Source organism: Microcoleus sp. LAD1_D5, assembly GCF_036702115.1.
Lineage (GTDB): Bacteria > Cyanobacteriota > Cyanobacteriia > Cyanobacteriales > Microcoleaceae > Microcoleus.
The window spans coordinates 55,585-111,847 of record NZ_JAUBSA010000013.1 but is presented as its reverse complement, the minus strand read 5'-3'; the positions used below and the strand labels follow the sequence as shown (position 1 = coordinate 111,847).

Annotated in this window: 44 protein-coding genes, 1 other RNA gene, 3 pseudogenes and 1 CRISPR repeat array; of the genes and pseudogenes, 18 read left to right on the top strand and 30 right to left on the bottom strand. The window is 47.0% G+C overall.

Annotated features, from left to right (window positions below; all coding sequences use genetic code 11):
- Nucleotides 1-103 precede the first annotated feature (103 nt).
- Nucleotides 104-246 (top strand): annotated as a pseudogene (locus QUA70_RS28570) (IS630 family transposase); the annotation flags it as partial.
- Nucleotides 246-392 (top strand): annotated as a pseudogene (locus QUA70_RS08940) (IS701 family transposase); the annotation flags it as partial. The pseudogenes QUA70_RS28570 and QUA70_RS08940, both read left to right, overlap by 1 nt.
- Nucleotides 393-525: 133 nt before the next feature.
- Here QUA70_RS08940 and QUA70_RS08935 read toward each other — a convergent pair.
- The 6 genes from QUA70_RS08935 to rpmI form a co-directional block, all read right to left on the bottom strand.
- Complete coding sequence (locus QUA70_RS08935) at nt 526-2,721, bottom strand: diguanylate cyclase domain-containing protein (RefSeq protein ID WP_333346186.1); 2,196 nt, start codon at nt 2,719-2,721, stop codon at nt 526-528.
- Nucleotides 2,718-3,326: a chemotaxis protein CheC gene (locus tag QUA70_RS08930; protein WP_333334693.1), complete on the bottom strand. Its 609-nt coding sequence runs from the start codon at nt 3,324-3,326 to the stop codon at nt 2,718-2,720. The genes QUA70_RS08935 and QUA70_RS08930 overlap by 4 nt, the downstream gene beginning before the upstream one ends.
- Entirely contained in the window at nt 3,323-3,700 is a 378-nt protein-coding gene (locus QUA70_RS08925; protein ID WP_333334695.1) for a response regulator, read from the bottom strand. Before QUA70_RS08925 ends, QUA70_RS08930 begins: the two co-directional genes overlap by 4 nt.
- 236 nt (nt 3,701-3,936) lie before the next feature.
- The gene (locus QUA70_RS08920; protein ID WP_333334697.1) at nt 3,937-4,467 is read right to left on the bottom strand and encodes a tetratricopeptide repeat protein; all 531 of its coding nucleotides are present in this window, start codon (nt 4,465-4,467) and stop codon (nt 3,937-3,939) included.
- 272 nt (nt 4,468-4,739) lie between these two features.
- Nucleotides 4,740-5,096: a 50S ribosomal protein L20 gene (gene rplT / locus QUA70_RS08915; RefSeq protein WP_190658174.1), complete on the bottom strand. Its 357-nt coding sequence runs from the start codon at nt 5,094-5,096 to the stop codon at nt 4,740-4,742.
- A gap of 19 nt (nt 5,097-5,115) precedes the next feature.
- On the bottom strand, nt 5,116-5,313 hold the full coding sequence (gene rpmI, locus QUA70_RS08910; protein WP_006634164.1) for a 50S ribosomal protein L35: 198 nt from the start codon (nt 5,311-5,313) through the stop codon (nt 5,116-5,118).
- 398 nt (nt 5,314-5,711) lie between these two features.
- Between rpmI and QUA70_RS28565 the strand changes: the two are divergent.
- Nucleotides 5,712-5,888, top strand: a pseudogene (locus tag QUA70_RS28565) (MrcB family domain-containing protein); the annotation flags it as partial.
- A 97-nt stretch (nt 5,889-5,985) separates the two neighbouring features.
- Here the strand turns inward: QUA70_RS28565 and QUA70_RS08905 are convergent.
- The 3 genes from QUA70_RS08905 to QUA70_RS08895 form a co-directional block, all read right to left on the bottom strand.
- Nucleotides 5,986-6,438, bottom strand: coding sequence for a clan AA aspartic protease (locus tag QUA70_RS08905; RefSeq protein ID WP_333346189.1), 453 nt, complete (start codon nt 6,436-6,438; stop codon nt 5,986-5,988).
- Between the two features lie 232 nt (nt 6,439-6,670).
- Nucleotides 6,671-7,708, bottom strand: a complete 1,038-nt coding sequence (gene pdhA, locus QUA70_RS08900; protein WP_333326830.1) for a pyruvate dehydrogenase (acetyl-transferring) E1 component subunit alpha — start codon at nt 7,706-7,708, stop codon at nt 6,671-6,673.
- A complete protein-coding gene (locus QUA70_RS08895) occupies nt 7,677-7,814 on the bottom strand; it encodes a hypothetical protein (RefSeq protein ID WP_333326829.1) in 138 nt (45 codons plus the stop codon). The genes pdhA and QUA70_RS08895 overlap by 32 nt, the downstream gene beginning before the upstream one ends.
- Before the next feature lie 352 nt (nt 7,815-8,166).
- Between QUA70_RS08895 and QUA70_RS08890 the strand changes: the two genes are divergently transcribed.
- On the top strand, nt 8,167-10,491 hold the full coding sequence (locus QUA70_RS08890; RefSeq protein ID WP_333326827.1) for an IMS domain-containing protein: 2,325 nt from the start codon (nt 8,167-8,169) through the stop codon (nt 10,489-10,491).
- A gap of 108 nt (nt 10,492-10,599) precedes the next feature.
- On the top strand, nt 10,600-11,802 hold the full coding sequence (locus QUA70_RS08885) for a glycosyltransferase family 4 protein (RefSeq protein WP_333326825.1): 1,203 nt from the start codon (nt 10,600-10,602) through the stop codon (nt 11,800-11,802).
- An 82-nt stretch (nt 11,803-11,884) separates the two neighbouring features.
- Nucleotides 11,885-13,878: direct repeats of the CRISPR family, unit length 37 nt; unit sequence GTTTCAATCCCTGATAGGGTTTTAGGTTTTTTTGGGC.
- An 896-nt stretch (nt 13,879-14,774) separates the two neighbouring features.
- Here QUA70_RS08885 and QUA70_RS08880 read toward each other — a convergent pair.
- Nucleotides 14,775-14,906 carry a hypothetical protein gene (locus QUA70_RS08880; protein ID WP_333326823.1) on the bottom strand — a complete coding sequence of 44 codons (132 nt, stop codon included), beginning with the start codon at nt 14,904-14,906 and terminating at the stop codon, nt 14,775-14,777.
- Nucleotides 14,907-14,963: 57 nt separating this feature from the next.
- Between QUA70_RS08880 and QUA70_RS08875 the strand changes: the two genes are divergently transcribed.
- Both QUA70_RS08875 and QUA70_RS08870 read left to right on the top strand, forming a co-directional pair.
- Entirely contained in the window at nt 14,964-15,710 is a 747-nt protein-coding gene (locus QUA70_RS08875; RefSeq protein ID WP_333326821.1) for a dienelactone hydrolase family protein, read from the top strand.
- 99 nt (nt 15,711-15,809) lie between these two features.
- Nucleotides 15,810-16,709 carry a S1 RNA-binding domain-containing protein gene (locus tag QUA70_RS08870; protein WP_333081864.1) on the top strand — a complete coding sequence of 300 codons (900 nt, stop codon included), beginning with the start codon at nt 15,810-15,812 and terminating at the stop codon, nt 16,707-16,709.
- A gap of 209 nt (nt 16,710-16,918) precedes the next feature.
- Here the strand turns inward: QUA70_RS08870 and QUA70_RS08865 are convergent, their stop codons facing one another.
- Together QUA70_RS08865 and purD are read right to left on the bottom strand one after the other, a co-directional pair.
- Nucleotides 16,919-19,105, bottom strand: coding sequence for an ATP-binding protein (locus QUA70_RS08865; protein ID WP_333346192.1), 2,187 nt, complete (start codon nt 19,103-19,105; stop codon nt 16,919-16,921).
- Between the two features lie 162 nt (nt 19,106-19,267).
- Nucleotides 19,268-20,548 (bottom strand): phosphoribosylamine--glycine ligase, encoded by a 1,281-nt coding sequence (purD, locus tag QUA70_RS08860; protein ID WP_333346195.1) that lies wholly within the window; start codon nt 20,546-20,548, stop codon nt 19,268-19,270.
- A 338-nt stretch (nt 20,549-20,886) separates the two neighbouring features.
- Here purD and QUA70_RS08855 point away from each other — a divergent pair, with 338 nt between their 5' ends.
- The gene (locus tag QUA70_RS08855) at nt 20,887-22,149 is read left to right on the top strand and encodes a 5-(carboxyamino)imidazole ribonucleotide synthase (RefSeq protein ID WP_333346197.1); all 1,263 of its coding nucleotides are present in this window, start codon (nt 20,887-20,889) and stop codon (nt 22,147-22,149) included.
- Nucleotides 22,150-22,199: 50 nt separating this feature from the next.
- Nucleotides 22,200-22,387, top strand: a non-coding RNA gene (gene ssrS / locus QUA70_RS08850) — 6S RNA.
- A gap of 405 nt (nt 22,388-22,792) precedes the next feature.
- On the opposite strand, the gene QUA70_RS08845 is transcribed toward ssrS, so the two are convergent.
- The 5 genes from QUA70_RS08845 to QUA70_RS08825 form a co-directional block, all read right to left on the bottom strand.
- Nucleotides 22,793-25,606: a chloride channel protein gene (locus QUA70_RS08845; RefSeq protein ID WP_333326814.1), complete on the bottom strand. Its 2,814-nt coding sequence runs from the start codon at nt 25,604-25,606 to the stop codon at nt 22,793-22,795.
- A gap of 148 nt (nt 25,607-25,754) precedes the next feature.
- Nucleotides 25,755-26,195: a hypothetical protein gene (locus tag QUA70_RS08840; protein WP_333346200.1), complete on the bottom strand. Its 441-nt coding sequence runs from the start codon at nt 26,193-26,195 to the stop codon at nt 25,755-25,757.
- 14 nt (nt 26,196-26,209) lie between these two features.
- The gene (locus tag QUA70_RS08835) at nt 26,210-27,166 is read right to left on the bottom strand and encodes a GDSL-type esterase/lipase family protein (RefSeq protein ID WP_333410377.1); all 957 of its coding nucleotides are present in this window, start codon (nt 27,164-27,166) and stop codon (nt 26,210-26,212) included.
- Between the two features lie 162 nt (nt 27,167-27,328).
- Entirely contained in the window at nt 27,329-28,624 is a 1,296-nt protein-coding gene (locus QUA70_RS08830; protein WP_333346331.1) for a TldD/PmbA family protein, read from the bottom strand.
- Nucleotides 28,625-28,785: 161 nt separating this feature from the next.
- Nucleotides 28,786-29,646: a Tab2/Atab2 family RNA-binding protein gene (locus QUA70_RS08825; RefSeq protein WP_333346205.1), complete on the bottom strand. Its 861-nt coding sequence runs from the start codon at nt 29,644-29,646 to the stop codon at nt 28,786-28,788.
- A 271-nt stretch (nt 29,647-29,917) separates the two neighbouring features.
- Here QUA70_RS08825 and QUA70_RS08820 point away from each other — a divergent pair, with 271 nt between their 5' ends.
- From QUA70_RS08820 to QUA70_RS08810, 3 genes are all read left to right on the top strand, one after another.
- On the top strand, nt 29,918-30,703 hold the full coding sequence (locus tag QUA70_RS08820) for a nucleotidyltransferase domain-containing protein (protein ID WP_333346209.1): 786 nt from the start codon (nt 29,918-29,920) through the stop codon (nt 30,701-30,703).
- A 62-nt stretch (nt 30,704-30,765) separates the two neighbouring features.
- Nucleotides 30,766-31,488, top strand: coding sequence for a pyridoxine 5'-phosphate synthase (locus QUA70_RS08815; protein WP_333346212.1), 723 nt, complete (start codon nt 30,766-30,768; stop codon nt 31,486-31,488).
- Between the two features lie 574 nt (nt 31,489-32,062).
- Nucleotides 32,063-32,809 carry a hypothetical protein gene (locus QUA70_RS08810; RefSeq protein ID WP_333346215.1) on the top strand — a complete coding sequence of 249 codons (747 nt, stop codon included), beginning with the start codon at nt 32,063-32,065 and terminating at the stop codon, nt 32,807-32,809.
- A gap of 89 nt (nt 32,810-32,898) precedes the next feature.
- Here QUA70_RS08810 and QUA70_RS08805 read toward each other — a convergent pair whose 3' ends face one another.
- Together QUA70_RS08805 and QUA70_RS08800 are read right to left on the bottom strand one after the other, a co-directional pair.
- The gene (locus QUA70_RS08805) at nt 32,899-33,921 is read right to left on the bottom strand and encodes a tetratricopeptide repeat protein (RefSeq protein WP_333326799.1); all 1,023 of its coding nucleotides are present in this window, start codon (nt 33,919-33,921) and stop codon (nt 32,899-32,901) included.
- Nucleotides 33,922-34,275: 354 nt separating this feature from the next.
- Complete coding sequence (locus tag QUA70_RS08800; RefSeq protein ID WP_333326797.1) at nt 34,276-34,638, bottom strand: hypothetical protein; 363 nt, start codon at nt 34,636-34,638, stop codon at nt 34,276-34,278.
- A 389-nt stretch (nt 34,639-35,027) separates the two neighbouring features.
- Between QUA70_RS08800 and deoC the strand changes: the two genes are divergently transcribed.
- The 6 genes from deoC (at nt 35,028) to QUA70_RS08770 (ending at nt 41,629) form a co-directional block, all read left to right on the top strand.
- Complete coding sequence (gene deoC / locus QUA70_RS08795; protein ID WP_333326795.1) at nt 35,028-35,708, top strand: deoxyribose-phosphate aldolase; 681 nt, start codon at nt 35,028-35,030, stop codon at nt 35,706-35,708.
- Between the two features lie 252 nt (nt 35,709-35,960).
- Complete coding sequence (gene recO, locus QUA70_RS08790; protein WP_333326793.1) at nt 35,961-36,836, top strand: DNA repair protein RecO; 876 nt, start codon at nt 35,961-35,963, stop codon at nt 36,834-36,836.
- Between the two features lie 231 nt (nt 36,837-37,067).
- On the top strand, nt 37,068-38,639 hold the full coding sequence (locus QUA70_RS08785; RefSeq protein WP_333346219.1) for an MFS transporter: 1,572 nt from the start codon (nt 37,068-37,070) through the stop codon (nt 38,637-38,639).
- Between the two features lie 26 nt (nt 38,640-38,665).
- Nucleotides 38,666-39,892: a glycosyltransferase family 4 protein gene (locus QUA70_RS08780; RefSeq protein WP_333346222.1), complete on the top strand. Its 1,227-nt coding sequence runs from the start codon at nt 38,666-38,668 to the stop codon at nt 39,890-39,892.
- 182 nt (nt 39,893-40,074) lie between these two features.
- Entirely contained in the window at nt 40,075-40,503 is a 429-nt protein-coding gene (locus QUA70_RS08775; RefSeq protein WP_333346225.1) for an NUDIX hydrolase, read from the top strand.
- 214 nt (nt 40,504-40,717) lie between these two features.
- The gene (locus tag QUA70_RS08770; protein WP_333346227.1) at nt 40,718-41,629 is read left to right on the top strand and encodes an NAD(P)H-dependent glycerol-3-phosphate dehydrogenase; all 912 of its coding nucleotides are present in this window, start codon (nt 40,718-40,720) and stop codon (nt 41,627-41,629) included.
- A 110-nt stretch (nt 41,630-41,739) separates the two neighbouring features.
- Here QUA70_RS08770 and QUA70_RS08765 read toward each other — a convergent pair whose 3' ends face one another.
- The 11 genes from QUA70_RS08765 to QUA70_RS08715 all read right to left on the bottom strand — a co-directional run.
- Nucleotides 41,740-42,045 carry a small RNA NsiR4-regulated ssr1528 family protein gene (locus tag QUA70_RS08765; protein ID WP_333346230.1) on the bottom strand — a complete coding sequence of 102 codons (306 nt, stop codon included), beginning with the start codon at nt 42,043-42,045 and terminating at the stop codon, nt 41,740-41,742.
- Nucleotides 42,046-42,198: 153 nt separating this feature from the next.
- Nucleotides 42,199-45,330, bottom strand: a complete 3,132-nt coding sequence (locus QUA70_RS08760; protein WP_333346233.1) for an SNF2-related protein — start codon at nt 45,328-45,330, stop codon at nt 42,199-42,201.
- A gap of 19 nt (nt 45,331-45,349) precedes the next feature.
- A complete protein-coding gene (locus QUA70_RS08755; RefSeq protein WP_333346235.1) occupies nt 45,350-45,523 on the bottom strand; it encodes a hypothetical protein in 174 nt (57 codons plus the stop codon).
- Nucleotides 45,524-45,527: 4 nt separating this feature from the next.
- The gene (locus QUA70_RS08750; RefSeq protein WP_333346238.1) at nt 45,528-46,097 is read right to left on the bottom strand and encodes a zeta toxin family protein; all 570 of its coding nucleotides are present in this window, start codon (nt 46,095-46,097) and stop codon (nt 45,528-45,530) included.
- Between the two features lie 149 nt (nt 46,098-46,246).
- Nucleotides 46,247-49,042 (bottom strand): DUF1156 domain-containing protein, encoded by a 2,796-nt coding sequence (locus QUA70_RS08745; protein WP_333410375.1) that lies wholly within the window; start codon nt 49,040-49,042, stop codon nt 46,247-46,249.
- A gap of 121 nt (nt 49,043-49,163) precedes the next feature.
- Nucleotides 49,164-49,778 carry a Uma2 family endonuclease gene (locus QUA70_RS08740; RefSeq protein WP_333346244.1) on the bottom strand — a complete coding sequence of 205 codons (615 nt, stop codon included), beginning with the start codon at nt 49,776-49,778 and terminating at the stop codon, nt 49,164-49,166.
- Nucleotides 49,779-49,829: 51 nt separating this feature from the next.
- Nucleotides 49,830-50,213, bottom strand: a complete 384-nt coding sequence (locus QUA70_RS08735; RefSeq protein WP_333346247.1) for a hypothetical protein — start codon at nt 50,211-50,213, stop codon at nt 49,830-49,832.
- A gap of 4 nt (nt 50,214-50,217) precedes the next feature.
- Nucleotides 50,218-50,646 carry a DUF7680 family protein gene (locus QUA70_RS08730; RefSeq protein WP_242719412.1) on the bottom strand — a complete coding sequence of 143 codons (429 nt, stop codon included), beginning with the start codon at nt 50,644-50,646 and terminating at the stop codon, nt 50,218-50,220.
- A gap of 74 nt (nt 50,647-50,720) precedes the next feature.
- Nucleotides 50,721-53,948 (bottom strand): DUF499 domain-containing protein, encoded by a 3,228-nt coding sequence (locus QUA70_RS08725; protein WP_333346251.1) that lies wholly within the window; start codon nt 53,946-53,948, stop codon nt 50,721-50,723.
- Nucleotides 53,929-54,936 carry a threo-3-hydroxy-L-aspartate ammonia-lyase gene (locus QUA70_RS08720; RefSeq protein WP_333346254.1) on the bottom strand — a complete coding sequence of 336 codons (1,008 nt, stop codon included), beginning with the start codon at nt 54,934-54,936 and terminating at the stop codon, nt 53,929-53,931. Before QUA70_RS08720 ends, QUA70_RS08725 begins: the two co-directional genes overlap by 20 nt.
- Nucleotides 54,937-55,471: 535 nt before the next feature.
- Nucleotides 55,472-56,263, bottom strand: a 792-nt coding sequence (locus QUA70_RS08715) for a calcium-binding protein (protein WP_445251622.1), incomplete at its 5' end; no start/stop codon positions are given.

Sequence of the window (56,263 nt, the reverse complement as noted above, 5' to 3'; positions counted from 1 at the left end):
TACACGTTGTCAACGCCGAACGCGAGTCAAAGTCTTTTGAGGTAAGGGTTTTAGGCTTATTCAGCAAGCCCTATTTAAAGGCACAACAGCTTACTATTGGACAAAAAAATATATTGCTAATCGACTGTTTACATCAATTGAAGAGCTAGAGTATTTATTACATCGCCTCTTAAATGAAGGAGAGTTGATTATTTTAAATGGGGACTAAAAATCACAAACCATGGTAATTTTTGTATCACAGTTTAAATGCACAACAGCTTATCCAACCAATCCTTCTATTTTGGTTGATTTATCCTTGGTTATAAATATTCCCTAATCCTAATTTATTGCTTGGGTTGAACGATTTAATTGATACAATAAATCAACTCCAACTCTTTTATTTTTATGTTTGAGTTAGCTTATTTCTTACTTCTTTAATCCGAAGAGTGACAGAAGAGGGATATCAAGGTTTGGATCACGGGCTGACAGTGGCATTTTTTTTGCGGAGTGGTATAACTACTCGGAATCCACAAATATTGCAATTCGTCAAGCGCTGGTGGGAGAGGGTAAATTAGTGTTGGGTAGAGAAAAATCTCCAGGAAGTATCGAAGTGCCTGTGCCATTCGGCTTGCCAGCAGCAGGGTCGGGCTGGTAAAGTTGGATACGATCGCGCCCAAGTCGTTTAGCTTGATACAGGGCTTGGTCGGCTGCGGCAATCAGAATTTCGGCTCCCGATTCAGATCCAGGAACAATACTCGCTACGCCCAGACTGACAGTGACGTACTCGCTCACCTGAGAACCAGCGTGAGGAAGCTGCAAAGCAGCGATTGTGAGCTGTATGTGTTCGGCTACCTGCACAGCGCCTTGAATCGCAGTATTTGGCAAAATAACGGCAAATTCTTCGCCTCCGTAGCGAGCTACTAAATCGGCGGGGCGATTGACTGCATTGCCGATCGCCCCGGCGACTTGTCGCAAACATTCGTCTCCGCCTTGATGCCCGTAAGTATCGTTGTAACTTTTAAAAGAATCAATATCGCACAGAATTAGGGACATGGGCGTTTGTTCCCGCGCTTGTCTGCGCCACTCCATTTCTAAATACTGATCGAACCGTCGGCGGTTTGCTAGCTGCGTGAGTGCGTCCGAAGTAGCCAAGCGCTCTAACTTGAGGTTGGCGGCTTGCAACTGCTGGTATAGTTCTGCTTGCTTGATGGCGATCGCCAACTGGGTGGCCAGAGAAGACAGCAACTCTACTTCCAACTGCATCCACTGCCGGGGACTGCACTGGTGGGCCATCAGTAGCCCCCACAACTCGTCTCCTTGCACTAAAGGCACTACCAAATAAGCTCTCACCGCGAATTGTGCGAGCAAGTCAATTTGATATTGCGGCAAATCGGCGGCCAAGATATCGGCAATCGGTCGGATCGCTCGATGTTGGTACGCTTCGAGATAGAACTGGTCAAAACAGAAATTTTCCAGGGTTTCCCCCAACATCGGCTGGCAGTTGGGAGCTACAGATTCCACTGTCACCGCCCCCGTCGCCGGGCCCGCACAGAGACTGCCGGTACAGGGGTTAAAGCGGACGATCATCACTCGATCGGCCTGAAGGAACTGACGCACTTCTGTCACTGTCGTGCTGAGCACTTCGCCCAAATCCAGAGACTGGCGGATGTGCTGAGTAATCGTCGCCATCAGCAGTTCTCGTTCGTTCTGCTGCCGCAGCGCCTCTTCTGCCCGCTTGTACTCGGTGATATCTTGAGCGGTGCCGAAAATTTGTTTGGGGCAGCCGTCGGCTGTGCGGGCGAAAACTTGGTCGCGACAGCGAAACCAGCGCCATTCGCCCGATCGATGTTGGAGCCGATACTCCAACTCCAAAATATGCCCGTCTTGGGCCGAGGGAAATTGTTGCTGGTGGGCTTTGAGCCTCGGCAAATCTTCTGGGTACACCAAACTGGAGTACAAAGCAGTTTGCATCTGTAAAATTTCGTAGGGAGTGTAGCCCAGCAATTTAGAAGCTTGACCGTTGACGTAAACGTTTCGCTGTTCTGTCAAATCGTAAATGTACAGTAAATAAGGCGCCGCGTCAGCAATTTGCTGGATGAAATGCTGGCTTGATCGCAATTCTTCCTCCACCCGCTGACGCACTTGCACTTCTTCCAAAGCTTGATCTCGCATTGTGCGGTAGGCTTGGATGCGATGGGTGAGGTCGGTCACGTCTTGAATCACCAGCAGCGCATAGAACGATGGGGAATTGACCCCCGGCCATATTGATGACGAAACTGAGGGTGCAGATTCCCTAGACAAAAAAGCACTTCTTGGTGATCCGACTCCGACAGTACCGTCTGATTCCAACTCAAGAGTCTGGAGAACCCAGTCTCTCATCTCCTGTTCTTCTATGCCCGCCTCCATGGCCGACACAGCAGTCACAGTAGTTTGCTGAATTCGCTGCTGGCCGTCTTGCCAAGTTGCCGGAATCAGGTGTTTGTGAATTTGAGAAGAAAAAATTGTTGGCGGGCCTCCTGCAAAGATTTGCTTGAAGCGAGTGGCGTACTTTAACTGACTCAGGTGAGGAAAATGGGTTGTGATCTTTGTTCCCAATATTTGGCTGCGGGGAATTTTAGTCCACTCTTCCAGACAAGTGTTCCAAAACAGCACTACAAAATCATCTTGCAGCAAGCAGGCGCCGACTGGTACGCTGTCGAGAACCCCAAATTTTTCCTTAATACTTTTGCTCTCCTCAATCATAGACCCCCGGCAAGTTGATTGATAGCAGTCAACAAGGTGTCAAAGGAATTAACATTGAAAATAAGAATGATATCTCCTTCAATGTGAAGCCTTTCTATCATGAAACTGGTCTGGGCTAATAAAACAACTGTATCAGTAGCTAAACCGCCAGATATCAGTAAACTAGAAATCGTCCCTTCGCTATAAGTGGGAATGGAGTAGTTCAGGCGCTGCTGAAGTACGTTGCTGATTGCACCCATGACCCCATTAATTACAATATTTCCCACTTCACTCAGCGTACCAATTTTGACTGAATCGAGATCGTGAGTTCCAACTTCTTCTCCTGTGAGCATCGTCACCAGCAGGGCAGCGCTGTTGGTGGGAAAGACTAGCTGGGCAATGCCTCCAAAGGAGCCTGTGAATTTGAGCTGGACGGCGGCGATTTGCTCGCCGTTGAGGTGCTGCTCTAATTCTTCCTCTACGTCGGTGGGAGTCAGGATTTGAAGGTAGGGGATTTGCAAGCGAATCGGGGAGTCGATCATGTCGTTCAAAACCCCTGCGGCTTGACCTATCCCGATGTTGACGAGTTCCTGCAAAGCATCGAGCTGTCGAGTGCTTAATTTCATTGGGTACTCTCCTCGCTGACACTGAGAGCTTTTTTGATCCATCCGATCAGTTCGTCTGAGTTGGGCATTTTGTGAATGACTGCCACGGCTCCGAGTTCCATGCACTCGGAGCGGGTGCTTGCTTGGATGTCTGCGGTAATTACGATAACTGGAATTTTATATCCTCGATCGCGCATGGCTTGCAGGACTTCCCGACCTTCCATTTCCGGCATCAGCAGATCTAAGAGCATACAGTTTGGAGTTTTAGTGCCGAGCAGTTCTAGAGCTTCAGGGCCGCTGGATGCTTCCCAAGTCTCGTATCCTTCTGCTCGGAGAATTTTGCAGATTACCCTGCGAGTCAACCACGAATCTTCGACAACGAGAATTGATGTCACTACGTTCTCCTCCTTCTATTGTTAGGACTGACCGGTATTGCAGGTACTGCTTTTATCTTGACATTAATTTAAAGTGCTGGGACGGTGTGCGATCGAGCTTGACTCGGAATTCCTGTTCTTAAAAACTAACGCATTAATGTGTTGGATAGTTTAGTATCTTGGACTATGTGAAGAAAAAACCTGGTTTCTGAATGAAACCAGGTTGGCGGGATCTTTATTGCTCCTAACATCGGGGCTCAATTATAGATTACCAAACGCTTCCGGAGGGACTCTACTCGCTGTTTGGCAGTGGCATTGTCTGGATCGCAGGCGAGAGCTTGTTCGTACATTTCCAAGGCTTGAGCTGTTAATTTTTTGCGCTCGTAGGCGTGACCCAGATTGTTGAGAGATGTAACGTATTCTGGCTGCAACTTCAGGGCTTCTTTGTAGTGGCGGATTGCGATGTCGTATTGTTCTTGGCCGAAGTGTGCAAAACCGAGGGCGTTGTAAATAACGGCTTGATTTTCTTCGCCTTCTAAGTCTTTGGCTTTCAGGGCTTTTTGAAACAGTACGATCGCCTGGGAATAAAGCTTTTTATCTAGATAGATACTTCCTAATTCGTAGTATTCCTGTGCTGTTCCTTTTTCTACTGTCAGCTTATTTTCTAAGCGTTCCAGAGACATTTCCAGCTTGCGAGTTTTAAGAATCTGGCGCACCACAAACCAGGAAGTGCTGCCGAGTATAGCGAGCAGGACTGACAGGTAAACAATGAGCAAATTACTATCCATGTTTTTCTTAAAATTAGGTAGGTCTGTGGAAGGTTTTATTTATTTTAAGGCGATAGCAATCTCTGATATCTGCCTCTGCAACTGTATAAAAAACAAGGAAATAGCGTTCGACTGACCCGATCGCGATTTCTGAAAAAGCAAGAGCCCAGAAGTAAGAACAAAGAAGGAAAGTTTGTCTCAACCTCCTAAATTTATCAGGAGTTTTCCTTCTCTGGCAGACTGTTAAATCTTTCTTACTTCTGCTTTCTGCCTTCTGAAAATCAAGCGAACTTTCAGCCTCCGGCTCGATTAGCCATTTCCACGACTTTACCGAATGTTGCGGGGTCAATGATCGCCATTTGTGCCAGCATTTTGCGGTTGATTTCGATGTTGGCTTTTTTCATGTTGCCGATCAGTCTGCTGTAGCTCGTGCCATGCTGGCGCGAGGCGGCATTGATCCGAGCAATCCACAGGCGACGGAAATCGCGTTTGCGTTTTTTGCGATCGCGATAACCGTTACGCAGGGCCTGCATCACCCGTTGGTTAGCTGTGCGGAACTGTTTCGACTGTGCGCCTCGGAAACCCTTGGCTAATTTGAGAATTTTTTTGCGGCGCGCTCTGGCGACATTACCGCGTTTTACCCGTGTCATCTTTAATTTCCGTTAAACTTTACAAGTATGGAAGCATTAACCGCACGTTAGCATCGTTGGTCTCGTCGATGACGACCAGCTTAGAGAGACGGCTTTTGCGAGCTGAACTTTTGTGCTGTAGCAAGTGGCTTTTGTAAGCTTTGCGGCGCACGATCTTACCGCTGCCGGTCGCTCTAAAGCGCTTTGCGGCTGCTTTGCGAGTTTTGAGTTTTGGCATGGACTGGTGTTATTTGGACACAAGCTTCAACCGTATCATATTTGTGGTACTTTCGGCAAGGGAGATTTGCGGCTTGGGGGCAGCGCTGTATTTGGGGCAATATACATGATGCGCGATCTGGTAATCTTACGGTTGTTTGCTACTGTTAACATCTAGTATAAAATGTTATACCGCAGTTGCGCTATCATTAATGGTTATCGGCAGAGTTAATATTTGAAAGCTGCTGGTGAGCCACGATAATTAAAGTGAAGATGCAACATTAATTAGTGGCTATGGCGCTTAGAGAGTCCCTTAAAAAAATCATGTTTGAATCTCCATTGGTCAGTAACGACAACATCAAAGGACATTCATTTGCTACTTATGTCAGAAATGTAGTGCCGAAATCAATAAGTGCTTAATTGGAATTACCAGAAATCTATAGCGTAAAAGCTTCAGCAGGTAATGGTTCTTGGGCTAAAGTTCCTTGGATAGCAATATTTAACAAGCTTGTAACTGACAATGTCCAGTCGGGGTTTTACTGTGTTTATTTTTTTCGCGCGGACTTCTCTGGCGTTTATCTTTCTCTCCATCAAGGAATAGCAGATAAGCTTGGTTCTGACAAGCTCAGGGAATTTTCTGAACCTCTCGATCTTCAGCTTGATTCTATCCCAAAGGCAACTACTTTATTTAGTATTAAACTCTCAATACAGGTCTGTCGGGATTTTCAGGATTGGGAATTAGACGCTGATTTTTGCAATTTACTAGCAAATCTAAAGTTTCTAACACAGTTTGACCGATTAGCACCATATCGCCTAAAACCCTTGCCGCCTCAATCGTTTCGCGCCCTTCTATTTCAATGATAATAGCCCCAGTCAATCCTACTGTTTCTTGTCTGCCATCAGCATATTTTGCTATTTCCTGACTCCTAATTCTTAAACCCAGGTGCTCGCAGACTTCTACAGGAATAGCTGTGCGTATTGCACCAGTATCTATGAGTGCTTCTGCTTCGTACACACGCAACAGATTTGGATTGAGCACTCCTCTCTTGACTAACTCTTCATCAATGGCATTCGTTAGCTTGACTTTGACTCGCACTGCACCCATATTTTTGCTGGCTTGAGTTAGATTGCGATCGAGATTTATCATATCGCCTCTTTTCGTCTAGAAAATCTACCTTTGATTCTAGCCACAATTTATGGTAGTAAGGTTCGCAGTGCACACCGTACAAGTAGAGTTTGTACGTAAGTCTTACAGCGTATTATAGGTTTAGGAAGTGCAGTAGGGACAAAGGCTTTCGCCGTGTCCCTACGGGGATCTATGACTCTTGTGGGGTTGGCATCCTGGCAGCCCTAAACATACAAGTTAAATGCACAAAAGCTTACTCATCTTCTGCATAGATAAACCGATACAATTCGCTAGGATCTGGCTCAGCGCTTTTCTCAGCAAAATCGACTGCATCATCAATTACTGCTTGAATTTTATTATCGATCTCTTTCAATTCTTCAGCAGTTGCCAAAGTTCGATCGATCAAATCAGCAGCCAACTTCTTAATTGGATCGCGGGGGAACCAATATTCCTTCTCTTCCTTAGAACGCAATTCATCAGGATCGGCCAAAGAATGGCCGCGAAAGCGATAAGTCAAAGCCTCAATCAAAGTCGGTCCCTCGCCGGCTCGCGCCCGCGCCACAGCTTCCTTCGCCACTTCCCGCACCGCCAAAACATCCATCCCGTCAACCTCAAAACCAGCCATGCCAAAAGCATGAGCTTTTTTGTAAATCAGCGGATCAGAAGTAGCTCGCTCGTGGGCCATTCCGATCGCCCATTTGTTGTTTTCCACAACATAAATAATCGGCAACTTCCACAAAGCCGCCATATTCAAACACTCAAAAAACTGCCCGTTATTTGCGGCACCATCGCCAAAAAAACAAGCAGTCACGCCATCGGAACTCTCATCCCCCAAAGCTTCGCGGCGGTACTTCGATTGAAAAGCCGCCCCCGTAGCTACAGGAATCCCCTCAGCCACAAAAGCATAACCTCCCAACAGTCGGTGTTCGGCCGAAAACATATGCATCGAACCGCCGCGGCCCTTCGAGCAACCAGTTTCCTTCCCGAACAACTCCGCCATTACCTCCCGCGCCGGCACGCCCGCGCTCAAAGCGTGAACGTGATCGCGGTAGGTGCTGCTGACGTAATCGGTGTCATCCCGGCGCATCGCTCGAATCACGCCAGTAGAGACAGCTTCCTGACCGTTGTACAAGTGGACAAAACCAAACATTTTGCCCCGGTAGTACATCTCAGCACACTTGTCCTCAAAATAGCGCCCCAAGACCATATCCTCGTAGAGCATTAAGCCCTCATCCCGAGAAATGGTTACGCTTTGCGCGTCAAAAACTGGTAAAGTCCGTTCCTGAACCATAAATAATTAATACCCGACGATCGGCTTCCTTGACATCTAAATTTAAACCGAGATGGGACACAACCGCAGCAGAAAACGATCGCACCTTTTCTGTGCAGCACTTCACCAATTGTTAAAATGAGTTTGGCCCTCGGGGCGGATTGCCGGGACTCGGAGAACCAACTCCCATCTAAACCCCATGCACACGAATGATATAATTCCATTACTCTCAAACCCGAAAATGCTCAAGAGTCAAACCACTCATTTAGCTGACGGGCAGTGAGCCTTTGCATTTTCCTCACTGTAAAACGCCCTAGAGGGAAAAAAATCAGAGTATCTCTACGGCAAGTCCAACATACCGTGAATGGGGCGGTTGGAAGCCAACACCAGAATTTTTGATTTGGTTTGCGGGAGTATGTCACTTAAGATAGGCTAATTCAGTTGCTAGCGCTTTGGGGAAGTGGACAGTTCTTTAACTTATGTTAATTCCACTAGATTACTACCGGATTTTGGGTCTACCGATTCAAGCTACTGCCGAACAGTTGCAGCAGGCTCACCGCGATCGAACTTTACAGCTTCCGCGCAGGGAGTATTCCGAAGTTGCGATTGTCGCCCGCAAACAACTGCTCGATGAAGCCTGCGCCGTTCTGTCAGACTCAGAGGGGCGCAAAGCTTACGATGCCAGTTTTTTAGCCAAAACTTACGATCGAGAGTCGGAAGCCGCACAGGAAGCCAAGCACCAGAGGTCAAAAACCTCAGCAGGCACGGACACATTCCTGCAAGACGCAGGAGAAACCGCTCCGGCAGAGTCCAAGGCTTTAGAGGCAGCTCCCGACCCCCACACTCCAAGTATTGAAATCGATGACAACCAATTCGTAGGAGCCCTGCTCATACTGCAAGAACTGGGAGAATACGAACTCGTACAGAAGCTGGGTCGCCCGTATCTTAACAATGGCAGCATCGCGATCGCAGAAGGTCGTTTCGGCGACAAAGAGCTCGTGAGGCCAGATATAGTTTTAACCGTCAGCCTTGCCTGTCTAGAACTCGGCCGCGAACAGTGGCAGCAAGGTCAGTACGAAAATGCCGCAAAATCATTAGAAGCAGGTCAAGAATTGCTGCTGCGCGAAAGCCTATTTGCAAGCGTGAGGGGTGAAATGCAAGCCGACATATACAAACTCCGTCCGTACAACATTTTAGAGCTATTATCACTCCCCGAAGAAAAAGTCGATGAGCGTCGCCGGGGACTGCAAATCCTGCGAGAAATGCTTCAAGAACGAGGCGGTATCGACGGTTCGGGAGACGATCGATCGGGTTTAGGAATAGAAGACTTCCTCCGGTTCGTGCAGCAAATGCGTAAACACCTAACCAGCAGCGAGCAGCAGGCGCTATTTGAAGCCGAAGCCGGCCGCCCCTCCGCAGTCGCCACTTACCTCTCGGTCTACACCCTGTTAGCCCAAGGATTTGCCGCCAGACAGCCATCGATGATCCGTCGCGCCAAGCTGATGCTGATGCAGCTCGGTCGCCGCCAAGACGTTCACCTGGAAAAAGCCGTCTGTTCCCTGCTGCTGGGCCAGACAGAAGAAGCCAGCCGCTCCCTCGAACTCAGTTCGGAAAAAGAACCCCTGGCCTTCATTCGCGAACATTCCCAAGATTCTCCCGACTTGTTGCCCGGACTTTGCTTGTACGCCGAACATTGGCTACAAGAAGAAGTGTTTCCCCACTTCCGCGACTTGGCCAACGAGTCAGTGTCCTTGAAAGACTACTTTGCCGACCCGAAAGTACAAGCTTACCTAGAAGCTTTGCCACAGGACGCAGAAACCGCCAACGAATGGGTCGTCGTACAGCCCCGCTCCGGCAAGCCCCCAGGGCGGCTGCAACCGACCGCAGGCCGATCGCCCGCTGCCATACCCGCACAGCCACCCACAGCGAAGCAGGGAGCCAGTACCGTCACCTTGACCCCCGTACCGGGCGACGCTTCCACCGCAGCCTCGAACGCGAAATCTCAGGCAACTGTGGCTGCGCCGAGCCCCGCTGCTGCCGCCGTCTCTCTCCCGATAGCTACCGTGCCACACCCCGCAGACTCGACTTCCAAACAACGCAGACGCCAACATTCAGGGCGCAGCGGAGCAAGCGGCAATGGGCTAAAGGGCGATTTTGCCGATCGGGCGCGCACCAAGGCAGCAGAAATTACCGCCCAAGTCAAGTCCATGCCTCCAAACAGGCTGGCTTTGTTTCTAGTCGCAGGTGTCCTGAGCCTGTTATTCCTGTGGTTAATACTCAGTCTGTTGGCTAGCGCGATGCAAGCCCTATCGGGCCCATCCCTCCAAGGAGAGCAAGCCCTCGTCCGTTTGGAAGAACCGCCCGTAGAAATCCCTGCCTTGGCCGCGGCCCCGGAGCCGAGCGCTGCAGGCGCAGTGTCGGGAGAAATCACGGAGGCATCAGCCGAACAAATAGTTCAAAGCTGGCTGTCGGCGAAAGCAGCGGCTTTGGGCCCTAACCACGCTGTCGAAGAATTAAAGCAAGTTCTGACAGAACCGGCTTTGTCTCGCTGGCAATTGATGGCAGAAGCTCAACAGCGAAACAACGCGCACCAGCGTTATGTACACAAGCTGCAAGTTAATGGAGTTAACACGAATCCGACTAATCCCGATCGCGCTCAAGTAGAAGCCCAAGTCGCGGAAAAAGCCGAAGTGTTCGATCGTGCTCAGCTCGTTTCTTCGCGCAATGAAAACCTGCGGGTGCGCTACGACTTGATCCGCCAAGAGGGACAGTGGCGGATTATGGATTGGCAAGTGATTAAGTAAGGAATTGGTAATTAGTAATTGGTAATTGGTAATTTCTGCTTGCTATTTGCTAATTACCAATTTCTGATTATTAGTTAAATTTTTAATTCCAAAAGCGGGAGTTGTGAATTGCAGATTATTGTTGAAGGCTGGCGTTTTATTTATCATTCCTATTGCGTAGCCAATCAATTTCAACTGCTGGAAATGCTCGATCGCCCGCGAGGACAAATTGAGCTTTTCCACCGCGATATGCCCTACATTGACGCAGCTTGGGAGACGAAAATTAGTTTGTTCGATCGCCCAAATGAAACATTACTTCGCAGCATTAAGAACCCTGCGGTAAATCAGTCAGCCGATGTTACCCTGCGAATGTACTGCCCGTGGGACTTCTCGGCCTCCACCAGCGCTCAAACTTGGGTATTTGCAGCCACAGAATGGGGGATTATTACCAGTTCAGTATTACAGGCGATGGGTGTTAAGTCGATCGCCCAAACCCCCGTTAATTCAGAAACGAAAATTATTACACCTTCAGCTTGGTCAAAAGCCGGCTTAATTCGCAGCGGAGTTGAGGCAGATCGCATTGCCGTCGTACCTTTGGGTGTCGATCCTAAGATTTATTATCCTGCTGCGGGTGATCGGCGTCAATCGCTGCGCCAAAGCTTCGGCTGGTCAAACTATTTTATATTTTTAAATATCGGAGGACAAACCGATCGCAAAGGTATTCGCCCTTTATTAAAAGCCTTCGCTGCGGTAGTTGACAAATATCCCCATGCGAGATTAGTTTTAAAAGGTTCTGAACTGCTTTATCCGTCTAGAGACGAGATTGCGGAAGCCTGCCGAGTTGTGCTCAACGATGCCGAAAGAGCGAGGGTTTTACCGAGATTAATTTATACTGGTAGCCAGCTATCTTTTGCTCAAATAGCTGAGTTTTACCAAGCAGCAGATGTTTATGTTTCTCCCTATTTGGCAGAAGGTTTTAATCTGCCGGTGTTGGAAGCTGTGGCTTGCGGTTTGCCGATTATTTGCACTGCGGGCGGCCCTACCGATGATTTTACGCGATCGAACTTTGCACTGCGGATTGAGAGTAAATTTACGGCTGTGGTGAGTGACGGGGAAACCTTATTTATCTTAGCTCCTGAGTGGGAACATTTGACTGATTTGATGCAAGGGGCGATCGAACAGCCTGGATTGGCTGCGACAGCGAGGGTTGCGGGCCCGGCTTTTGTGGCTGAAAATTTTACTTGGAGGCGCGTAGTCGATCGATTGCTTGAGGTTATGGGAGGAGATAAAAAGAGAGAGGAGAGGTCTATTTTTGAGCCAATAATTTTGTAGTTTGGGCGTTTCAAGCCCTCGATGGGGAAATAGGTTTTTTCCGGCCAGTGGTGGCTTTGTCGCAACCAAGTAGCGGGGCAAAGTTTCAATCCCTGATAGGGTTTTAGGTTTTTTCCGGCGAGGGAGACGACAATTCCCTTCACTATTCCCTACCTGTTTCAATCCCTGATAGGGTTTTAGGTTTTTTCCGGCTAAAATAGCCTCTGGTCTTTCCCCAGTGTACCAAGCGTTTCAATCCCTGATAGGGTTTTAGGTTTTTTCCGGCACTCTATCAATTCAGTGGCAACTTACCCGGTAAGGTTTCAATCCCTGATAGGGTTTTAGGTTTTTTCCGGCCTATTTTGCTAGCACCGGGTGCGGCGGATATCCCTCTGTTTCAATCCCTGATAGGGTTTTAGGTTTTTTCCGGCCGAGCGCACTTCCTCACCGTGTACCAATCGCAGGTTTCAATCCCTGATAGGGTTTTAGGTTTCTTCCGGCGTTTTCAGATATGGGTGTTGCTGAAACTGTTGGTGTTTCAATCCCTGATAGGGTTTTAGGTTTTTTCCGGCATCGCCAAGAAATATGGCCGCTTCATCAAGCAAATTTCAATCCCTGATAGGGTTTTAGGTTTTTTCCGGCGCGATCATCGGCGAATCGGTGTTGCCCCCGCGAATGTGGTTTTAATCCCTGATAGGGTTTTAGGTTTTTTCCGGCGAGTTCGCAAGCAAGCGAATTACGGTCGAGAAAAGCTGGTTTCAATCCCTGATAGGGTTTTAGGTTTTTTTGGGCCGAATCACAGACGCTTTTAGCTCGGTTTGGTATGAGTTTCAATCCCTGATAGGGTTTTAGGTTTTTTTGGGCTATTTAAAATCTCGTTGTACTTTTCTGCGAACTCTGGTTTCAATCCCTGATAGGGTTTTAGGTTTTTTTGGGCGACTTCGGAGGGGTAGAGGTAATCCCACTGGCTCGCAGTTTCAATCCCTGATAGGGTTTTAGGTTTTTTTGGGCTTTGGAGCAATAGCGGCATTCATCGGCGGCCATCGGGTGGTTTCAATCCCTGATAGGGTTTTAGGTTTTTTTGGGCTCATCATCAACGCTGGACTTTTTGCTCAACTGATGTTTCAATCCCTGATAGGGTTTTAGGTTTTTTTGGGCGTTTAAGCTCAATGGTTCCTCTTTTCCGTTCGCCATGTTTCAATCCCTGATAGGGTTTTAGGTTTTTTTGGGCGCGGATTCCTGCAGGTCACGACTTCAACGTCGCGCCCGATGTTTCAATCCCTGATAGGGTTTTAGGTTTTTTTGGGCACCACAAAAACTATGTGCATTCAAACTCGGATCGGTTTCAATCCCTGATAGGGTTTTAGGTTTTTTTGGGCTTAAGAAACGCTGCCGATATGGAGAATTCTTGGAGTTTCAATCCATGATAGGGTTTTAGGTTTTTTTGGGCGAGAGAATCTTACACAGTATGTGGAATAATGCCAGTTTCAATCCATGATAGGGTTTTAGGTTTTTTTGGGCCTCCAAGCGAGTAAAGCACCACTGCCAAAGTGCTTTGCGTTTCAATCCCTGATAGGGTTTTAGGTTTTTTTGGGCTTTAACGCACTTGCTCAGGTAGTCGTAAACAGCAACAAAGTTTCAATCCCTGATAGGGTTTTAGGTTTTTTTGGGCGTTACAACAAGCGGAGTTGGTCGGGGACAGTACGAGTTTCAATCCCTGATAGGGTTTTAGGTTTTTTTGGGCTTGCTTGTCTCTCCTCCGAAATCACAATCAAAAGTTTCAATCCCTGATAGGGTTTTAGGTTTTTTTGGGCGGGAACCCACCTGGGTGAATTTACTGTTTTTTGTAGTTTCAATCCCTGATAGGGTTTTAGGTTTTTTTGGGATCAAATGATGGGTTTACCTTAAGGAGGGAAAATGTTTCAATCCCTGATAGGGTTTTAGGTTTTTTTGGGTTTCAAGCGCCCGGTGCATAAAGAAGCAATTCCGTTTCAATCCCTGATAGGGTTTTAGGTTTTTTTGGGCCTTTGTTGATTTAACAATAAAGTATGTATATTATAGTTTCAATCCCTGATAGGGTTTTAGGTTTTTTTGGGCCGCCCGTTCCAGAAGCCAGGGTGTATTTAGTTTTCAAGGTGCAGTTGCGTCAGTCAACAACAAAAGTACCATTGCAGCCTTCGGCTTGTCAATACCAGATTTTCCATACTCCCTGCAAAACCTTATCCTGTAGAGCTTACAGACTTTCCGTCAATCGTTTTTTCAGAATATGGGCATCAAACTATTGCTGCACATGAGTTTGAGCCGAAAAATTTGATACCCCGATTTTAACACCTACCCATTCACGGAAACTCAGCAAAAAATATTTTGCGCTCAACGGGCTCTATCCCACCAATACCTTCGATCTTAGCCTGACAGCAAACGCACAGCGGAAAAAACAAAATACTGTCTTCCTTGGGTTGGATGACTTTCTTTGGCGTGGCGATCGTAACTTAGACTTGAGTCCTAGCCTGCATCAATCTCCTCAACTGGTTGCAGGACTTTGTTCGCTTATCCTCTCTGATTGCTTCAAGCGCCCACTTGAGCATCAATCTCCTCAACTGGTTGCATGACTTTGTTCGGCATGGCGATCGTAACTTACCATACTCAGTCTCACTTAACTCACCACACTCAAACACACTCTACTACATCCACTGCCCATAAAGGGAAGCTCAAGGAAAAACCAATAACCTACCGCAATATAGCCATAAAAAACTACTTAAAATTAGCTAAAAAACCACAACGCTTCCGCCAACCAGAAAGCAAATAGATTAAAAAAAAACTCCGATATATCAAAAAAAGATTAGCTCATATTGAACAGCTAATCGAGTTAGACGCTTATCTAGAAAATCTCCCCAAAAAGCCAGACAAAAGCTTCCCAATCGTAGCCTTATCAAAATCTATGCTTTAGCAAATCACAGATAACAAGTTATATTTTACCGGGATTGAATCCCCAATTAATTGCTAGGAGTGATTTGCCCCGACTTATTCAGCAAAACCAAAACCTTCAATAAATAGCGAATTTTAACCTGCCAGATTTGCAGTATTTGCGCTTCCCAGTTCCGAAAAATATTATTGGCAAATTGCATACAAAATCCCCAAATTAACTTAAAATCAGTAGAGTGGCATTTACCTTAAAACTCCCGATGACAAAAGCCGAAATTAGCACCAAAAACATCACAGTTCCTAACGGGGATTTGCAAATAGCTGCATACCTAGCCCAGCCAGCCTCCCCAGGGCAATTTCCCGCAGTTATCGTGATTCAAGAAATCTTTGGCGTCAACTCGCACATCCGCGAAGTTACTGAAAGAATAGCAAAAGAAGGATATGTGGCGATCGCCCCAGCCATTTACCAGCGTCAAGCCCCCGGCTTTGAAACCGGCTACACACCCGAAGCCATCCAAATCGGCAGAGAATACAAAGAAAAAACCACAGCTTCCGAACTTCTGGGCGATATCCAAGCCACCATCGATTACCTCAAAACTCTAGCCTCTGTCAAACAAGAAGGTTTTGGCTGCATTGGTTTCTGCTTTGGAGGACACGTCGCCTACCTTGCCGCTACTTTGCCCGAAATCAAGGCTACAGCGTCGTTCTACGGCGCCGGTATCGCCACCCAAACCCCCGGCGGCGGAACCCCCACGATCGCCCGCACAGCAGACATTAAAGGCACTCTCTACGCCTTTTTTGGCACCCAAGACCCCAGCATTCCCTTAGAACAAGTTGACCAAATCGCCGCAGAATTGCAAAAACACAGTATTTCTCACCAAATTTTCCGCTACAATGCCGATCACGGCTTCTTCTGCGACCACCGCGGCAGTTACGACGCTACGGCAGCAGCCGACTCGTGGATGCAGGTGAAGCAGCTATTTCATCAGCAACTTCAACCAGCTTAGAGAGTGGGAGATGGGGAGATAGGGAGATGGGGAGAGTGGGAAAATTTTTTCTACTGACGACTGCCAACTAAATTACTGACAACTGACAACTAAACTGACATGAATTCCAAATCTACAGGTTCTCAAAGCGCAAAAGCATCCTTTTCAATGGATGATTTTGCTAAAGCCCTCGAACAGCACAATTACGAATTCCAGAAAGGACAAGTAGTGCGCGGCAAAGTGTTCGAGTACGACTCAAACGGCGCGTATGTTGATATCGGCGGCAAGTCTTCGGCTTTTTTGCCGATCGAAGAGGCTGCTTTGAGAACAGTAACGGATTTGTCGGAAGTGGTTCCGCTGGACGAGGAACGGGACTTTTTGATTATCCGCGAACAAGATGCAGATGGCCAAGTTACCTTGTCCCTGCGGCAGTTACAAATTCAGCAAGCTTGGGAAGATTTAGTTGAATTGCAAGAAACCGGTAAAGTTCTTCAGGTGCGGGTTTCTGGGGCGAATAAGGGCGGCGTGACTGTAGATGTTCAGGGAATGCGCGGTTTTATTCCCCGATCGCACTTAGTGGACCGCGATAACCTAGAATCGCTGATCGGTCAATCTTTGAGCGTTAATTTTTTGGAGGTCGATCGCGAACGGGAAAAACTCGTACTTTCCCAGCGGATGGCCACTCAATCGAATGCTTTCAAGGACTTGCAAATTGGTCAGTTGGTCGAAGGAAAAGTCAGCAGCATCAAGCCTTTTGGCGTGTTTGTGGACTTGGAAGGAGTTAGCGGTTTGCTGCACATCAAGCAAGTTAGCCAAAAATATATTGATAACCTTGGAAAGGTGTTTGCTCCCGGTCAACCCCTGAAAGCGATCGTGGTTGACCTCGATGAAAGTCGTGGCCGGATTTCGCTTTCTACTCGGGTACTAGAAAATTACCCAGGGGAAATGGTGGATAAAATGGCGGATGTTATGGATACCGCAGAAGAGCGATCGGAACGTGCTCGAAAGACTCTTTCTTAAGTCTTGACGTAATTAGAACCCCATCTACCGGACAACAAGGAATGTAGGTTTAACCGCAGATAGACGCCGATAGACACAGATAAAATCCCATCGGCGTTCATCTGTGTTCCGAAACTGATATCTGCGATTAAAAAATCCCCATCTAACTAATCTGCTTTCTTCTTGATTCCTAATCAACCGGAAACAATATCACTATCAACAGTCAACAATCATTCCGGTGCAACCGGAATCGATCTAACATGACTCGCAATTGTTTCAGTCTCCACCTTTGCTTCCACTGGCCAAGAATTCTCCATCTCTACTGTTTGTTTCGGCTGATAAACTGCCAAGTCGAACCAGAAAGTCGTACCCACATTAACTTCGCTAACCAAATTAATTTTAGTGTGGTGCTTGTCAATAATGTTTCTGACAATAGAAAGACCTAATCCCGTTCCTTCTAAAGTGTGTACTCGGTTTTCTACACGGAAAAAGCGATCGAAAATTGCTTGTTGATCTTCAGGATCTATGCCAATTCCAGTATCAGAAATTTCGATCCGCACTACCGGAAAATGTCCGGCATTCGGTGACAAGTTGTGGTTCCCGGATTTGCCGTCTTTGGTAGTCGCAGCCTCCGACTCTAGCAAATACGCTCGAATTGCCACCTTGCCGCCGGACTGCGTAAATTTTAAGGCATTTCCTACTAAATTTGCAAATACTTGCAGCAGCAAATCGTAATGACCTAAAGCAGGTGGCAAATACGGGTCAACTTCTTGCTCTAATTCAATGCCTTTATCCTTAGCATTTAACTGATAAGTCCGCAGGGTTTGTTCCACAGCTTGCGGGAGGTCAACAGCATCCAAGTGATAAACTCGGCAGGATTCCAGTCGCGACAAGTCTAACACGTCGTTAACTAAACGAGTTAGTCGATCGGTTTCTCGATTGGCAATTTCTAGGAATTCCCTGCGCTCGCTTTCTAGAAGGTCTTCTCCGTACTCGTGGAGAGTCTCGATAAAAGATTTGATATTAAATAAAGGCGTTCTCAATTCGTGAGAAACATTGCTAATAAAATTGCTTTTAGCCTCATTTAGTTCAACTTCGCGAGTGATGTCCTGCACTGTCATTGCAATGCCTTTGAGACTTTCCCGGTAATGTCCGGAACCTTGATGCTTCGAGGTTTGCTCGTAGAAAGTACACTCTACAGCTACCGGGTGTTGTGGTTCGGTACAGGTATCTTCCTCATGGCGGATGCAGCTTTTGCACAGCGGTTCGGCACCGGGCGCTTTGTGCAGAATGACAGTAGTTAAAACAATCCGAATTGTACGGTTAACGGGTTCGCTCATCGAGATGCGAAATTCGCCGCCTTCGCGATCGCCTGCAGCTATTTCCTGCAAAGGTCTCGCCAAGTCCTGCTGCACTTCCGAAGGTAAAAGGTTAAGAACATTTACTCCGATCGCCTTTTTGCCTTCCCATCCAAAAATCCGCATCCCCGTCGGATTAACTAAAATAACCTGCAAATTTGCGTCTAATAAAAGGGCGCCATCAGCAATCGTTGATACCAAAGTTTGCAACTTAGCTTTTTCTGCTGTCAGCTCTTCAATATTTTGTTCTTCATAACTTTCGAGTTTCTGGGCCATTTCATTAAAACTGCCGATTAACTCGCCCAATTCTCCCCCTAAAGGCAGGTCAACTCGCTGCTTAAAATTCCCGCTGGCGATATTTTTCACCCCGAAGACTAATTGTTTGATGGGCTGAGTAATTGTCAGGGCATTAAATACAGCCCCCAAAATTACCATCACCCAAATTGTGACAAATACTGCTAAAGTGACATCCCTAGTAAGATTTGAAGAGATAACTGCGGCGGGATTTGGGTTAATGCCGATCGCCAAAACTCCCAAATATTTGTCTTCATGAATTAAAGGCACAAATACATCGGTAACTTCTCCGTCTGGCGTCAAATGCTGCCGCACCAAAGGTAAAGAAGTTAAATTTCTCGCCTCAATATCGGCGAGAAAATTATCGGGAAGTTTGATCTGGCGGCGCAGCGTCAGCGAAGTCTCCACCTCCGATTCCGAAAATGGTATTCCCAGGAAAATATCTCCCGCTTCGTCTGCGTAAAGCATATAGCGGACGCTGGAGGTGCTGCTGTAAAATTGGCGGGAAAAGCGGGCTACTTCGGAGCGATCACTTTTGGCAATCAGCGGCGCCACATTTGCCGCCAACAGCAGGCCGAGGTCTCGGCCGTAACGAGTATCGTTAAGTCGGGCGTCTTGCTGGATAGTATTCACGGCCCAGAAGGTCAGGCCACTCATAATTAACGACACTACGAGGGTAGCAGCGGCCATCAGGCGGGTCTGGAGGGTAAAATCCGACCACCAGCGGGCAATAATTTCTCCGATTTTGTTTAGTATGGCCAGCATTTCACCAGTTCAATATTAAAAGCAAGATAAATTCAGTTGGCTCCCGATCAAATTTTCTGGTGCGACTTGTCCGCTACCGCCACCGCAGAGATACCAAACTTCATTGTTACATTTCTACATTGAGATTGCTTGGCTTTCGGATGGCGGCCGATGTCGGAATTCCTAATTTTTATCGCCCAGAGATCGGCGACCGATGTCCCGACGGCAGTAGACCCCTTCAAATTCGATACAATCAAGTGCTGCATAAGCTGTGGAGATAGCTTGTTCCAAAGTTTCTCCCGTCGCAGTGACGCCCAAAACCCGGCCACCGTCGCTCACCAACTGCTGCTGCTTTAACTGGGTGCCGGCGTGAAACACTTCTGCTCCTTTGGCTTCAGCTTCCTCCATACCTGTAATAACTTTGCCTTTTTGATAACTTCCAGGATAGCCCCCAGAAGCCAAAACTACGCAAACAGAGGCCCCCGACTTCCAGCGAATAGAATATTCACCGAGACGCTGCTGACAGCAGGCCAGCACCAAATCTTCCAAAGGAGTTTCCAGCAGCGACAAAACCGCTTGAGTTTCCGGGTCTCCGAAACGGCAGTTGAATTCTAAGACTTTGGGTTCTCCGTCGGGGGTAATCATTAACCCTGCGTAGAGTACACCCCGGTAGTCGATTTTGCGTTTTTGCAGTGCTGCGAGGGTGGGTTCGAGAATTTCTTCTTGAATTCTTTCCATGAGTTCCGGGGTGACAATGGGCGCTGGGGCGTAGGCTCCCATACCGCCGGTGTTGGCTCCCTGGTCGCCTTCGCCAATAGCTTTGTGGTCTTGGGCCGGCAGCAACGGTTCCACTGTGATGCCGTCGGTGAGGGCGAGAATCGAGACTTCTTGACCTGTTAAGAATTCTTCGATGACGACTCGGATGTTGTCGGTGCCGAATTCGCCTCGGAAAATGGTGTTGATGGCGCTGTGAGCCATTTTGACGGTGGTGGCAACGGTGACTCCTTTGCCTGATGCGAGTCCGTCTGCTTTGATGACTATTGGGGTTCCTTGTTCCAGAACGTATGCTTTTGCTGCTTCTGGGTCTGTAAATACCGCAGCTTTGGGTGTGGGGATGCCTGCTTCGAGCATCAATTCTTTGGCCCAGGATTTGCTAGATTCAATTTGGGCGCCGGCTTTGGTGGGACCGAAAATCATCATTTTTCGCTGTTGGAAATAGTCGGCGATGCCTAGCGATAGGGGCAATTCGGGGCCGACGATGACTAATCCGATGTTGTTGACCATCACAAAGCGTTCGATGCCTTGGAAGTCGTCGATGTTGAGCGACAGATTTTGACAGCCTGGGGTGGTAGCTGTGCCACCGTTGCCCGGTACGCAGAATACTTGTTTAATCCGCGTGGATTCTAGCAGTTTTTTTGCGATCGCGTGTTCGCGACCTCCGTTTCCCACAACTAAAACTTTCACAGTATCCTCACCTATAAATTTTGTTCCCTGAATGTCTGATTTTCAGTGTTGGCATCTGTCTATCTGCTTTTTGCAGTGCTGTCAATTATGCCATGCTTGGCGCTAGGGAATGGCTAGATGTGGCACTTTTCTGGAGGAGTGGGGTTCGACGGCTGTTTCTCAATGGCTGGGAGCGTGCAATAATTAAAGACTTTAGCTGCCCAATTTTTATGGGTTCTGCCTCGATTTAATCAGGCAATTAAAACTCTTTTCTGCCTTTTAACTCTGCAATTACTATAATTGCTCCGGGGACAAATAGCGATAAGATAGGCAGGTTGACTCTGCGGAATTTTACTCACATGAAATCAAATCCAACCGCTGCGAGTTCGTCTGCCAAATTTAAGCGGGTGGGCGTTGTCGGCGGCGGCCAGCTAGCTTCGATGATGGGGGATGCTGCTAGGGCGCTAGGTATTGAATTGGTAGTGCAAACTCCCCATGCTACTGACCCGGCAGTTTCTGTTGCTGCTGGTGCTGTTTTGGGGGCTGTTAATGATGTTTTGTCTACGGCTCAATTGGCGGATGGCTGCGATGTTATTACTTTTGAAAATGAGTTTGTGGATTTGGATGGTTTGCGGCCGCTAGAACAGCAAGGTGTGTTATTTCAGCCGAGTTTGTCGTCGCTTTCTCCTTTGTTGGATAAGTACGTTCAACGCTGTTATTTACAAGGTTTGGGTTTGCCAACTCCGAGGTTTTGGGAATGGGATTGCAGCGCAGATTTGCCCCCGGAATTGTTTAAGGCGGTGGCGATCAACTTTCCGGCAATTTCTGTTTCCGACAGCGTGCAGATGGAAGGAGACTCGGATGCTGGATCGATCGACTTTCCCTTTGTCGTCAAAGTTCGCCGCCACGGTTATGACGGTCAAGGTACTTTTATTGTTAAGGATCGAGGGAATTTTGAGTCAATTCGTGCTAGACTTCTAGGTCAGTCTTTGCTAGTGGAAGAGTTTGTGCCGTTCGATCGCGAGTTGGCAGTGATTGCGGCTCGATCTGCAAGTGGCGAAATTGCGATTTATCCGATAGTGGAAACTCAGCAGCAAAATCAGGTTTGTCATCTGGTGATTGCGCCCGCTGATATTAGCTTAGATGTGAAAACTGAAGCTTGTGCGATCGCCCGCACTCTCCTCAACAGTTTGCAAGCTGTCGGCGTATTCGGCATTGAATTATTTTTAACCGCCGATAATAAGCTGTTAGTCAATGAAATTGCACCCCGTACCCACAATTCTGGACATTTTACCATTGATGCCTGTGAAACTTCACAATTTGAACAGCATTTGCGCGCAGTTTGTCAACTGCCTTTAGGTAATTCGGCTCTGAAATGTGCAGGCGCTGTCATGGTAAATTTGCTGGGCTACGAGTCGGCCCAGTCCGATTATTTAGCAAAAAGACAACAACTGGCACAAATTAGCGGTGCTTTTGTCCATTGGTATGGTAAGAAAGAATCGCGTCCGGGTCGCAAACTCGGTCACGTTACAGTTGTGCTCGACGCAGACAAGGTGGCTCAGGGGCGATCGTCAGCAGAGGATCTCGCTCAAACCGTAGAATCCATATGGTATGCAAGTTAAATTGCTCGAAGGTTGCCAAAATCTGGTGAGTTGGTATATATTAAATAAAGGTTCTACTGCGACGTTGGTGACTGCCAATAATGTTTTTTTGATCTATAACTCTTAACTCTCGGGAATCAAGATGTTTGGACAGCAGTAAACTGGGCTTGTACCCAGAAACTTTAAGTCCGAGCCAACGGTACCCACCTGGTAAAATACCAGGTCAAAAGCTGAGGTAAGACGGCGTTGCGGGGAACCATTAAATTTTTGGGCGATGCTTAATCAGGGTATGAAAAAAATAATTGGAAAATCCAGAAGCTTTATGAATACTGGTTTCTCTAATTTGCCTCTTTAGAATTTCATACCGTAAATCAGCAAAGCCGTTTTTTTATATACCCCCACAGTCTTTCTATTGGGTTTACTTCCAGACTATAGGCAGGCTGAAACAGTAAAATCACATCTGTCTACTATTTAAGCCTTAACAGAACCGTATTAGTTTATAAAACATACTACCGATACTTCGACCCCAGCAGAGACACGGGGAAAGTCTTTGTCTATAAACTTCATAAACCTGGAATACGCTGTATTAGTGATGGGAAACAGAGCCTCCGGCTATGTATTCCCAGGCAGAGCCTGGGAAGAAGAATAAAATGGTATGACTTTGCTAAGAGGCCGATCGCACTAAAATGACTGTACAGTCGCACCCGCGCGCCACAGCTTCCGGGATGTTCCCGTGAATCACCTGCTTCAGCAGCCCTTCACGGCTCGCTCCCAGGACGATCGCATCGCACTGATCGTTCTGAGCCAAATCAATTAAAGCATCAGAAACCGATTTAGCGCAAACCGAAGTCGCTATTATCGAACAGCTAACCCTGCGCTTGATAAACTCCGCCGCTTGCTTTAATTCTCCGCGATCGGGTTCTGCAACAGAAGGCTGATGAACCTGACACAATTTAATCTCCGGTACAGCACTCGCAGCCACCAAAGCAGGTAGTAGCCGCAAAGCCGCAGCTTGCTTGTAACCGCCACGAATAGGCACCAACCAGCGCTGCAAACCCATCAGCGTGTGCAGTCCCAATTCTGGGGCTGGAATGTCTGAATTCGGCGGGGAAAATTCAGTTTCAGGAGTCGCTGATGAATCGGAGGCTCTCGCCAATGTGGGATTATCTGCGCCGTCAACTTTTTCGGCATTTAACTCCCATTCTATAGACGCATATTTCCGCCCGCTAAAAGTGGCAGAAAACTCGTTTTTCTTGCGTGTTGCTAATAGTTTTTCGCTCCATTTAACCAAAATCACCTCGCAGCCTGCTTGCCGAATTACGGTATCAACTACATCGCCAAAAATGCGTCCTTTTGTGGAAAATTCGCCTTGCCAGCCCATCAAAATCAAATCGATATGTCGCTCCTTAATTGTCTCCAGAATCGCGTTAGGCACGTCATGAGCTACCCGTATTTGGGTGTGTACCGGCAAGTTCCAATTGCGAATAATTCGTTCGGCTTGTTGCAAAAGGCGGCGGCTTTTGGTTGTCCGCACTGTGCTTTCTGAAGGGGAACTGTTGCGCGGTACTAAGATGATTTGCAGGCATTCTAATTCGTAATTGCGATCGCGCGCGATCGCAGCCGCCAGCCGCAGCAAAGCGGGTGCTGTTTGGGGATTGGAAAGTGGCACTAATAAGCGGCCGTTTCCGACTTGCGGAGCTTTGGTTTGATAGACAACATAGGAAGGTTCTGGATGCGGGCCCTGGGTTGTTTCTCCGCTGAGGCGATCAGATTCAACTCGGATAATGTCGCTGCGGGTAATAATTCCCACCAAACGCCGGCCTTCTACGACTGGCAAGCGGCTGATATTGTAGTTGTTGAGCCTGTACAATACCTCGCTTAAAGTATCCCTTGCTTTGACTGCGATCGGCTGTACAGTCATAAATTCTTTGAGCAGCGAGTTGCCGGATAAATTGCGCTCGCTGGCATTTGCCAAATCGGTTTGACTGACAATTCCGACTAATTTGCCATCTTCAACTACTGGAAATCCTCGGTGGTGCGATCGCGAAAATGCCTGCATCACTTCATCGAAAGTCAGCAGACTCGAAAGAGTTTCAACTCGGCACTGCATCACGTCATCTGCGTGCAAGTCGCTCAAAGTATTGCTCGCAGCTTTTGCCTTTGTCAGTTGAATGCCGTTAAACTCCAAAAGGCGATCGTATAAAGAACCACTGTCCACCTTTTCCGCGACCAAATAAGCAACTACAGAACAGATCATCAAAGGCAGCACTAATTTGAAATCCGCCGTAATTTCAAACACAATTACTACCGCAGTAATTGGCGCTCTAGAAACCGCACAAAAAAACGCTCCCATTCCCGCCAAAGCGTAAGTTACCGGCAAACCGACACCCAGGAAATCTGCCTGCACAATGCCCACCATGTGACCAAGTGCAGAACCGAGAACTAGGGCAGGGGAAAACAATCCTCCCGGAGCTCCAGAAGCAGCGGAAATAATTGTCAGAAAAAAGTGAGCTATAAAAGCAATTAAACTCGTTATGCCGCTTGCTTCGCCGGTCAGCATAAACTCCCGTAAACCCGTATTATCGCGGAAAGTTGCTGGAAGAAAAGCTATTACTGAACCGCAGATTAGACCAGCTAGAGCCATTCGCACAGGCAAAGCTAATTTGAGCGATCGCCTGTTAAATTGCAAGCTAGCCATAATCCCTTTGGTGAACCAAGCTCCCAGCAATCCCGCTAAAACTCCTAATAGTATGTAAAATGGGATTTCCTGAGCCTCAAAACTGGTTTGGTACGCGCGAAGGTTCAAACTTAAACTATCGCCCCCCAAAAGCTGCGAGACAACTGCACCGATAAATGAAGCGATAATTGCAGTCCCTAAAGTCAATCCTGAAACGTCGTGCAGCAGTTCTTCAACTACAAACAAAACTCCTGCAATGGGAGCATTGAAACCCGCAGCTAATCCCGCAGCAGCACCGCAAGCAATCAATTGTCGGCGGTAATCTGGGGAAGTAGGCATCAAGTGACCTATCCAGCCAGCCAAAGATGCTCCTATTTGCACAGTCGGGCCTTGCCTGCCTAAAGTTAAACCGGAACCAACTGCTAAAATAGTCGTCAGAAGTTTGGCGACGGCTACTCGCAAATCTAAGGAAAGATTGACTCCGCCGAGAGCAGCTTTGACGTGAGGAATGCCGCTGCCGGCAGTTTCGGGAGCAAAACGCTCAACCAAGAAACCTGTCAGCAACCCGCCGCATAAACCGACGCTGGGAAGTAATATCCAAGCTGGGATTAATGTCGAGGTAGCAACTCGCCAACTGCCGAGCCATCCGACTCCTGACTTTAGCAAAACACCGGCCAGTCCGGCCACTAAGCCGATCAGACAAGCTTCAAAAATAGCGAGGCGTTTCGGTCGTAAAAACAGTTGAGATTTGATGACCCTGGAAGGTTCCCTAAATTGTTTAGGGATAGTTATGTACGGCATAAATAGCGTAGATGACCTGAGAATTGTCTGATCGGCTCGACTTTAGCGAAAAATCATTCGACTTGCCAAAATATAACTAATTTTTAACCGGAGGTGCACCAAAATTAACACAGATGAATTTTACTAATCTGCGTTACTCTGCGATTATTTACCCAATAACCTCTACTAATGTTTTTAAATCCGGCACTTCCAAGTCTGGCTGACCGCTGGCCGGTAGTGTCGCCCCAAATCCTATTTTGTCGTGTCTGCGATTGACCCAAACCGTTGAGATTCCCATGGATGCGGCTGGTACAATGTCATGATAGATGCTCTGAGCAACGTGCAGGAGTTTGTCAGCAGAAATTTCCATTGTTTCTAGGGCTATTTCAAAGTTGCGAGTTGACGGTTTGTACGATCGCACTTTTTCCGCAGTAATCAACCAGTCGAATTCAACTTTTAAGTGTTGGGCTGTACCAGCAAACAAATCACTGAAATCAATTTGCCGATTTAACAGCAAGTGTTTCAAGGCAGGTAATATCCCCCTTTCCCAATCTATCAGAGTGCCGTAGCAGTCAAAACTCACTATTTCAAATTGATTAAATTCTAGCATAGTTCGCTCCTAGTTTAGGGTTGATATTCCGCAAAAATTTCAATTTTTCCCACAATGTTTTGATTAAATTCGCTCAATTCTTCTGCCGGAATCCAATATTCTTGGTGAATCGAACTGCCCACATTTTGAACTGGATATTTTTTTAAGAATTCTGCCGCAACCCGAAAGCGAGTGACATAGCCGAAATATCCCGATGCTGCATCTCTTGTATTCCAATCTCGCGCGATTTGTATGGCATAGGCTTTGTGAACTACGGGATAAAAAGTAGGCTGAAAGGATAAGCGTGGCGGAAATGCCAGAAAATCGCTTTCTTTTATCAGTTCCATTTCTTTTTGACCGACAGCTCGGAACAGCGTTACTGTCTCTTGATCTGATATATTAATATTTTTAAACCAAGCTTTCCACCCGCTCCAATTGTGAACTATTTTAGCCAATTCAGCGTAACCGGCGGCGCGGGGATGGGAAACGTCATTTTCGGTAAGTTCTTTATGCCAAATTTCCGATTTTTGCAGCGGGGTGCAAACATCTAAATACGGCACATTTAACTCGTTGCACACTTGGGCAAACTGTTCGGATAAGTTGGCAATCCGCCTTGTGCGATCGGCATCGATAACTGGCGGGGGCCCTACCATTAATACTGGAAATATATTTTGGGCTGACGTGAGAATAGAGCGGGCATTTTCAATTGATTTCTCAACTTCTATGCGAATTTTTTCGTTTTCTAGGTAAGTGTCGTTGACGCCAAAGGAAAATACGATTCTGCCGTCGCTGTAGTGAGGTAAGCGGCAAGAAACTTCGCTGAACCAGCGAGTTTCTATATCGGCACTGGTTTCTCCCCTTATTCCTAAATTGTAGTAGGTAATATCGTGTCCTTGTCCGCAAGCAGCCGCGCAAATCCGTCCTGTCCAACCGAGACATTTGGGATCGCAAGTACCGTTTACAAAAGAATCGCCGATAAAACAAATACGCATATTATGTGGGGAATTGGGAATTGGGAATTGTTGACTGTTGACTGTTGACTGTTGACTGTTGACTGTTGACTGTTGACTGATTACTGTTGACTGATGACTACGAACAACTGACAACTGTCAACTGCCAACTGTCAACTGCCAACTGCCAACTGCCAACTGACTTTAATTCTTGCCGATGACAGACAATCCCTCTACAATTAGAGACGGTGTGTGGCAAGAACCGTTCCACTCAGAGTCTCCTCCCAATTCTACTAATTGTTTGAGGACGTTGTAGACGTTGCCAGCTACCATTGTGTCTTTGATTCTGCCGACTATTTGACCTTGTTTGACTCGGTAGCCGAGATCGACATTAATTGAAAAATCGCCGGAAATTCCGGCACTGCCGCCGAGCATTTGATCGACTACAATTCCGTCGTCTAATTGAGCGATTAAATCAATTAAAGATCGCTCTCCTGGTTTAATTAAAACATTGAACAAACTCGGCGTGGGATAGCTGCCTAAACCTGGGCGAAATCCGTTGCCGGTGGTGCCGCTCCCCAAGGCTCGACCGGTGGTGCGATCGGTATAAAATAGCTGCAACACTCCATTGTTGATAAAGACGATCGCCCGAGTGGGAGTACCTTCGTCATCAAAGGGACAGCTATAGGGCCCGATATCCGGCTGCTGCGAGAGCGTGACAAGGGGCGATGTCACTTGTTGGCCTAATCGATCATTCCAAGGCGAAGCGCCTTCGAGTACCTGTTTGCCGTTCAACGCCGCACACACAGTCCCCCACAGTAAATCGGCTGCTTTGGCTGTAAATAGCACCGGCACGCGGCCCGTGGCGGGAGCAACATTATCTTTTGCCCATTCTAAACGCTGCAAAACCCGCTTGGCGCTGGTGTTTAAGTCGAGGGTGCCGCGTTCGGTTTCGCCTTCCCAAATGTTGAGGAAATCTTCGCCCCGCACTAATTCTGCTGATAAGTAACCGCTGAGGGTGGTGTCGGTGTGACTCGAATCCAAGCCTCTGGTGTTCAGCAAGCGGGTGCTCTCGATTTCGCAGTCGAGTTCGGCGGTGCAGAGGCTTTCGGGATAGGCTTCGCGGACGATCGCGATCGCCTCTTTGCCCCAGTTTACTAGCTGTTCGGCCGGCACCGACACTCCGCGATCGGGATAAACAACTTTCTCACCGGTGCCAAGTTCGATGGTTTCCGGTTCGTTAAGTTGCGAAAGCGCGATCGCCCTGTCCACCAAAATTTGTAGTTCCACAGGCCCGTAGGCCACCGCCAAACCCGGCCGCCCATCCCGCCACAGCCGCAGTGCAATGCCTTCTGCTTGGGCGGTTTCTAGCTGTTTGAGGCGGTTTGCTTCAAAAAAGACCGGCCGTGAGAGCGATTGCGATTCCAATACCTCAGCAGCTTCTGCACCTGCTTTGGTGGCTAGTTCTAACAGTTGTTCTGCTGATTGGTGATTGGTCATTATTCTCGGTGGTTGGTAATGGGCGATCGGTAAATATTTAGTCATTAGTCGTTAGTCGTTAGTCATTAGTCATTAGTTATTAGTCAATATAGCTGTTAACTCTCTTTCTAAATGACTGTAGATTAACTGCTGACTGATGACTGCTGACTCATGACTAATGACTAAATATTTAGTTCGTGCAGCAGCCAAAATCCCGCAAAAGATTCCGATTCGGGATTCGACTGAATTGCTAAGAAATGTACTTGTTTTGCTTGTTTTTTCGCGGCTTCAAATCCTTTCGCTTCTCTCTCAGTTGCTGCGTCTCTGAGATTAGCTAAAATCCAGCGATCATTAGCTCCCGTATCTAATACCAGCCTAGCTGGTGGGCCGCTCTCAAATTTCAGAAAAGCCAACTCCAAGCCCGACATCCAACCTGCCAGGGCTGCTGCTCTCGACGAGTAGATAATCAGTCCCGGAATTTGCGTTTCTGGGGCGAGGCGTGTCATCGGCAGTCCGAAAGCTTCGCCAAATCCGATATCCCACTCGGACATTTCGTCAAAAGCTGCGATCGGCAAACTCACAAAAGCCCATTTTTCGCCGATTAAAGCCTCCGGCAGTGCCACAGGCGTTTCGGGTACAAATTGAACGCTCGGGTTCACAACCGGTTGATAGCCCGGTTCGCCTGGATAAACGTCTTGCATCCGTTCTTCCAGCCACAGGCTGAGGGCGAGGGTGCGGCGGCTGCAGGCGGCGGGAATGTCCAACTCCTCGCAGGCTTTGGTAATCATGTTCGCCATTTGGCGGCGGAAAAAGCGAATTTTTTCGGGCCGTTTCGGTGCTGCGGCGATCGCCTCTTTAATTGCACCCGCTAGCCACAGGGAATTCACGGTAGAACTGGAGCAGAATTGCGAGTAGCGAAACAGAGATTCGGCTTTGTCGCCTACCTTCAGCGGGCTTTCACAGATCAACACTTCCCATTTTTTTTTCTCTCGCTCGTCTAGGATTGGACGGCTGTAAAAGTCGAGTTCCCAAGTAGTAGCCATGCCGCGCTGTTAAAAATTAATCCTTTCTCATGTTACCGGACAGCGGGCAAGTTTCTGATTCTGACAATATAAGGCTGATTTTCAATCGCGGGCGATCGCACTTTCCCTCATATTGCCACTTTCCCTTGCAGCTTCCCCTGTAATTTTTGGCAGCAGTACACAACCGGAAGCATTAGCAACTCCTCGCAGAACTGTGGCGGAGCAATCTCAACACGCGATCGTTTGTTAAACTTGTGCAAGCCAGAGAAAACAAACAGTATAGCTTGACTCCATGAGACAAATCCTTCTCGAAAAGATTGTTTCTACCTTACAACCTTTAGATTTTGTTCTCGCTTTGTGGCAAGGAGGTTCAGCAGCCCACGGGTACACCGACGAGTGGTCAGACCTCGATATTGCGGTTGTGGTTGAAGATAACTGCGTGGAAGAAACATTTGAGATTGTTGAAAAAGCCCTCGCAGAAATTGGCGAAATAGAACTCAAATATCGAGTTCCAGAACCCGCTTGGCACGGTCAATCGCAGTGCTTCTGGCGGCTCAAAGAAACCCCGCCGTTTTTGCTAATTGATTTTGCCGTTTTTCGGCGCAGCAGCCGCAACGATTTTCTGGAAATACAGAGACACGGACAAGTCCCAATCGCCTTTGACAAAGTTAATCTAATTGTACCGCCTCCTTTGGATCGAAGCAAACATTTATCTACAATGCAGTCGAGATTCAACGAAATTAAAATCCGTTTCGATTTGCTGCAACCTCTGGTAAAAAAAGAGATTTATCGCGGACATTTAGTAGATGCGATCGGCAACTATCACAATTGGACGCTTCTACCCTTAATCGAACTGCTGGGCATGATTTACCGTCCCCACAGATACGACTTTCAACTAAAATATTTCAGCCGAGATTTTCCCCCTGCAATAGTCGAGCGCGTCGCACCGCTTTTCTGCATCGCAAATCTTGAAGATTTGGCAGTAAAACAGCCAATAGCGGAGGCTTTGTTTGCCGAGAGCTTACCGCTTGCAGAAGCTAATTTTTACTCGGAGAATGCCCTAACACTACCGCAATAGGCTCAAGGTTTCGTACCGAAAGCGATTAATATAGTAGCATCAACCTTAAAGAGTAACATCCCGTGACAAAACTCAGCGTCAACATCAACAGAATCGCCCTCCTCAGAAACTCTCGAAACATCGGCATCCCCAGCGTTACCGAAGCCGCAAAAACAGTAATTGCCGCCGGAGCTCACGGCGTTACCGTCCATCCCCGCCCCGACGAAAGGCACATCAAAGCTGCCGATGTTTACGAATTAGCCAAAATGCTAACCGTCGAGTTTAACATCGAAGGAAATCCGTTTCAGCCGCCCTTTATGGATATAGTTTGCGACGTAAAACCGGCTCAGTGCACCTTGGTGCCGGACGCTCCCGACGTGCTAACATCGGATAGCGGTTGGAATATTCCCGAAAATCGCGATCGGCTCTTACCAATCATTGAAAAATTAAAAGACAACGGCATTAGAGTCAGCTTGTTTATGGACGCAGATGCTGCTCTCATGCCGCTAGCAAAAGAAGTTGGAGCAGACAGAGTAGAATTGTACACGGAACCCTACGCAACTGCTTTTCGCGAAGGTAGAGTAGAATTTGTTTTTCAACAATATGTTTTAGCAGCTCAAGCCGCTCAATCAGCAGGTTTAGGGGTGAATGCCGGCCATGATTTAAATTTGCAAAACTTAGCAAAATTTTGCTCGATTCCTGATATACTAGAAGTGTCGATTGGTCATGCTTTAATTGCGGAAGCGCTAGAAATGGGGTTGTCCAAAACAGTAGAAGCTTACCTAAAAGTTCTGGCAGGTTCGTAATACAAATTAACCTCGTCTGGTAAGGCAGATTTGGCAGTGATAAACTCGTTTGTATCAGAGAGTCTGACTAAATCTGCCCGATAAAAATACAGGATCAAAACTTAGGAAAACCAGGGTTGGACGTGCTACAAATATGGTAAGGTGCGGTTTGCAGCGCCCTACATAATTAGGCGATCGCCAAAAACGAAGCAATACGAGGGGCTGTAACCCCGTGGGGTGCTAGCAGTTTTCTAGTAGTAAGGCAGAGCCAGAATCCAAAACACCGCGTTTTTTGGGTGTGGGCATTTTTTTAACAAGATCCTGGGAAACAGCTTTAATTTTCCTCGACCCAATTACTAATATTCTCTGATGATATTATGCGTAGGTAGTATCATTGAAATGTCCCGAAAAACAGAGCCTACTACTTAGCTCCCGCACTGCCAATCTGCTACCATCAGGTTTTGTGCAAGTACGGGATATTTACGTGTATCCTCTATTCTGCTGTAGCCTCTGTGCGATCGCCCGATTTAATCCGGTGAAAACAGGCAAACACAAGTAACCATATACAATTCCTTACCCCCCTCGGAAGTGCGACATGAAAAAACTAATTTTACTGACTGGAATGCTACTCATGATGACGGCAAAATCAGTATTTGCCAGCCCAGTAGCCCCCAAAATTGCACCGAGCGAGCTGATGGCTGCCTCGGAAATTACACAAACCCTTAACAAACCCGTTACCTCTGAATCGGTTCCCAACCTCGAACCGATCAAGCGAATGTCAACCTCGGAAATCCGAGAAACCATCAACCAACCCACCACCTATATTTTTGAAGGCATCAAAGGGCGAGAACTCACTCTCTCCCTGTGGGCGGGACAACTGACAGCCGAACTGTACAGTCCCAATGGTGAAAATATGGGGGTTATTGAAAAAGCAGACAATCAGTGGATTGGCCAGTTGCCAGAGTCAGGCATCTACCGCGTGCGAGTTACCCCGAAAGGTGAAACCACCAGCTTCGTGATCGGACGCGACTTTAACGCTAAGTGGACTTATAGGCCCGATCGCGCAATTCCCATAGCATTCAAGGAAAAACAAGCCACAGTCAAACTCAAAATGTCCGGCTACCAAATCCAGCCCATCACGCTTCAAGGCAAGCAGGGACAGACAATGAGGGTGACAGCTAGCAACAAAAATCTAGATCTGGCGATCGAATCTCCGTCGGGACAACTTCTGGATCAAGGCGAAGGTCAAACTTTTGCTCAACTCCCCGAGTCCGGCACCTACCGGGTAATCGTAGTTGCCAAGAGGCCGGTCAAGCCCTCAATCCGAGTTTCTGTGCAATAGCAAAGATTGCACAAATACTGTCGGGCGATCGAATTTGCACCCGCCAAAAAAACAGCTCCCCAATTGGGCGAGCTGTTTTTTGCGTAAAATCAACCTTGGATCAGCGCTTCAAAACGTTCTTGTTTCCAAATGCAGCTTAAATCAGAGTCAGCTAAAGCTAGCTCTCGGTATAAATTAGGGATAAACTCAACAGCCCGCTGCAAATTGTCAAGGGCCAAATCAGCAAACCCCAGTAGAGCATAACAGCAAGCTTTATTGTAAAAAGCATTAGCAAAATCAGGATTTATTTCTAAAACTGTTTCGTAGCAAGCAATCGCCTCAGAGTAGCAGCCTTTTCGCGCCAATTCCACACCCCGGTTGTACCAAATTAAATAATCTTCAAAGGGACGCTCAGATGTGGGAGTAAACTTGCCATTTCTCTGATTTAAACCTACTAATTTCTCCAAAGCTACTCTCCGTTCGCCCACAGCTTCGGCTCTGCCCGGTTGTAGAGCGATCGATCGGCTAAAACTAGCCACTGCTTGTTTGTAAAGTCCCATAGAGTTGGCAGCTAGACCGCGATTGTACCAAGCCTTGGCGTCGTCAGGATTAAACTCGATCGCCCGCTCAAAACTGTTGAGCGCCTGATAGTAAAGCTTGAGTTCCAACAAGGCATTACCTCGGTTGTACCACGCCCAAGCAGCCTCCGGGTGCAAATTTAAAGATCGATCAAAACTCCGAACCGCCTTCTCGTACAGCCCCATATCGATCAGCGTCAGTCCCCGGTTGTGCCAAATACTCGCCGCGCACGGACTGAACTCCAGAGCCCGGTCAAAACTGTTGAGAGCCTCCAACCACTGACCCAACTTTCCTAAAGCAATAGCCCGGTTGTGCCAGCCAAAGCTCGCATTCGGCTCCACCGCCAAGGCCTCATCAAAACTCTTCAGCGCCTCTAAGTGCCGTTCTAATTTCCCCAGAGCCATACCTCGGCCGAACCAAGCCTTATAATGATCTGATTGCAACTTCACAGCTCTGTTAAAGTTCGCCAGAGCACCATGATCATCGTTAGCTTCGAGGTGGCGCGAACCCAGATGGTAATACCAAGCCGCTTCCAAGTTTTGAATTAAGTTCATAATATTTTGTATCTATCTTAGGGATGATTCTACATGAAACCATACCTGGATTAAAACTGTAATTCCACTAAAAATCTGAAAAATTTGATACAGGGCGATCGCCCGTACACACTCCCAATAACAATCTCAACAATTTGCGGTCGAAACTAACTATTTTCCTCTCGTAAAAAGCTCTTTTAGCTAACCGCACTCATCGTTTTTTAGAGCTGCTGCGAATCTTAACTCTCCGTGAATCACGCAACTCTTACCACCGCATCCCGAATTAGGTTTGCAGTCACACCAAGAGTGCTAGAGCGCCCAAAGTCCAACTGCAAATCTCATAGTGCTAATAGATCCAACTTCTACTTGCCCAATTCAAGCAACCACAACCGCTGTTTTAGCATTCTCACTCAACATCAACTGGCCGGTTCCATCAATACTAAAATCTTTCCCCAGCACAAAACCCTTGCCCATCAATCGCTTGCAAACAACCAGCGCAGTAATGCGGCGAATTTCTTCCATCACGTCAGCAGGAATCAAATAACTCAAACTCCAGATCACGGACTCGCAGTCAGACCAAATCAAACGCTCCATACTGACAATCATCAAAGCAGCTAAACTGTCAACAGACAGCCGCCCTCTGAGATCCGCAATCAAATCTTTACCAATTAAACTATTGCGACTCATCATCGCTATAGCCATTTTCCCAATTTCTTGTTCGAGTTCTAAATGATTCATGCTTGGCACTGGCTTTTATGTTTTTAAAGCACTACTAAGAGTAAAAACAGTAGACGCTACCAGGCTCTGCCATAGCGTAGCTGACGCAGGCTCTACCGCAACTCTTTTTAACAAAGTATACCTAAAGAAAGAGCCAAAATGTATCTAAAGACAGATACAAAATTATTATTTTTTTGTAATTTATTGGTCAACCAATTCCCACCAGAGTTTTTACCAGCACATCGAGTATTTGTACTCAGTCGGGGTCGGAGTAAAGTCAATCGATTGGAGAATTGGAGAAAGCGATCTCACGGATGAATTCAGAGGGGTTGTACCCGGGCTGCTTTCGGTCGAAGATTGGTAAATGCGCTACATAATAAGGAAGTAGTTACCTCAGAGATAAAAAAACAATGGCTGCAAACCAGGCAGACATCGATATTGCCCCCTTGATCGACTACGGCCTGATCGACCCCACCGCTACGCCAGAGCAAGTAGAAAACTGTTGCCAACAAGCAGAGAGATTTGGCTTTGTCACAGTTTGCGTGTATCCCGCCTACGTCAGACAAGCAGTTGAGCTGCTGCACGGCAAACGTCCCAAAGTCTGTACAGTTATAGGTTTTCCCACCGGTGCTTCGACTTCAACGGTGAAAGTTTACGAAGCTCTAGAAGCTGCAGATAATGGAGCCGTAGAGTTAGATGTCTCCGTTAACTTAGGATTGTTGAAAGCTGGAAGAATCGACGAATTCCACCGGGAATTAGCCCAAATTTGCGAAGAAACTAATCTCACCATCAAAGCAATTATCGAAAGTTCTCTCCTTTCCGATGCCGAAAAACAATTAGCGGCTGAGATTTGCATGGAAGCTGGTGTGGCTTACATCAAAACCAACACTGGCTTTTTTGGCCCGGCGAAAGTTGACGATGTGCGACTGCTGAAGGAAGTTACGAAGGGACGGATTGGGATTAAAGCGGCCGGAGGAATTCGTACTCATGAACAAGCTCTAGATTTGGTAGTAGCTGGTGCTACTCGTTTGGGGACTTCCCGCGGCCCTGAATTACTCCGCCAGCGAGATAATTTAGATAAAAGTCATTAGTCATTAGTCATTAGTCATTAGTTATTAGTTATTAGCAATGGCTAATTGGTAATGGCTAATTGGGAATTGGTGCGCCTTTACGCACCCTACAACTAAAAGTTCTGCCTGCTGGACTGTTTTTGCTACTGTCTAGTAACAATACTTTGGACAGTTTTTGATTGCCAACAGTAGAATGACTGTTCCAGGTCGATCGACCAACGAGGAAAATGAAACTGTCCGAAGTAATGTAGTAAATCTAAAATCTAAAATCGAGTGACTCGAACTTACAAAGCAACTGGAATCAATCTAAAGAGTGCGCCCATCGGCGAATCCGATCGACTGCTGACAGTTTTAACGCGGGAATTTGGCTTAATTCGAGCCGTAGCACCGGGTGTTCGGAAACAGCGATCGACTATTGGCGGTAGAAGCGAATTATTTGTTGTCAACGAATTGCTAATTGCCAAAGGTCGATCGCTCGACAAAATTACCCAAGCCGACACGGTACAATCCCATCCGGGTTTGAGCCGTAACCTAGGGAAACTCGCAGCCGCGCAATATCTGGCCGAATTGGCGATCGCCAGTGCCCTTTCCGATGAGCCCCAAGAAGAACTCTTTTGGTTGCTGGGCGAACATTTGAGCCGTTTGGAGCGTTTGTCCGATCGCACAGAAATCCAATCCGCCGCCGTGCTTGTCGCCCACCTCAGCCACGGCATTTTTCACCTGCTAGCCTTAGCAGGCCTCGCGCCCCAAGTCCAAGTTTGCTGCGCCACCAGAGGGCCACTCATCCCAAATTTCACCGATCCGAACTGGCAAACCGGGTTTAGTATACCCTCTGGGGGAAGCTTCAGCTTGCCCGAGCTAGCTAAGCTAGAGGCAGAACTCTCTTCAGAAACCGGTAGCTTGTACAAATCCGCCTCCCGTTCCCGCCAAACGAATAGCAGCAAACACTTGACAAATTTCGAGATTAATGCTAAGGAATTAGCAGCGCTGCAACAGTTGGCTAGTCCAGAACTAGGAGAGGGGATTGCCGATCGAACAACTTGGGTATCAGTAGAAAATATTTTGCGACAATATGCCCAGTATCATTTAGGTTGCACGATTCGGTCGGGAAGCTCGATCGACACCTACTTAGAGAATTTTGAGTTTTAAATTTTGAGTGTGGATTTAAATAGGTGAAGGGGCGATCGTACATCGCACCCCCAGCCGGGGGGATACCCGAACCTGCCGGCAATTTCAAGTAAATTCTCAAGGTTGTTGCGACATCAGATAATAGATATAGATAAAGTTACGAGATTATTAATAAACTTAGGGGTTAACACCTCAATTTCAAATTCCCATTCCCCCAACTTCGACGATCCCAGGCCATCCACCCCAAATCCTATGATGCGACTGTCCGATTCTGATTTGAGAATATCTGTTTTAGCTGTGACCCACCACAAGATGGAAGAACGAGAAAATTTTCCCGATTTTCGCTCCGAGCCCATCTTGGCCGATCGACAATGGAGCAACGTCCAATACCCAGAAATGGATAAATACCCCACAAATCCAGAAACAGAGTCAAGCAACGGCAAAAGCCAACAATCCGAAGCAATCCCCCCGGTGCCCACAGCAGAGCCAGCACCAGAACTCTCCGAAGCAGTGGCCGAAATTCCCGAAAAAGAAACAGGATTTCTGCCAGTGCTCAAAAACCGAAATTTTCTAGCATTGTGGAGTGGGCAAGTTTTCTCCCAACTAGCAGATAAAGTTTATCTCGTACTGACGATCGCCCTCGTAGCCAGCCGCTTTCAAGCGCCAGATCAAACCATCAGCAGGTGGGTATCAGCAATCATGATCGCCTTTACCATTCCCGCAGTGCTGTTCGGGGCCGCCGCAGGCGTGTATGTTGATCGCTGGTCGAAAAAAGCAGTGCTCGTCGCCACAAACCTGCTGCGGGGAGCCTTTGTTTTAACCTTGCCCGTGCTGCTGTGGCTCTCTGACGGGTGGGAACTCGGTCAACTGCCGCTCGGATTCTGCTTGCTGCTGCTAGTGACATTCCTCGTTTCGACTCTAACTCAATTTTTCGCCCCAGCAGAACAGTCAGTGATTCCCCTAATTGTGGAACGCCGCCACCTGCTATCAGCAAACTCCCTCTACACCACAACCATGATGGGTTCGGTGATTATTGGCTTTGCAGTCGGAGAACCCTTACTAGCTTTAGCCGACACCCTATTTTCCAACATCGGCGGCGGACTCGGCATCGGCAAAGAATTAGTAGTAGGCGGAAGTTACGCCTTCGCCGGAGTGCTGTTGCTGTCGATGAAAACAGGCGAAAAAAACGATGCCGAACACGAACCGCCACACCCCCTCGCAGATTTGCAAGACGGCCTGCGTTACATCAACGATCAACCGAAAGTCCGTAATGCTTTAATTCAACTAATTATTCTCTTTTCCATTTTTGCAGCCTTGGCAGTTCTAGCGGTGCGGCTGGCAGAAATCCTCCCCGGTATGAAAGCGTCGCAATTTGGCTTTTTGCTGGCTGCGGTGGGCGTCGGAATGGCTGGTGGGGCGGCGACAGTCGGCTATCTCGGCCACAAATTTTCTCACTCCCAACTGAGTTTAATCGGATCGATCGGCATGGCACTTGCTTTGATGGGCCTTTCTGCATTTACCCACCATTTGTGGCTCTCGGTGCTGTTCATTACCCTATTGGGTTTATTTGCCTCATTGGTAGGAGTGCCGATGCAGACTACAATTCAAGCAGAAACCCCAGAAGAAATGCGGGGAAAAGTCTTCGGGCTGCAAAACAATGCCACTAATATCGCTTTGAGTTTACCGTTGGCTTTGGCCGGGGTAGCAGAAACTTTTCTGGGTTTGCCGACAGTATTTTTGGCTTTAGCAGGATTAGCGATCGCTGGCGGTGTCTTAACCTGGTATATTTCCCGTAGCACTAATAGCAAAGTCGATCGAATCTAAAAAATAACAAACTCTGATTTACTCGAATGCACATCGCTTGGCTAGGAAAAAAATCACCTTTTTGCGGTAACGTCACTTACTCCAGGGAAGTCACCAACGCACTATTAGACCGGGGATACCAGGTCAGTTTCCTGCACTTTGCCCAAGAAGCGGCCCCACTGGATAGGAACAATACGGCGTGGAGTATGGCAACTGGTTCATGGGGAAAGGGAATTGCTCAAACCTCATATACCAATTCGCTCTCGCCCGCGAGTTGCAACGAAGTCTCTTTACCCTGTCACTACAAATCGCAAATTTATACGATTCCGACTCTCAAGTCCCGCACAGTGCTGATGAAATCTCTGCGGCGGCTGAAACCCGATGTGGTTCACGCTTCCCTGACGCTTTCGCCTCTGGACTTTCTGCTGCCGGAAATTTGTCAAGAATTGAATTTGCCTCTGGTGGCGACTTTTCACCCGCCGTTCGATCGCAAATTGCGGAATTTGACATCAGGAACCCAACACCTGATGTATCAACTGTACGCTCCGTTTTTGGCTAACTACGACTCGACGATCGTTTTTTCTCAGATTCAGCGGGATATATTGGTCAAGTTGGGAGTGCCGGAAGAACGGGTGGCAGTGATTCCCAACGGCGTGGATGCTGTTAAATATTCGCCCGGGCCTTCGGGGTTGAAGTCGGAATTAAAAGCCGATCGAATTTTTGTTTACCAAGGCCGCATTGCCCCGGAAAAAAATGTCGAGGCTTTGCTAAAGGCCTGGAAACAGTGCAATTTTGGCCCTGGGAACGTATTGGCGATCGTAGGCGACGGGCCCCTAGCAGCCTCGCTGCAACTGTTTTACGGCGAAGATGATGGCATTGTGTGGCTCGGATTTGTTGCCGAGGATGAACGCCGGATCGAAATTCTGCGGGGTGCAGACGTATTTATTTTGCCTTCTTTGGTGGAGGGACTGTCGCTGTCGTTGCTGGAGGCGATGGCCTGCGGTTTAGCTTGTTTGGCAACCGATGCCGGTGCTGACGGCGAGGCCTTGGAGGAAGGTGCGGGGATAGTTTTGAACACTCAGCGGGTACGGAGTCAGTTGCAAACCTTGCTGCCGCTGTTTTGCGATCATCCTGAGTTGGGAATGCTGCTTGGTCAAAAAGCACGCCAACGGGCGATCGATCGCTACACTCTCAGTCAGAATATTAGTGAGTTGGAAAAGCTGTATGCAGAGGTTTTGCAAAAGCAGCGCGTACTAATTCGCGGTTTAGCATAACAGATTTTCTGGCTCGTTTTGTAGGGTGCGTCGCTACCAGATGTTGAATGTAACTTGCAGATTCTTTCGAGCGACGCACCTTACGATAGTTGAGTGTTATTTGTTATTTGTTATTTGCTACATATAAAATCATTAATACCCCATGACCAATGACCAATGCCCCATGACCAATGCCCAACAAAATGACTTACAAAAATCCCGCTCCTACAGTTGATATTATCATCGAATTAGCCGATCGCCCGCATCGGCCGATTATACTCATCGAACGCCGCAATATTCCCTACGGCTGGGCACTTCCCGGCGGTTTTGTCGATTACGGGGAAGCGGTAGAAACGGCGGCAAAACGCGAAGCTTTAGAAGAAACAAGCTTGAATGTAGAATTAATTGAGCAATTTTACGTTTATTCCGACCCCAATCGCGACGCCCGCGAACACACTATCAGTATTGTATTTTTGGCTTCTGCAACGGGCGAACCTCAAGCCGCCGACGATGCTAAAAATTTACAGATTTTTGAATCTTGGCAGATTCCCCATCAATTATGTTTTGATCACGATCGCATTTTGCGCGATTATTGGCGTTACCGTCATTATGGATTGCGGCCGCGTTTGTAGGAGGGGAGTTTTTGTTTCTTTGTTCATTTCACATCTTGCACTAATGTCAGGAACAGGCAAGATGCCTGTTCCACAAAAAAATTCAATCTTCTTGCACTAATGTCAGGAACAGGCAAGATGCCTGTTCCACAAAAAAATTCAATCTTCTTGTGGAACGGGCTTCTAGCCCGTTCTTGAGAATGGTGTAACATCTGAGTTCATTAAACTAAATTCTATGGCAAGGTTGACAATATTAGGCGGAGGTGCTTGGGGTTCGGCCTTGGCCAATCTGGGAGGCAAAAAAGGCGATCGAGTTAATTTGTGGTCGCGCAGCAGTTCTGTTAATCTAGAATCTGTGATAACGGGTGCGGATGTTGTTGTTTCCGCAGTTTCGATGAAAGGGGTGGGCGCAACAGTCGATCGACTTTTGGCGTTAGAGTTAAGTCCCAGTACAATTATAGTTACTGTCACCAAAGGTTTAGACCCCGCCAGTACCCGCACTCCATCTCAAATTTGGCAAAATGCGTTTCCGAACAATTCAATAGTCGTACTTTCGGGCCCTAATCTTTCCGAAGAAATTCAGCAGGGCTTGCCGGCGGCAACGGTAGCGGCGAGTTTGGATTTAGCGGCGGCAAAACAAGTGCAAAATATTTACAGTTCCGATATTTTTCGGGTTTATGTGAATGAAGACCCGCTGGGGACTGAGTTAGGTGGAACTTTGAAAAATGTATTTGCGATCGCCGCTGGTGTTTGCGACGGTTTACAATTAGGAACTAATGCTAAATCTGCTTTGCTAACTCGCGCTTTGCCGGAAATGATTCGGGTGGGAGTTCGTTTGGGAGCTCGCGCAGAAACTTTTTACGGTTTGTCTGGTTTGGGAGATTTGCTGGCTACTTGCAACAGTCCTTTATCGCGCAATTATCGGGTTGGTTTCGGATTAGCTGAAGGCAAATCTTTGGAGCAAATTTTGCACGAATTGCAGAGCACTGCTGAGGGGGTTAATACTACTAATGTGTTGATTGATTTGGCTAATCGACGGGAGATAGAAGTTCCTGTTTCTCGTCAAGTTTACCGCTTGTTGAATGGGGAAATTACTCCTGAACACGCTGTTTTATCGCTGATGGAACGCACTTTAAAACCGGAGTAATAACCCAAAAAATTGTTCGCTATCCCCTTCATGATTCGGCGGTTGAAACCGCTACTAAACAAACAAAGTCCGCCTACGCGGACTAAGAAATAAAGCGGAATAAAAGTTATCTATTTACCGCCGTAATAAAAAGCGATTTCTTTCTCTTTCAACGGTGCAAAGTTGGCCGCAACCAGCATTTTATCGAGTTCCTCTTGTCCGATGTGTTTAACACCGATTCGGACAATGCGCGATCGCATGGTATTTGACACGCCACTGCGCTGTCTCCCGGCTTCTAATCCCATCACTTGCTCGTAGAGGTCTAATTTTGCTTGCGGAATCGGAGTGCCGTCAAAGTCGATTCCAGAGGCGATCGCAACATCGATCGCATCTGCACCAGTTGTAGATTGAGCCGCTGAGTTTGTTTCTTCAGACATTGTGCAAATTAAATAAAAAGGACGATCGTCATTAAAAGTAGTTTAGTCCTAAAAGGGCCAAAGTTGAGCACCAAACTCTAGCACAGCTCAAAACAGGGTAAACTCGTGAAACAAGCTAAACAGTCCGCCCCCCAGTGTTCGATTAGTGTTCGATTAAGAACAGTTTGCCACAAGGGCGATCGCATTGAGCATTTCTTCAAACAACGGATTGCCAAAACTCATCAATTGCAGTGAAGCATTTTCGTCAAAAATATCCGGGTAAAATGTTACAGCATAATCGCGAGTTTTATAGTTAAGATGCCAAGTGCGATTTTCAGAGCGATCGAAGATAGCGCCAATCTGCTTTAAAATCAAAGAATTGACAAACAAGTTTTCGATTGTTTCAGGAAACAGAGAAGTCGGCGGCAAAGGTTGACGGATTTCTTGCAAGTCTGATTCTACATCCATCGCTACCATTTCATCGAGGACAGGTCGCAATGGCGGCGCGTCTAAAATGCGATCGAACTCTCCCAACAAAACGCCCTCTTCTTCGGGATCTGCACTCATCACAGCCTTTTCGATAAAAGTGGGAACTGTTGCGAGAATCGGCTGCAAATTGCCCACAACGGTTTGAAAAGCATCGATGCGATCGCGCAATTTCTTGTAAACCTTCGCCTCTACGGTTCCGTCATAGTAAAAATTGTGAATTCTTACGGTATCATAAATCTGCCCGATGCGATCGAGTCTGCCGATGCGTTGTTCGACTCGCATGGGATTCCAAGGCATATCGTAGTTGATTAAAACGCCGCAAGTTTGCAAATTTAGCCCTTCTGATGCGGATTCGGTACAAAGTAAAATTTTGATGATTCCTTCTCGGAATTTGGTTTTGATTTGTTCTTTCGGAAAAATTCGCCATTGGCCATTTTGATACAATTCTCCGCCGCGCCCGGAATAGCAAGCAATCTGAGCACCATATAATTGTTGTAAAGCAGTTCTGAGATAATCCATTGTGTCGGTGTATTGCGTGAAGACGATCGCACTTTCGCGCTGGATTAGTTCTTGACGCAAAATTGTGATAAAATGCGAAAGCTTGCTATCTTCGCCTGTATTCTCGAATTGATAAAGTAAATCTTCTAAATATTTAATTTCTTCAGGATCGGCTGGTTCAAAATAAGATTCCATTCCTTCCAAAATCACGTCATCGGCATCATCTAAATCGTGAAAATCATCCTCAGTAATGCTAATTCCTTCGAGGCGACGCTGTAAGGATTCGCGAATCGCATAAAACGAACTTGTCAGGCGTTTGCGGTAAAGAGTCATCAAAAATCCTAACGCTTTGCGGTTGTCTTTTTGCGCGAGATTGTAAAAGTGCCGCCCGTAATTGCTGACGGCGAGATAAAGCGGCACTTCGCGGTTATTTTCTAAAGTAATCGCATTGTCTCTGACTACGCGGTGGGGAATATCGCGATCCAACAATCCCCGCTGATAGTATTGGCGCAAGGTGTCGCGGGTGTGGCGGAACATCAAATCTTTGAGGGGAGTATTAACTGTCAAATATTGGCGGGAAGCGGCGATAAAATCCGTGTCTTCAGCAACTTGTTTTGGGTTGACTCGCTGGTTTTTTTCCCAAACATCGCGCAACTTATAATATAGTAGCCGATCGCACTTTTGGAGATATTGCTGCAACCGAGCACAGGGCGAACCGCCTTGCTGGAAGTAATCCACAGACATCAGTTGCCAAAAATTCAAGGTTTGGCGATCGGGCTTTTCCGACAAGGTGCTAAAATAATTGCAGAAATTCTCACCATAAGACCAATGTCCTCGCAGTCCGAGAAGGTGCAATAAATCGAAAACTTCGATCGCGTCAATCTGCATCGGCGTGGCGGATAATAATAACAGCGATCGGCTTTTTTCTTTCAATTGCTGCATTAACTGTAACAATCGATTCGGAGTTTCCTTGCGGTTTTGCGGGCTTTGGCGGCGGGCGTGATGCGCTTCATCCAGAATCACCAAATCCCACGGTTGCGCGTCTAAAAGCTGTTTTGTACGATCGCTCCGACGGACTAAATGAGATGATGCTAAAATGAGATTTTGGGAATTCCAAATATTCTCTTCCCCTGACTGACTCCTCTCCCCATACGCATTTTTTAATTCACCTTTGCTATAACTCCAAAAGTGCAGATTGAATTTTTCGCGCAATTCTTCGTGCCATTGCGGCTGAATGCTGGCTGGTGCTAAAATTAACACACGTTTGACTTTTTGGCTGACGAGTAAGTAACGCAGAATTAACCCAGTTTCGATGGTTTTTCCCAATCCGACTTCATCCGCAATTAAGAAACTTTTCGGAAAATTAGCCGCAACTCTACGCAATATCTTAATCTGATGGGGCCAAGGTTTAATCGGAATAGATTTCAAACAATAATCGAGACAAGTTGGTGAAGCGTACAAGTTGAGAAGCGGTTCAAATTTAGCATAATCTTGGGATAGTTCCGAATCGAGAATTAAGGAAGCCGAAGCCGCAATAATTCCTGTTTCTTCCTGACTGGTGATTTCTGATTCCTGACTCCTGAATTCTGACTCCCGATTCCAGACTGGTTTACTGCTGGGCGCGTAGTTTAGCAGCTTATTTTTGACCGCTTCCGGGACTTCAAAAACGCGCACATTCGGCGATAAATTGTTCCACAACTGTTCAAACCGAAAAATCTCTTCAGAAACTCGTTCTGCATCTCTGCCGCCTTCCCAAGCACAATAAACGTGGAAAGATTCAACGTTACTTTCCCAACCGCTGAGAGATTCGTTATTGGAACCGCTAAAAGCTAATTGTGCGCCGTTACAGTCGGTGAAAATGCCGACTTTTTCGTGAAAAATATGCTGGCGATCGAGTAAACTTTCAGTATCTATTGGTAAGCCGTTAGATTTGAGGGGAACGGCGATTTTAATATCGAGATAACTGTTTTGAATCAGCCAACTGAGGATTTCAAAATGTTTGAGTTGGGCGAAGGTTTTGGGCGGTTGTAAATCGGTATCGAGGCGCATGGTAACTGCATCTCGGAGGGCGTAACCTTGTTGGATAGCTTGCAAGTCTTGCGGGCTGAATTGACAGCCCATGATTAACCGCATCCGCCCTTGATTGTGCAGCATCGCGCCCAATCCCTGCGCTACTTTACTGAGGATGGCGCTGTTGAAAAAGCCGGATTTACGATCGTACTGTCGAGCACATTCTAGCGCGGGAATGTAGAAATCGGCGATCGGGTTATTTTCGTTGCTAGAATAGCTGATGCGCCAGGGATAATCTTTTAAATTCATTTTCCTGAATCTGGGTAACTTATTCTGGTATTTGTTGTGGCGGAATCTCCTCAGCAGAAAGTGTCACGACTTTTCCATCTTGCCAAATACTAATTGATTGTCCGAGTCTGCGGTGTTTCTCAATCGCCTGTGCGATCGCCATTTTAACACCAGCATCGATTCGATCGGACAATTTTTGATTTGTTTGAGTCATCGGATTAATCCTCCTGAGTAATTGTATTCCAAATCTGGGACTGATAAATTATCGGATTAGAATTTAAAGGGCATTCTGCAATCAATTCAGGAATAGGATTAGAATTATCATAACTAACCCACATATCACTTAAAGGTAAGTACAATTCTAATAAATTTTTGCGTCCTCTTTCATAGCGGCGACGAATCACATCTTCAGGAATATTATGCCCCCCACTTTCTACCCGCCGCCGCACCCGATAAACAGCTAATTCCGGGCTTTGCAACCAAAAATAAATTAAATTAATAGTATAACCTTTTAGTTTACACTTTCGCAAAAAACGGACATAATTGCGAGAGGCGAGAGTTGTCTCAAAAGCAAAATCAGCACCGGCATTTAATAGCGCGTCTAACCGTTGCAGCATCAATCGCCCCGCTTGAATCGCCACAGATTCGGGATTGAAAGGTGAAAGCCCAACAGCTATTTCATCCGCATTGACATACTCAAACACATTGAGAAAATGCGGCAACAACTGCATCGCCGTAGTTGTCTTTCCCGAACCGTTACAACCTCCGATAACATAAACATCCGGCATAATTGTTATTAGTAATTTGTTATTGGTTATTTGTTATATGCCACAATCTTCGATCCCCCTAAATCCCCCTGATAGTCGGGGGACTTTGAATTAAACTCTTGTCCCCCCCTTATTAAGGGGGGTTAGGGGGGATCTCTTCTCTCATTCTTTCAACCACCTACATTCAAATCTAAACTCAACTGTCCCTCAAACTGAATTTCCATCTGTTGATAAACAACCTTGGCCTTAATCTCATCCATCGCCAACCACAAATCTAACAAAGCCTTCTCCTCCGGGATGCGTTTCTTCTCATCCCCAATACGCGGAATCACTTTCAGCGCCACTTCTATCGCCCGCATGAAATTATCGTTATCAGTCAAAGCCGTTTTTTTCATAAACTCGCGCACGATTTGAATATCTCCGTCCTCCTGATACAAACCGATAATCGCGTGCAATCCATTGACTAAATAGGTAATCGAAAAATCTTGCGGATTGACCGAAAAAGCTCCTTTTTTCAGCCGCTGTTTCGGTGTCAAAAGTTTGCAAGTGCCGCTAGTCGAGTCAATTAATTTGTAGACTTTTGCTAAATCAACGACGTTGAAACCGCCGACGGCGAGGGCGAGTTGTCGCGCTTCATCGAAGGGGAACTCGACAGCGCCAAAGGCATCCCACGCGAGGAAATACCACTGCGTCAGGGCGTCAAATCCGGCGGTATCGGTTTGTGCAAGTTTGCGGAAGCGATAGTTTGCTATGGCTTTTCTGGCTTCAGCAAATGCAACTTCCGGGCGCACTTCTTCGCCGCTGCTGTTGAGGATGGGATAGGAACGGCTGAACACATTTAAAGCCGGGCCAAAGGCGCTTAAATAAAGGTCGATTCCTTTGATGTCGTTGGCTTCAAATTCTGGGGCGCGTTGTTCGACGAGATTGGCGACTTCCGGGCGCAAATCATCCCACCAAGCTTGGGCGGCGTTAGGATCACGTTTGCGACAGACGAGGAGCACTGTACTAGAAACCGAGTTTTTCTGCGCTTGGTGCAAGTTTTGCGGGTTTTCGGTACTGACAGCCCAAGATGCGGTAATCTCGAAACCGGCATCGATGAGGGATTTTGTGAGCACGTCCCACGCGCCGGATTCTTTATGGTTGAATTGGACTGTCATCACGCCGTCATCGCGCAAAACTCGGTAATATTCGCTAAAAGCTAGGGCCATTTTTGCTTCGTAATCTTGTTTGGCGAGTTCTTCGGGGGATGTGCCCATGTTGCGGAAGCGGCCGGGATTTGAAATTGCTTCTCTATCTTTGTCGGTGAGTTCGTTAATAAATAAATCGGGGAAAATATCGAGTAAATTTGCTCGTAGCCAAACATAGAAAAAATCTGTTAGTTCCGCATATCTAACTGAGTCATAGTAGGGCGGGTCTGTGATAATGGCATCGACTGAATTATCGGGAATGTGGTAGAGGCTATCGGCGGATGCGGCATCGATTTGGATGGTTTTGGGGTCGTATTGTTCGATACCGACCAAGCCTGTTGAGTGGGATTTTGTGCCGAATAAGGCGCAAAGATCAGAATAAAAGTTTGCTACTGTTTTAGAATACACTGACCAAAGCTTTTTTTGTCCCGCAGTTTCCACATAGTTCCACATTAAATTTAAAGCGTGTTGAGAGGTTGCAAGCTGAAAATTAGGCACTGAAGAGTTAAGATGAGTTAGTCTGCAATTAATATCAATACATCGATCGAGCATTAATGCTAAATAAGTGCTGATCGCCTCTACTTTTTGTAATTCGCACTCAGCCTGTAGCAGCGCCTTAGCTTCGTTGATAATTTCTACATAAGTAACAAGAGTTAACAACTGGCGCGAGTTAAACATCTCTTGCCAGTGATAAATTCCATAAAGGTACATATCTGGCCCTCTTTGAGTATTAGAGGGAATCTCTTGCATGGGAATTAATCCTAATGATTCCCACTCGATTCTTTTTTCATGTAAAAACTTATCGGCTTTTTCACATCCTGCTATATCGATATCGGTCGGAACTTTAAATTCTAAAAAACTGCTGCCTTGACGGTAAGCAACTGAATATAACTGATGTCCTAATCTAGAAGATTGTGCAAGTGATTTTATTGCTTCATCCTCAATCACAGTATCGCAATTAGGACATTTCCCCACACCTCTGCTAATCGTGTTATAAACACTTGGATCGTACTCACCCGCATCCGTTTTAATCGTCGATTCCTTGCCTTTCTTCCCCTTCACCAACTCAAAATCCACCCGCTTCTGTGCCAAGTTAGGAATTGGTTTCACCGCACACCATTGACCTTTTTTTGCACCACCAGACGATTTATCTAACCACCAATTCGGACTCAACGGCACAACCGACTGACAACTCGGACAAACCACCGTATGCGCCCACAAATAATTCTGCACAGTTTCCCCCGGTAAAGATGGGAAAAACTCAGTTAATCTTTTCTCCGCTTCATCCCCCACCCATTTCACCCATTTATCAATATCCTCCTGCAAATCCGGGCCAAATTTCAGCGGATATTCCATCGCCGCCTTCATCGTCACCACCGCCACGGGATTGAGATCCGACGCCAACACATTCAACCCGTACCGCGCCGCCTCAAACGGAATGCTTCCCCCACCCGCAAACGCATCTAAAATCGTCGGCGTGCGATTCCCCCACACCTTCTCGCAATAGTCATGAACCTTTTTAATTCGCACCGAAGACGGGGGAGTTTTGTAGAGTTTAATTTCCTTCCCCGGTTCCAATCCCAGCAAATATTCAAACTCTTCTAAAGAGATATCTGCGGGTAAAATCGACCCCAACACCGAAGCGCGAGAAAACGATAAAGGTTTGCGCGAATACCAGCGATGCAATCCTTTAAATGGATTGCCGCCGTGTTCGTAATAAACCTGCTCGTTTAGCAGATTTACGGGCATGATTTTCTCGATAAAGAGGTGAGGGCGCATAATTTTTTGGGGTTAATTTAAGGAGACTGTTCGACATTCCCGCAGTCGGACAATTGGATTTTTCGATAGTCGGATTTTTCGATAGTCCGACAGTACGCCAGGAGTTGAAACCCCTGACGGACTATCGGACTGAGGAACAATCGAAGATTTGTTTTGCGGTTAATTGCAAGTCGGGAAAGATTGTAGAAATCAGCCGATCGCTATTTTGAAACAACTGTTTTTGATACTCATCTTCTCGCAGATTACAGATTGTAATAGTCGGCTGTTTAGGTTTTCCAATGTATTCTCTACCCCCAATACCCAAATAATCAACAATCCAATACTCACGCACTCCTAACAAAGCGTAATCTTCAACTTTGCGAGCGTAATCATTTTGCCAGTTAGTGCTGACGACTTCAGCGATGAGTTTAATTGATTGTCCTGATGTAATTACAGGTTCTTGCTGCCACAAAGGTTCATTAATCAATTGAGTTTCATCTAATACAATTACATCCGGGCGAAAAGCCGTTGGTGTTCCTAATAGTTTGATGAGACAGCGAGGGGGAATAAAGTAAAGTAGATCCTGACGGTCAATTTCCACATTTAGTTTGCGTCCCAAAAAAGCAGATACTTGTTCGTGCGGGCCCGTTGCTTCCATTTCGATTAATTCACCATCAATTAGTTCACAATAATCGCTGTCCCCGTAGTGAGCAATAAATTCATCAACAGTTAAAAGTTTTGGAGGTGATTGAATCATTGTGTTTGTTCCTCGCGATACTAACAGATAAAGCGCCCCAAAATTCTTACATCAACCTTCAAATAGCTCTGCTTTTTCAATGATAAACCATTCGTGGTACAATACTGCCAAGAAAAACTCTTCTCCTTTTGGGCGATCGCACACAGCCATATATCCCGATACAAACATATCATCATCAAAAGTTGTATCCTTAAGAAACAGAGTCAGCGAGTTGCCATCCGCGCTCCAAATCGTCCGCAAAATCGTGATATTTTGGTGACGAGATGCTTCAACGGGCAATAACACCCACCGCCCCTCAATTTCGAGAAATTCTGGTTCGCCGTATCTAAACTCCGACTCCCATGTCTCCGGCCCTTCATGCTTCTCAATAATCCGATCCCACCGGACTGTTTTAATCTTAGCTAAAGTTTCATTAGACAAATCAGCTACTTTCATCAGATTAATCTCCCAATAAAATTCGCAAAGCTTTCAAAGCATTAGAACGATTGCCATTGGCAATTTTACCAAACCAATAATGTGCTTCTTCATTACTCATCGCCATAATCCCTTCGGCAATATTAGCAATTCGTTCGGTTTTCGATAGCGGTTGCAGCGATTGAAATAAAATCGCCAAACTCACCCCCGATTCTTCTGATAATATATAAGGAGTTTGTCGCTGCTGAGATAAACTTTTTGGATCGTAATTATTCGCTTTGAGAGTTGCATAAATTGTTTGTCTCGCCAAAACCAGAGCATTGCCTTTGAGTCGCCCCAATTTTTTAGCAGCAGGACGTTTTTTCTCTCCGGCTTTCTTGTAAGCACATTGATAGAGTTCTAATGCGAAGTTGTTATGATCTAAAGGCAAAACTCGTAACTGAAATTCTTGCATGATCTCTGGGCGCGGCGGGTTTATGAGAGATTTTGTTTGAGGCGTAGATGGTTGGTAGAACCCGCCCCTACATTTTAATATACTACTCTTGCCATTAAATTTAAACGCTCTACCGGATTGCGATCGAGCGTTTGTTTTATACTGCTAATATCCGAAGCATTTGCTGACAAAGCTGGCTTAAATTCTAAGGTAATTTTCAAACTAACAGTTGCTTGCGCGTCGGGACTGTTCAACAAAGTGTTAATAGTCGAGAAAAAGCTCTGAAATCCCCGCAACGCCCCTTGATATTCCAACCGCACAAATTGGTCGCCGGTTTGAATGTTTACGGTTTGGTCGATTTGCGGTTGCCACCGCTGCAATAGGGCAATAGCTGTTCCTAATTTGCGATAATCCATTACCTGATCCACAGACAATTCTAGCACTTCGATGCCTTGCACTTTGTGGTCGCTAATGCGATCGCCCAATCCCGCAAATACGGCATTAATCGTGCCGTCGAGTTCGATAATCGGCGGTTTCGCATCCCACAAACTCGGCTGTAGCGTTTCCACAACATAAGGAGAATTTCTGGGCTCTCCCACCCTAGGAACTTGAGGATTTAGATTGACATTGGTTGCTTTTTCTGCTGTCTCACCGTTACCGTAATCGGCCACCACACGAAAAATACTGTTATTAACAATGGTGGTTTCATACTCATCGGAAGGGCGGAAATTTCCCGCCACCAAACTATCATTGTGATACAAACTAACCGTCAATGCTCCTTTGGCTTTCCACCTGACACGCACGAGTTTTGCCGCTTCTGCACTCGGCATCAATTGGGCGCTGAGTTCCACTTCTTTGGGCGCTGGAGGTTCGAGAATGCCGCGCTTGTACAATACAGCGCGATCGCTAAATTCGATCGTCTCCGGCAGTGTCAGCATACTATCATCGGTTTTGATAAATAGTCTCTCCCCGACTTTCATATCCCAATTGCCCATTTTCAACCCTTCGCGAATCGTCTCCCGCAGCATCGAAACTTCCGCATCAAGGAGAATATTCAAACTCAAATCTTTAGCAAAAGCATCGCGCAGCGCCTTCGTCGTCCAACTATCCAACCCCGCAGGCCACACTTTTTGCAGGATAAAAGCCGGGGCGAAAGGTTTAGCTTCTTCCGGGCGAATCTTGCCGCAATCTTTGAGGGCTTTGAGAATCACATCTTGCTGGTTGTTTTTGCCTTTCACCATACTCGCATCCTGCGCGGTAAGAGTGTAGTGCATCAATCCTTTCGGTGCTTTTACTTGGTCATTTGAGGGATAAAATAAATGACGGTAAGCATTAGTCAAAGATACTCTCACAGCTATATCTTTTGCGCCTTCCCGTTCCTTCAATTGCTTCTGCTGGCTTCCAGATAAATCTGCCAGTCGGTTCTGACTTTTGAGAATATTTTGAATGGCTTTATATTCTCTGGCATTGTCGATCGCCGCTTCTAATTCTAGCCGATTTGCCACCAAAAATAACAACCGATTCCGGTAGGTGCGAAACTTCCCCGATTCGCCGCTATTGTTAAAAATTCTCTCTATTAATTCCGGGGCTGCGTCGGTAGAAGCATTCACCGTCGCTTCGTCAAAGTCGATCGCGCACAACGCCACCTCATCCGGGTTGTCGTCTACATCTCCGGGACTTTCGATATTAGAAACTAAGGTAAAGAATTTTTTGGCAAAAATGCTATCCCGACGAGTTCGCAAATCTTCTTTCGCCAATACTACCCCGACTTGTTCCTTCTCCTCGGTGATAATTTTGTTGATCGAAGGTTCCTCTTTAAACCTGGCTAAAGATGTTATCGGATCGAAGTCTAAATACCAGGCTACCTTCGTCAATCTTTCTAAAGCGCGATCGACAAAACCGCTGTCAACCCCTGGAGTCAGCAGCGACAAATTCAACTCAGCCAGCCGAATACCCGAAGAATTTCCCTGAGTCAGAGAATGCAAAAAGATCGATCGGGCTACCCAAGTAGAAAACGGCGGTTTTCCCGCTGCTATCCATTCCCCATCTTGCAATTGTGCGTAAGCCGGCCTACCATCGGGATTGTATATATCAGCGCCGATCGCATTCCGCAGGGGCGATCGTTGCAACCGAGAAGTCAGATCGTTAGTAATTTCGCCATCCATCCCTATAGGAATGTGATGCGTGTGAATCATCGGCATCCAACCGTCGCGATTTTCCCACAAATGCCGCACGACTTGCGCGAACAATCGCAAAGCGCCCCGCGTCTTCTGGAATTCGGGAATAGAAGCAATTTTTTTAGTAAGAAGATTGAACAATTCCGGGTGAAACGGATAACTTTGGGCGATCGCTTTTGAGTATGACGCATCTTTGCACCCATCGGGCAAATTAACGCGGCAATTGCGATAAGCCGCCAAATATTCCGATGCCGCTTTTAGCGCCGCTTCCTCGCTAACTCTGGCAAACACGCGCTGTTTAACGATGTTGTAAATTTCGATATCTGTAGAAGGACTCAACACCCTTTCTTGTCTTGCGGAAGCGCGCATCGTTTCTTGCAATTCTGCGGTTTCTTCAGCAAAAGTATCTGCTGTCGAGGCGAGGGAATAAACCAATACTAAATTATCGCACGCTGCCGCCAAATCCATCAGGGAAAATAGAAAAGCTACCACTTGTTTGGCTAAATCGCTTCTGCCAATTTGCTTCGCTTTTGCCGATCGCAAATACCGCGCAATTTCATCTAAAATAATCACAGTCGGCTGTCCCCCCGTCAACCGTTCTAACACCGAAGTACCGGGACTGACACCGCTTTTATCGCTGCCTTGCAGTAACTGATAGCCTGCAATCCCGCCAATTTGGTAAGCAATTTCGCCCCAAAGAGTGTAGGTTGTCAAGCCACTGTCCGAGTGATAAACTCCTTGTTCTGGGTCTAAATCTCGACCGTCGATGGCTGCAACGGCGATCGGGCGATCGGGAATAACGCTAATATCTGTAAAGCGTTCCAGTCCGAGAATTTCTCGCCCTTGCTTGCAGATATGCCAGAGTGCAATTTCATCGTGAGTTTTCCCACCCCCAAAACTCGTTTCCAAACGAACCACCCCAGCCCCGGCGCTTTGCTTCATCAAGCGGCTGAAAACTTCCCGGATCAGGGTTTTAATGCCATCAGTTGCGAAGGTATTGGCAAAGAATTTATTGGCATCTTGATAAACTTGAGGTGCAGTTCCTTCGACTACCAACCGCAATTTTGCTGCAAATAAATCTAGAGACAAGTCTCCCGATAAAATCTCATCTCTGGGCACGCAGGTATCAAAGATTAATGGCAGCATCTAACGATCCTTTGGTGTTGGGTAAATGATTAAAATCTACATTTCCGCCGCTGACAATTACCCCAATGCGAGCATTCTGGGCTTTTACAACTCCATCGAACAAAGCCGCCGCTGCTAACACTCCCGTGGGTTCCACAACTATCTTCATGCGTTCCCACATAAAAAACATTGTGCTGCGAATTGCGTCTTCGGAAACAGTTGCCATATCGTCCACATAATGCAGCACCAAAGGAAAGGTTAATTTTCCCAAAGATGGGGTGCGCGCACCGTCAGCAATCGTATCCGGGTTAGTAACAGTTTGTAGCGTTTTCGTGCGGAACGATCGCGCCGCATCGTCTGCTTGCGCGGGTTCTACTCCTATTACTTTACACTGCGGAGACAAAGTTTTTGCGGCGATCGCACATCCCGACAGCAAACCCCCGCCACCACAGCAAACCAGCAGCAAATCCAACTCCCCAACTTCTGCGATTAATTCCAGCGCCGCCGTACCTTGTCCCGCAATTACCCACGCATGATCATAAGGAGGAATAATTGTCAAGTGTCGCTCCTCGGCAATTTTGGCGGCGAGCTCTTCCCGCGCAACTTGAGTGCGATCGTACAAAATAATTTCTGCACCGTAGCCACGAGTCGCCTCTTGCTTGACTTTTGGCGCATCTGCAGGCATGACAACAGTAGCAGGAATTTCTAGCAACCGTGCCGCCAGGGCGATCGCCTGCGCGTGATTTCCCGAAGAAAAAGTCAGCACTCCCCGCTGTTTTTCGGCTTCAGATAGCTGCATCAAAGCATTGCAAGCACCCCGAAATTTAAACGAACCCGTGCGCTGAAAGTTCTCGCACTTAAAAAATACCTGAGAATTCGTCTGTTTGTTGAAAGTTTCCGAAGTGAGCACCGGCGTCTTGAAAGCTTTGCCATGCAAGCGCTTTGCCGCCTCCTCCACATCGGCGAAACAGACTGACAAGGGATTTTGGGCACAGAATGGGGCACTCATTGATTTTAGATGGGGACGATCGAGGACTCTATTTGTAGGCTGGGCATTGCCCGCTTCACTCCTACTATTAAAATATAAATTTCTATCATCAGCTTATTAATAATTATCATTAGTGGTTGCGCTTAATGGTTAAAAAAGCTGTTGACTAAAATCAAAGTTATGACAATTTACTATCAAAAACTAAAGAGGCGTTTGTACTGGCACAGGAGAGGAATTAATGAATACAAATTTAACCACCGCTTGATTAATTGTAGGGAAACAGCACGGCGCCGTGTCCTGCTTTCGGGTAACGGGTAAAATAAACCGGCTTCGATGGTGAAATTGCCCTCGCGAGTGCGATCGACTTCAACCATCGACAACAACGCAAAAGAGGACACGGCAATGTCATTTCCCTACCCAAAAAATAGCGACTAAATTGTTTAACAATTACAAAAAAAAAGGACACAGTATGACTATGCCCTTACCTCTGTATTGTAGGGACACAGCATTGCTGTGTCCCTAACCGTACCGATATCCAGATTAGGATTCTTGCCGTTTAGAACAAGAACAATTCAGTATTACCGGTCGGTCCCAAATTGACATCGACAGTGGCAAACAAACTGTTACCACCAACCGTAGAACCGTTGCTATCGTAATACAGTTTAGTAGACAAACCGTCGTAGATAGCCATGATGGACGGCCCGGTTAAAGTTGCTTCAAACACGGTTACATCAGACACTGTGCTGCTGTAAGCGTAGAAACTCGAACCCAAAGGCCCAGATCCGGTTGTAAAGGCTGCAAAACCAGTGCTGTCGAGGTTAATTTGATCCTCAGCAGTGCTGTAATTGGTAATTACATCCCCGCCGTCAGCAGTAGTTCCGGTGAACACAAACACATCCGCACCAGCACCGCCGTTGAGAACATTGGTTCCCAAACCACCGATTAAAGTGTCATTACCGATGCCGCCGTTGAGAGTATCGCTACCGCCACCGCCGAAGAGGCTGTCATTGCCATCGTCGCCGGAAATGCTGTCGTTACCCAAACCGCCGTCGAAAATGTCGGCACCAGAACCGCCATTCAAGATGTCAGCAAACTCAGTGCCCGTGACGTTGTTAGAAGCCGCACCTCCGGTAAACAAGACAGGAGTGCTGAAGTTGTAACCGCCAACACCAGAACCGAAGTTGTTAACTCCGCTTGTCGGGAAAGTACCGGGATTAGTGATTAAATCCACAACGCTGCCTGAGTTGGTAGTAGTACCATTGGCAGAAGGTGCGATCGTACCTGTGAATACAAAGTCCGCCGTTCCCAGATTGCTAGCAGCCGTACCCAGATTCGCAATCAAGGTAGA

What these genes read in the sequence shown, in the direction of transcription:
- QUA70_RS08935 (WP_333346186.1), bottom strand. Translation starts at nt 2,721, where the DNA reads ATGATTGAGGAGAGCAAAAGTATTAAGGAAAAATTTGGGGTTCTCGAC.
- QUA70_RS08930 (WP_333334693.1), bottom strand. Translation starts at nt 3,326, where the DNA reads ATGAAATTAAGCACTCGACAGCTCGATGCTTTGCAGGAACTCGTCAAC.
- QUA70_RS08920 (WP_333334697.1), bottom strand. Translation starts at nt 4,467, where the DNA reads ATGGATAGTAATTTGCTCATTGTTTACCTGTCAGTCCTGCTCGCTATA.
- rplT (WP_190658174.1), bottom strand. Translation starts at nt 5,096, where the DNA reads ATGACACGGGTAAAACGCGGTAATGTCGCCAGAGCGCGCCGCAAAAAA.
- rpmI (WP_006634164.1), bottom strand. Translation starts at nt 5,313, where the DNA reads ATGCCAAAACTCAAAACTCGCAAAGCAGCCGCAAAGCGCTTTAGAGCG.
- QUA70_RS08905 (WP_333346189.1), bottom strand. Translation starts at nt 6,438, where the DNA reads ATGATAAATCTCGATCGCAATCTAACTCAAGCCAGCAAAAATATGGGT.
- pdhA (WP_333326830.1), bottom strand. Translation starts at nt 7,708, where the DNA reads ATGGTTCAGGAACGGACTTTACCAGTTTTTGACGCGCAAAGCGTAACC.
- QUA70_RS08890 (WP_333326827.1), top strand. Translation starts at nt 8,167, where the DNA reads ATGTTAATTCCACTAGATTACTACCGGATTTTGGGTCTACCGATTCAA.
- QUA70_RS08880 (WP_333326823.1), bottom strand. Translation starts at nt 14,906, where the DNA reads ATGCAATTTGCCAATAATATTTTTCGGAACTGGGAAGCGCAAATACTG.
- QUA70_RS08875 (WP_333326821.1), top strand. Translation starts at nt 14,964, where the DNA reads ATGACAAAAGCCGAAATTAGCACCAAAAACATCACAGTTCCTAACGGG.
- QUA70_RS08870 (WP_333081864.1), top strand. Translation starts at nt 15,810, where the DNA reads ATGAATTCCAAATCTACAGGTTCTCAAAGCGCAAAAGCATCCTTTTCA.
- QUA70_RS08865 (WP_333346192.1), bottom strand. Translation starts at nt 19,105, where the DNA reads ATGCTGGCCATACTAAACAAAATCGGAGAAATTATTGCCCGCTGGTGG.
- QUA70_RS08855 (WP_333346197.1), top strand. Translation starts at nt 20,887, where the DNA reads ATGAAATCAAATCCAACCGCTGCGAGTTCGTCTGCCAAATTTAAGCGG.
- QUA70_RS08845 (WP_333326814.1), bottom strand. Translation starts at nt 25,606, where the DNA reads ATGCCGTACATAACTATCCCTAAACAATTTAGGGAACCTTCCAGGGTC.
- QUA70_RS08840 (WP_333346200.1), bottom strand. Translation starts at nt 26,195, where the DNA reads ATGCTAGAATTTAATCAATTTGAAATAGTGAGTTTTGACTGCTACGGC.
- QUA70_RS08835 (WP_333410377.1), bottom strand. Translation starts at nt 27,166, where the DNA reads ATGCGTATTTGTTTTATCGGCGATTCTTTTGTAAACGGTACTTGCGAT.
- QUA70_RS08830 (WP_333346331.1), bottom strand. Translation starts at nt 28,624, where the DNA reads ATGACCAATCACCAATCAGCAGAACAACTGTTAGAACTAGCCACCAAA.
- QUA70_RS08825 (WP_333346205.1), bottom strand. Translation starts at nt 29,646, where the DNA reads ATGGCTACTACTTGGGAACTCGACTTTTACAGCCGTCCAATCCTAGAC.
- QUA70_RS08820 (WP_333346209.1), top strand. Translation starts at nt 29,918, where the DNA reads ATGAGACAAATCCTTCTCGAAAAGATTGTTTCTACCTTACAACCTTTA.
- QUA70_RS08810 (WP_333346215.1), top strand. Translation starts at nt 32,063, where the DNA reads ATGAAAAAACTAATTTTACTGACTGGAATGCTACTCATGATGACGGCA.
- QUA70_RS08805 (WP_333326799.1), bottom strand. Translation starts at nt 33,921, where the DNA reads ATGAACTTAATTCAAAACTTGGAAGCGGCTTGGTATTACCATCTGGGT.
- QUA70_RS08800 (WP_333326797.1), bottom strand. Translation starts at nt 34,638, where the DNA reads ATGAATCATTTAGAACTCGAACAAGAAATTGGGAAAATGGCTATAGCG.
- deoC (WP_333326795.1), top strand. Translation starts at nt 35,028, where the DNA reads ATGGCTGCAAACCAGGCAGACATCGATATTGCCCCCTTGATCGACTAC.
- QUA70_RS08785 (WP_333346219.1), top strand. Translation starts at nt 37,068, where the DNA reads ATGATGCGACTGTCCGATTCTGATTTGAGAATATCTGTTTTAGCTGTG.
- QUA70_RS08780 (WP_333346222.1), top strand. Translation starts at nt 38,666, where the DNA reads ATGCACATCGCTTGGCTAGGAAAAAAATCACCTTTTTGCGGTAACGTC.
- QUA70_RS08775 (WP_333346225.1), top strand. Translation starts at nt 40,075, where the DNA reads ATGACTTACAAAAATCCCGCTCCTACAGTTGATATTATCATCGAATTA.
- QUA70_RS08770 (WP_333346227.1), top strand. Translation starts at nt 40,718, where the DNA reads ATGGCAAGGTTGACAATATTAGGCGGAGGTGCTTGGGGTTCGGCCTTG.
- QUA70_RS08765 (WP_333346230.1), bottom strand. Translation starts at nt 42,045, where the DNA reads ATGTCTGAAGAAACAAACTCAGCGGCTCAATCTACAACTGGTGCAGAT.
- QUA70_RS08760 (WP_333346233.1), bottom strand. Translation starts at nt 45,330, where the DNA reads ATGAATTTAAAAGATTATCCCTGGCGCATCAGCTATTCTAGCAACGAA.
- QUA70_RS08755 (WP_333346235.1), bottom strand. Translation starts at nt 45,523, where the DNA reads ATGACTCAAACAAATCAAAAATTGTCCGATCGAATCGATGCTGGTGTT.
- QUA70_RS08750 (WP_333346238.1), bottom strand. Translation starts at nt 46,097, where the DNA reads ATGCCGGATGTTTATGTTATCGGAGGTTGTAACGGTTCGGGAAAGACA.
- QUA70_RS08745 (WP_333410375.1), bottom strand. Translation starts at nt 49,042, where the DNA reads ATGCGCCCTCACCTCTTTATCGAGAAAATCATGCCCGTAAATCTGCTA.
- QUA70_RS08740 (WP_333346244.1), bottom strand. Translation starts at nt 49,778, where the DNA reads ATGATTCAATCACCTCCAAAACTTTTAACTGTTGATGAATTTATTGCT.
- QUA70_RS08735 (WP_333346247.1), bottom strand. Translation starts at nt 50,213, where the DNA reads ATGAAAGTAGCTGATTTGTCTAATGAAACTTTAGCTAAGATTAAAACA.
- QUA70_RS08730 (WP_242719412.1), bottom strand. Translation starts at nt 50,646, where the DNA reads ATGCAAGAATTTCAGTTACGAGTTTTGCCTTTAGATCATAACAACTTC.
- QUA70_RS08725 (WP_333346251.1), bottom strand. Translation starts at nt 53,948, where the DNA reads ATGCTGCCATTAATCTTTGATACCTGCGTGCCCAGAGATGAGATTTTA.
- QUA70_RS08720 (WP_333346254.1), bottom strand. Translation starts at nt 54,936, where the DNA reads ATGAGTGCCCCATTCTGTGCCCAAAATCCCTTGTCAGTCTGTTTCGCC.